Annotated in this window: 64 protein-coding genes, 1 riboswitch and 1 other annotated feature; of the genes, 3 read left to right on the forward strand and 61 right to left on the reverse strand. The window is 51.0% G+C overall.

Annotated features, from left to right (window positions below):
• Positions 1 to 4: 4 nt before the first annotated feature.
• The 14 genes from trpE to mtrB all read right to left on the reverse strand — a co-directional run bounded on the left by trpE (position 5) and on the right by mtrB (position 11,799).
• A complete protein-coding gene (trpE, locus tag PCH05_RS12950) occupies positions 5 to 1,561 on the reverse strand; it encodes an anthranilate synthase component I (protein ID WP_127602818.1) in 1,557 nt (518 codons plus the stop codon).
• A gap of 467 nt (positions 1,562 to 2,028) precedes the next feature.
• Complete coding sequence (aroH, locus tag PCH05_RS12955; protein ID WP_127602819.1) at positions 2,029 to 2,403, reverse strand: chorismate mutase; 375 nt, start codon at positions 2,401 to 2,403, stop codon at positions 2,029 to 2,031.
• Positions 2,396 to 3,502: a 3-dehydroquinate synthase gene (gene aroB / locus PCH05_RS12960; RefSeq protein WP_127602820.1), complete on the reverse strand. Its 1,107-nt coding sequence runs from the start codon at positions 3,500 to 3,502 to the stop codon at positions 2,396 to 2,398. Before aroB ends, aroH begins: the two co-directional genes overlap by 8 nt.
• Positions 3,503 to 3,504: 2 nt before the next feature.
• Complete coding sequence (gene aroC, locus PCH05_RS12965; protein WP_127602821.1) at positions 3,505 to 4,674, reverse strand: chorismate synthase; 1,170 nt, start codon at positions 4,672 to 4,674, stop codon at positions 3,505 to 3,507.
• A 148-nt stretch (positions 4,675 to 4,822) separates the two neighbouring features.
• Positions 4,823 to 5,005, reverse strand: coding sequence for a hypothetical protein (locus PCH05_RS12970; RefSeq protein WP_127602822.1), 183 nt, complete (start codon positions 5,003 to 5,005; stop codon positions 4,823 to 4,825).
• 87 nt (positions 5,006 to 5,092) lie between these two features.
• Positions 5,093 to 5,929 (reverse strand): CheR family methyltransferase, encoded by an 837-nt coding sequence (locus PCH05_RS12975; RefSeq protein WP_281278763.1) that lies wholly within the window; start codon positions 5,927 to 5,929, stop codon positions 5,093 to 5,095.
• Complete coding sequence (gene ndk / locus PCH05_RS12980; RefSeq protein ID WP_127602823.1) at positions 5,920 to 6,363, reverse strand: nucleoside-diphosphate kinase; 444 nt, start codon at positions 6,361 to 6,363, stop codon at positions 5,920 to 5,922. The genes PCH05_RS12975 and ndk overlap by 10 nt, the downstream gene beginning before the upstream one ends.
• Before the next feature lie 104 nt (positions 6,364 to 6,467).
• Complete coding sequence (locus tag PCH05_RS12985; RefSeq protein WP_127602824.1) at positions 6,468 to 7,442, reverse strand: polyprenyl synthetase family protein; 975 nt, start codon at positions 7,440 to 7,442, stop codon at positions 6,468 to 6,470.
• Positions 7,443 to 7,571: 129 nt separating this feature from the next.
• Positions 7,572 to 8,210 (reverse strand): UbiX family flavin prenyltransferase, encoded by a 639-nt coding sequence (locus PCH05_RS12990; RefSeq protein WP_127602875.1) that lies wholly within the window; start codon positions 8,208 to 8,210, stop codon positions 7,572 to 7,574.
• Positions 8,210 to 9,082: a UbiA-like polyprenyltransferase gene (locus PCH05_RS12995; RefSeq protein ID WP_127602825.1), complete on the reverse strand. Its 873-nt coding sequence runs from the start codon at positions 9,080 to 9,082 to the stop codon at positions 8,210 to 8,212. Before PCH05_RS12995 ends, PCH05_RS12990 begins: the two co-directional genes overlap by 1 nt.
• Positions 9,075 to 9,821 (reverse strand): demethylmenaquinone methyltransferase, encoded by a 747-nt coding sequence (locus PCH05_RS13000; RefSeq protein ID WP_127602826.1) that lies wholly within the window; start codon positions 9,819 to 9,821, stop codon positions 9,075 to 9,077. Before PCH05_RS13000 ends, PCH05_RS12995 begins: the two co-directional genes overlap by 8 nt.
• A 9-nt stretch (positions 9,822 to 9,830) precedes the next feature.
• Positions 9,831 to 10,646, reverse strand: coding sequence for a heptaprenyl diphosphate synthase component 1 (locus tag PCH05_RS13005; protein WP_246049535.1), 816 nt, complete (start codon positions 10,644 to 10,646; stop codon positions 9,831 to 9,833).
• Positions 10,647 to 10,834: 188 nt separating this feature from the next.
• Entirely contained in the window at positions 10,835 to 11,389 is a 555-nt protein-coding gene (locus PCH05_RS13010; RefSeq protein WP_127602828.1) for a hypothetical protein, read from the reverse strand.
• Between the two features lie 185 nt (positions 11,390 to 11,574).
• A complete protein-coding gene (gene mtrB, locus PCH05_RS13015; protein ID WP_127602829.1) occupies positions 11,575 to 11,799 on the reverse strand; it encodes a trp RNA-binding attenuation protein MtrB in 225 nt (74 codons plus the stop codon).
• A 109-nt stretch (positions 11,800 to 11,908) separates the two neighbouring features.
• Here mtrB and PCH05_RS27910 point away from each other — a divergent pair, with 109 nt between their 5' ends.
• Positions 11,909 to 12,043, forward strand: coding sequence for a hypothetical protein (locus PCH05_RS27910; protein WP_281278764.1), 135 nt, complete (start codon positions 11,909 to 11,911; stop codon positions 12,041 to 12,043).
• Positions 12,044 to 12,194: 151 nt separating this feature from the next.
• Here the strand turns inward: PCH05_RS27910 and hbs are convergent, their stop codons facing one another.
• From hbs to PCH05_RS13115, 21 genes are all read right to left on the reverse strand, one after another.
• Complete coding sequence (gene hbs, locus PCH05_RS13020; RefSeq protein WP_127602830.1) at positions 12,195 to 12,467, reverse strand: non-specific DNA-binding protein Hbs; 273 nt, start codon at positions 12,465 to 12,467, stop codon at positions 12,195 to 12,197.
• Between the two features lie 378 nt (positions 12,468 to 12,845).
• The gene (gene spoIVA, locus PCH05_RS13025) at positions 12,846 to 14,324 is read right to left on the reverse strand and encodes a stage IV sporulation protein A (RefSeq protein WP_127602831.1); all 1,479 of its coding nucleotides are present in this window, start codon (positions 14,322 to 14,324) and stop codon (positions 12,846 to 12,848) included.
• 498 nt (positions 14,325 to 14,822) lie between these two features.
• Complete coding sequence (locus tag PCH05_RS13030) at positions 14,823 to 15,575, reverse strand: YphF family lipoprotein (protein WP_246049537.1); 753 nt, start codon at positions 15,573 to 15,575, stop codon at positions 14,823 to 14,825.
• Between the two features lie 72 nt (positions 15,576 to 15,647).
• Positions 15,648 to 16,004: a 2Fe-2S iron-sulfur cluster-binding protein gene (locus PCH05_RS13035; protein WP_127602833.1), complete on the reverse strand. Its 357-nt coding sequence runs from the start codon at positions 16,002 to 16,004 to the stop codon at positions 15,648 to 15,650.
• Between the two features lie 28 nt (positions 16,005 to 16,032).
• Positions 16,033 to 16,641, reverse strand: coding sequence for a nucleotidyltransferase domain-containing protein (locus PCH05_RS13040; protein ID WP_127602834.1), 609 nt, complete (start codon positions 16,639 to 16,641; stop codon positions 16,033 to 16,035).
• 28 nt (positions 16,642 to 16,669) lie between these two features.
• Positions 16,670 to 17,047 carry a 2Fe-2S iron-sulfur cluster-binding protein gene (locus tag PCH05_RS13045; protein WP_307719536.1) on the reverse strand — a complete coding sequence of 126 codons (378 nt, stop codon included), beginning with the start codon at positions 17,045 to 17,047 and terminating at the stop codon, positions 16,670 to 16,672.
• Entirely contained in the window at positions 17,047 to 17,226 is a 180-nt protein-coding gene (locus PCH05_RS13050; protein ID WP_127602835.1) for a DUF2768 family protein, read from the reverse strand. Before PCH05_RS13050 ends, PCH05_RS13045 begins: the two co-directional genes overlap by 1 nt.
• Positions 17,227 to 17,374: 148 nt before the next feature.
• Entirely contained in the window at positions 17,375 to 17,650 is a 276-nt protein-coding gene (locus PCH05_RS13055; RefSeq protein ID WP_127602836.1) for a stage VI sporulation protein F, read from the reverse strand.
• Positions 17,651 to 17,716: 66 nt separating this feature from the next.
• Positions 17,717 to 18,757, reverse strand: coding sequence for an NAD(P)H-dependent glycerol-3-phosphate dehydrogenase (locus PCH05_RS13060; protein ID WP_127602837.1), 1,041 nt, complete (start codon positions 18,755 to 18,757; stop codon positions 17,717 to 17,719).
• Complete coding sequence (gene plsY, locus PCH05_RS13065; protein ID WP_127602838.1) at positions 18,747 to 19,382, reverse strand: glycerol-3-phosphate 1-O-acyltransferase PlsY; 636 nt, start codon at positions 19,380 to 19,382, stop codon at positions 18,747 to 18,749. The genes PCH05_RS13060 and plsY overlap by 11 nt, the downstream gene beginning before the upstream one ends.
• A gap of 11 nt (positions 19,383 to 19,393) precedes the next feature.
• The gene (gene der, locus PCH05_RS13070; RefSeq protein WP_127602839.1) at positions 19,394 to 20,716 is read right to left on the reverse strand and encodes a ribosome biogenesis GTPase Der; all 1,323 of its coding nucleotides are present in this window, start codon (positions 20,714 to 20,716) and stop codon (positions 19,394 to 19,396) included.
• A gap of 247 nt (positions 20,717 to 20,963) precedes the next feature.
• Positions 20,964 to 22,190 (reverse strand): 30S ribosomal protein S1, encoded by a 1,227-nt coding sequence (gene rpsA / locus PCH05_RS13075; protein WP_127602840.1) that lies wholly within the window; start codon positions 22,188 to 22,190, stop codon positions 20,964 to 20,966.
• A 122-nt stretch (positions 22,191 to 22,312) separates the two neighbouring features.
• Entirely contained in the window at positions 22,313 to 22,903 is a 591-nt protein-coding gene (locus PCH05_RS13080) for a lysophospholipid acyltransferase family protein (protein ID WP_127602841.1), read from the reverse strand.
• A gap of 16 nt (positions 22,904 to 22,919) precedes the next feature.
• On the reverse strand, positions 22,920 to 23,615 hold the full coding sequence (cmk, locus tag PCH05_RS13085) for a (d)CMP kinase (protein WP_127602842.1): 696 nt from the start codon (positions 23,613 to 23,615) through the stop codon (positions 22,920 to 22,922).
• 235 nt (positions 23,616 to 23,850) lie between these two features.
• Positions 23,851 to 24,072: a hypothetical protein gene (locus PCH05_RS13090; protein ID WP_127602843.1), complete on the reverse strand. Its 222-nt coding sequence runs from the start codon at positions 24,070 to 24,072 to the stop codon at positions 23,851 to 23,853.
• An 88-nt stretch (positions 24,073 to 24,160) separates the two neighbouring features.
• Positions 24,161 to 24,811: a flagellar brake protein gene (locus tag PCH05_RS13095; RefSeq protein WP_127602844.1), complete on the reverse strand. Its 651-nt coding sequence runs from the start codon at positions 24,809 to 24,811 to the stop codon at positions 24,161 to 24,163.
• A gap of 136 nt (positions 24,812 to 24,947) precedes the next feature.
• Positions 24,948 to 26,312, reverse strand: coding sequence for a germination protein YpeB (ypeB, locus tag PCH05_RS13100; RefSeq protein ID WP_127602845.1), 1,365 nt, complete (start codon positions 26,310 to 26,312; stop codon positions 24,948 to 24,950).
• A gap of 211 nt (positions 26,313 to 26,523) precedes the next feature.
• Positions 26,524 to 26,682, reverse strand: a complete 159-nt coding sequence (locus PCH05_RS27280; RefSeq protein ID WP_164766642.1) for a hypothetical protein — start codon at positions 26,680 to 26,682, stop codon at positions 26,524 to 26,526.
• Positions 26,683 to 26,743: 61 nt separating this feature from the next.
• Positions 26,744 to 27,439, reverse strand: coding sequence for a glutamic-type intramembrane protease PrsW (gene prsW, locus PCH05_RS13105; RefSeq protein WP_127602846.1), 696 nt, complete (start codon positions 27,437 to 27,439; stop codon positions 26,744 to 26,746).
• 87 nt (positions 27,440 to 27,526) lie between these two features.
• Positions 27,527 to 28,141, reverse strand: coding sequence for a genetic competence negative regulator (locus tag PCH05_RS13110; RefSeq protein WP_127602847.1), 615 nt, complete (start codon positions 28,139 to 28,141; stop codon positions 27,527 to 27,529).
• 186 nt (positions 28,142 to 28,327) lie between these two features.
• Positions 28,328 to 28,645, reverse strand: a complete 318-nt coding sequence (locus PCH05_RS13115) for a hypothetical protein (protein WP_127602848.1) — start codon at positions 28,643 to 28,645, stop codon at positions 28,328 to 28,330.
• Positions 28,646 to 28,738: 93 nt separating this feature from the next.
• On the opposite strand from PCH05_RS13115, the gene PCH05_RS13120 reads away from it, so the two are divergent.
• Positions 28,739 to 29,665, forward strand: a complete 927-nt coding sequence (locus tag PCH05_RS13120) for a polysaccharide deacetylase family protein (protein WP_127602849.1) — start codon at positions 28,739 to 28,741, stop codon at positions 29,663 to 29,665.
• Between the two features lie 55 nt (positions 29,666 to 29,720).
• Here PCH05_RS13120 and PCH05_RS13125 read toward each other — a convergent pair whose 3' ends face one another.
• From PCH05_RS13125 to PCH05_RS13135, 3 genes are read right to left on the reverse strand one after another with little or no spacing between them, the layout of a single operon-like run.
• Complete coding sequence (locus PCH05_RS13125; RefSeq protein WP_127602850.1) at positions 29,721 to 30,560, reverse strand: metallophosphoesterase; 840 nt, start codon at positions 30,558 to 30,560, stop codon at positions 29,721 to 29,723.
• Positions 30,554 to 31,021, reverse strand: a complete 468-nt coding sequence (locus tag PCH05_RS13130) for a hypothetical protein (RefSeq protein ID WP_127602851.1) — start codon at positions 31,019 to 31,021, stop codon at positions 30,554 to 30,556. The genes PCH05_RS13125 and PCH05_RS13130 overlap by 7 nt, the downstream gene beginning before the upstream one ends.
• Positions 31,018 to 31,611, reverse strand: coding sequence for a CPBP family intramembrane glutamic endopeptidase (locus PCH05_RS13135; protein ID WP_127602852.1), 594 nt, complete (start codon positions 31,609 to 31,611; stop codon positions 31,018 to 31,020). The genes PCH05_RS13130 and PCH05_RS13135 overlap by 4 nt, the downstream gene beginning before the upstream one ends.
• A 424-nt stretch (positions 31,612 to 32,035) precedes the next feature.
• Positions 32,036 to 32,266, forward strand: a binding site (T-box leader).
• 244 nt (positions 32,267 to 32,510) lie between these two features.
• Between PCH05_RS13135 and serA the strand changes: the two genes are divergently transcribed.
• On the forward strand, positions 32,511 to 34,100 hold the full coding sequence (serA, locus tag PCH05_RS13140; RefSeq protein ID WP_127602853.1) for a phosphoglycerate dehydrogenase: 1,590 nt from the start codon (positions 32,511 to 32,513) through the stop codon (positions 34,098 to 34,100).
• 104 nt (positions 34,101 to 34,204) lie between these two features.
• Here serA and PCH05_RS13145 read toward each other — a convergent pair whose 3' ends face one another.
• The 23 genes from PCH05_RS13145 to PCH05_RS13255 form a co-directional block, all read right to left on the reverse strand.
• A complete protein-coding gene (locus tag PCH05_RS13145) occupies positions 34,205 to 35,647 on the reverse strand; it encodes an ATP-binding protein (RefSeq protein ID WP_127602854.1) in 1,443 nt (480 codons plus the stop codon).
• Between the two features lies 1 nt (position 35,648).
• A complete protein-coding gene (locus PCH05_RS13150) occupies positions 35,649 to 36,365 on the reverse strand; it encodes a response regulator transcription factor (protein WP_127602855.1) in 717 nt (238 codons plus the stop codon).
• 157 nt (positions 36,366 to 36,522) lie between these two features.
• On the reverse strand, positions 36,523 to 37,782 hold the full coding sequence (gene ccsA / locus PCH05_RS13155) for a cytochrome c biogenesis protein CcsA (RefSeq protein ID WP_127602856.1): 1,260 nt from the start codon (positions 37,780 to 37,782) through the stop codon (positions 36,523 to 36,525).
• Positions 37,779 to 39,473 carry a cytochrome c biogenesis protein ResB gene (gene resB / locus PCH05_RS13160; RefSeq protein WP_127602857.1) on the reverse strand — a complete coding sequence of 565 codons (1,695 nt, stop codon included), beginning with the start codon at positions 39,471 to 39,473 and terminating at the stop codon, positions 37,779 to 37,781. The genes ccsA and resB overlap by 4 nt, the downstream gene beginning before the upstream one ends.
• Positions 39,473 to 39,997 carry a thiol-disulfide oxidoreductase ResA gene (gene resA, locus PCH05_RS13165; RefSeq protein ID WP_127602858.1) on the reverse strand — a complete coding sequence of 175 codons (525 nt, stop codon included), beginning with the start codon at positions 39,995 to 39,997 and terminating at the stop codon, positions 39,473 to 39,475. The genes resB and resA overlap by 1 nt, the downstream gene beginning before the upstream one ends.
• Positions 39,998 to 40,126: 129 nt before the next feature.
• A complete protein-coding gene (locus PCH05_RS13170; protein ID WP_127602859.1) occupies positions 40,127 to 40,867 on the reverse strand; it encodes a pseudouridine synthase in 741 nt (246 codons plus the stop codon).
• 21 nt (positions 40,868 to 40,888) lie between these two features.
• Complete coding sequence (locus PCH05_RS13175; protein ID WP_127602860.1) at positions 40,889 to 41,230, reverse strand: peptidoglycan recognition protein family protein; 342 nt, start codon at positions 41,228 to 41,230, stop codon at positions 40,889 to 40,891.
• A gap of 90 nt (positions 41,231 to 41,320) precedes the next feature.
• On the reverse strand, positions 41,321 to 41,854 hold the full coding sequence (locus PCH05_RS13180; RefSeq protein ID WP_127602861.1) for a spore maturation protein: 534 nt from the start codon (positions 41,852 to 41,854) through the stop codon (positions 41,321 to 41,323).
• Positions 41,855 to 41,861: 7 nt separating this feature from the next.
• The gene (locus tag PCH05_RS13185) at positions 41,862 to 42,515 is read right to left on the reverse strand and encodes a nucleoside recognition domain-containing protein (protein WP_127602862.1); all 654 of its coding nucleotides are present in this window, start codon (positions 42,513 to 42,515) and stop codon (positions 41,862 to 41,864) included.
• 43 nt (positions 42,516 to 42,558) lie between these two features.
• A complete protein-coding gene (locus PCH05_RS13190; protein WP_127602863.1) occupies positions 42,559 to 43,731 on the reverse strand; it encodes a D-alanyl-D-alanine carboxypeptidase family protein in 1,173 nt (390 codons plus the stop codon).
• Positions 43,732 to 43,885: 154 nt separating this feature from the next.
• Positions 43,886 to 44,365: a GerW family sporulation protein gene (gene ytfJ / locus PCH05_RS13195; protein WP_127602864.1), complete on the reverse strand. Its 480-nt coding sequence runs from the start codon at positions 44,363 to 44,365 to the stop codon at positions 43,886 to 43,888.
• A gap of 132 nt (positions 44,366 to 44,497) precedes the next feature.
• Complete coding sequence (locus PCH05_RS13200; RefSeq protein ID WP_164766643.1) at positions 44,498 to 45,175, reverse strand: DUF2953 domain-containing protein; 678 nt, start codon at positions 45,173 to 45,175, stop codon at positions 44,498 to 44,500.
• Between the two features lie 135 nt (positions 45,176 to 45,310).
• Complete coding sequence (gene scpB, locus PCH05_RS13205; RefSeq protein WP_127602866.1) at positions 45,311 to 45,910, reverse strand: SMC-Scp complex subunit ScpB; 600 nt, start codon at positions 45,908 to 45,910, stop codon at positions 45,311 to 45,313.
• Positions 45,879 to 46,673, reverse strand: a complete 795-nt coding sequence (locus PCH05_RS13210; RefSeq protein ID WP_127602867.1) for a segregation and condensation protein A — start codon at positions 46,671 to 46,673, stop codon at positions 45,879 to 45,881. The genes scpB and PCH05_RS13210 overlap by 32 nt, the downstream gene beginning before the upstream one ends.
• 279 nt (positions 46,674 to 46,952) lie before the next feature.
• Positions 46,953 to 47,426 carry a 6,7-dimethyl-8-ribityllumazine synthase gene (ribH, locus tag PCH05_RS13215; RefSeq protein ID WP_127602868.1) on the reverse strand — a complete coding sequence of 158 codons (474 nt, stop codon included), beginning with the start codon at positions 47,424 to 47,426 and terminating at the stop codon, positions 46,953 to 46,955.
• 27 nt (positions 47,427 to 47,453) lie between these two features.
• Positions 47,454 to 48,668 carry a bifunctional 3,4-dihydroxy-2-butanone-4-phosphate synthase/GTP cyclohydrolase II gene (locus PCH05_RS13220; RefSeq protein ID WP_127602869.1) on the reverse strand — a complete coding sequence of 405 codons (1,215 nt, stop codon included), beginning with the start codon at positions 48,666 to 48,668 and terminating at the stop codon, positions 47,454 to 47,456.
• Positions 48,669 to 48,710: 42 nt separating this feature from the next.
• Entirely contained in the window at positions 48,711 to 49,370 is a 660-nt protein-coding gene (ribE, locus tag PCH05_RS13225) for a riboflavin synthase (RefSeq protein WP_127602870.1), read from the reverse strand.
• Positions 49,371 to 49,387: 17 nt separating this feature from the next.
• Entirely contained in the window at positions 49,388 to 50,500 is a 1,113-nt protein-coding gene (ribD, locus tag PCH05_RS13230; RefSeq protein ID WP_127602871.1) for a bifunctional diaminohydroxyphosphoribosylaminopyrimidine deaminase/5-amino-6-(5-phosphoribosylamino)uracil reductase RibD, read from the reverse strand.
• A 362-nt stretch (positions 50,501 to 50,862) separates the two neighbouring features.
• Positions 50,863 to 51,050, reverse strand: a riboswitch (FMN riboswitch).
• Between the two features lie 207 nt (positions 51,051 to 51,257).
• Positions 51,258 to 51,695: a peptidylprolyl isomerase gene (locus PCH05_RS13235; RefSeq protein WP_127602872.1), complete on the reverse strand. Its 438-nt coding sequence runs from the start codon at positions 51,693 to 51,695 to the stop codon at positions 51,258 to 51,260.
• A gap of 215 nt (positions 51,696 to 51,910) precedes the next feature.
• Entirely contained in the window at positions 51,911 to 53,242 is a 1,332-nt protein-coding gene (gene lysA, locus PCH05_RS13240; protein ID WP_127602873.1) for a diaminopimelate decarboxylase, read from the reverse strand.
• A 117-nt stretch (positions 53,243 to 53,359) separates the two neighbouring features.
• Positions 53,360 to 55,054, reverse strand: coding sequence for a spore germination protein (locus tag PCH05_RS13245; RefSeq protein WP_127602877.1), 1,695 nt, complete (start codon positions 55,052 to 55,054; stop codon positions 53,360 to 53,362).
• Positions 55,055 to 55,137: 83 nt separating this feature from the next.
• Entirely contained in the window at positions 55,138 to 55,554 is a 417-nt protein-coding gene (locus PCH05_RS13250) for a stage V sporulation protein AB (RefSeq protein WP_127602878.1), read from the reverse strand.
• Positions 55,555 to 55,559: 5 nt separating this feature from the next.
• A complete protein-coding gene (locus PCH05_RS13255) occupies positions 55,560 to 56,201 on the reverse strand; it encodes a stage V sporulation protein AA (protein WP_127602874.1) in 642 nt (213 codons plus the stop codon).
• Between the last annotated feature and the right edge of the window lie 137 nt (positions 56,202 to 56,338).

Consider the following 56,338-nt stretch of genomic DNA (forward strand, 5'->3'; position numbering starts at 1 on the left):
TTGTTTATGGCGTATATTCGTAAAAATAATCCTGATTCAACTGTTCGTTCTCCGCTTTGGCCGGTGGAGGGAACATGGCTTCCGCCGTGCGGATCGATTTCAAAAGCGCTTTGGCCTTGTTCACCGTTTCCTCATATTCCTTCTCCGGTACGGAATCCCACACGATTCCGGCTCCGGCCTGGACATAAGCCTTTCCCTTCCGGAAAATAATCGTGCGGATCGTGATGCAGGCATCCATATTGGAGTTGAAGCCTAAATATCCAATTGCGCCTGCGTAGGCTCCCCTGGCTTCACGCTCCAGTTCCGCGATAATTTCCATTGCTCTCAGCTTGGGTGCGCCGGAGACGGTCCCTGCAGGCAAGCAGGACAGGAAGGCGTCAAAGAAATCCTTGTCGTCCCGAAGCGTTCCCGACACGTTCGACACCATATGCATGACATGCGAATACCGCTCGATTTCCATGAACATGTCGCATTTCACCGTGCCGAACTTGGATACGCGTCCCAGGTCGTTGCGCCCCAGATCGACGAGCATCAAATGCTCCGCACGTTCTTTTTCATCCTTCAGCAGCTCTTCTGCCAGCTGATTGTCTTCCACTTCATCCTTGCCCCGCGGGCGAGTGCCTGCAATCGGGCGAGTCTCCACTTGATCCCCGTCGACCTTGACCAGCGCTTCCGGGGAGGTGCCGACGATGATTTCTTCATGCATTTTGAGGTAGTACATGTAAGGTGACGGATTCAATGTCCGCAGTACGCGGTACACATGCAGCGGAGATACCTCTGTATCAATGTGAAACCGCTGGGACAGCACGACCTGAAAAATATCGCCGGAACGGATATATTCCTGTGCCCGCTCCACGTTTGCCATGTACTGCTCTTTGGACATATTGGATTTGATATCCCCAAGATCGATATCCGAAGGAATCGTCCGGCCGTTCACATTCTCACGCGGTCCCTGCATTTGAAGCTGATCGGCAATTCGGGCAAGCTTGTTGTCGATCTCCATGTAGCTTCTGCGGATATCCGCATCCGTGTCACCGTCTTTCACATGAATATTGCCGACGAGCAGGATCTGCTGCTTTACGTGATCGAACACGATCACCGTATCGCAGAACATGAAGCGGATGTCGTCCATATCGAGATCGTCCACGGCATGGGCCGGAAGCTTCTCGTAGTATTGCAGCAGGTCGTATCCGAAGAACCCGATCGCTCCGCCGGTAAACGGGGGAAGCTCCTCCATTTTCGGGCTGCGGTAGCTGCGGAGCAGCGCCTTCAGCTCTTCAACCGGCTTCCCCTCCATGATTTCCTTGGCGCCCTTGCGCTCAAGTACGATCTCGCCCTTTTTGCCGTAGATCATCATGAAGGGATCGGTCCCGATGAAGGAGTAGCGCGCCCATCGGCTGCCACCCTCTACACTCTCAAGCAAAAATGCGCAATCACGTTCAGCATAACGCTGAAAAATGCGTATCGGGGTTTCCATATCTGCCAGCAGACGTTTCGCGACCGGAATCAGATTATAATCTCGGGACAGCTTCAGGACTTGCTCCACACCCGGATTCATCATTGACGTTCCCTCCTTTAGTTTCAAATTCGCAGTTTACATTCCTTTTCCGCGTCATGGTGTTGGGCTGTTGCCGTTCTGTTTCATGGCAACAAAAAAACCTCTACCGAAGTAGAGGTTTGGACGTTCATTAAGTATATGATAAGAGTCATCTGTCGCAAGTAGGTTGCTCCGCTTCGAAACCCGCTGCACTTCACCCTGAATCCTTCACAGGGAGGAGAAATTAGCACGGGTCAACGGAGACCGTCTTGGCCAGACGTTCCATTCATTGCATATATGCATATGGACTCAGCTCTTCTATACTCAACTCAGCTCATCTAAACTCTACTCAGCTATCGGATTAACCAAGATCTCCATCCCGGTTCAATCCTCATAAGAATGCACAGCCGCCAATTCATGCTTCTGTCATTCTATGTAACTTACACTATACATGATGATCCCTTGTCCTGGCAAGCACGCTTTTTCTGAATTTACGCACTGGGTGCGGCAAGATCCGGACGCAGCTTCTTCGCTTCATTCATATATACATGCTTGATTTCGCTCTGGCTCTTTTCCGTGTTGACCTGTACCATTAACCGGATGCAGCGCGGCAGGCTTCCCTTCACGGGAACTTCGACGGAGCACATTAAAGGCACCAGCTCCCATCCATCAAGCTGCCGGATCGCCTTGGCCGGAAAAGCAGCGTCCAGATCCTGGGTCAGCGTAATCCACACGCTACATATATCTTCCGGATTCACCTGGTTGCGCTCCACGATCTCACGCATCAATAGAACGGTCTCATCCAATATTTCCCGTTCATCGTTATGAAGAACCGTCGTCGCGCCGCGAATACCTCTGTTATACATGGACCTCTCCTCCTTTTCTCAGCTGTTTCAATATATCTCTGACTAGAGTCTGCGGAATATCCTTCACGATGCTGACGGAGCCGATCGAATCCGGCACCACGAAAACCATCGTGCCTTCCTTGAATTTCTTGTCATGCATCATGGCAGCCATCAGCTCATCCTCGTTCAGGTGGGGAGGCAGCACGACCGGAAGATTCAACGCCGTCAGCATGGCCGTGGTTTCCGCATATATGCCGCCCCCCCGTCCCAGAGCCTCCGCGAGAAGAGCGGAGCCCGCCATGCCAATCGAAATGGCTTCGCCGTGCAGGAACTCGCCATAGCCTCCAACGGCTTCGATCGCATGCCCGATCGTGTGGCCGAGATTGAGGATGGCGCGCAAGCCGCCTTCCCGCTCGTCCTGGGATATGACTTCTGCTTTGATGGCCACCCCGCGTTCCAAACCGTATCCGAGAGCATCCAGATCAAGCGCAAGCAGTTCCGCCGCATGGTCTTTGCACCAATAAGCAAACGTTTTGTCCTTGATCAAGCCGTGCTTGACCATTTCCGCAAGCCCTGCCGACACTTCGCGTGGCGGGAGCGTCGTAAGCGTGTCAAGATCATACAGCACGAATTCGGGCTGATGGAACGCGCCGATCATGTTTTTGGCAAGCGGATGATTGACGGCCACCTTGCCGCCCACACTGCTGTCATGCGCCAGAATGGTTGTCGGCATTTGAATGAACGAAATGCCGCGCATATATGTAGCGGCGACGAATCCCGCCAAGTCGCCAACCACCCCTCCCCCAAGTGCGATGACGGAAGAATTGCGGTCCAGGCCTCCCTGGATCGCGGAAGTCATGACCTCTTCATATACAGACAGCGATTTGGAGCCTTCACCGGACTTCACGATGGATACGACCAGACGGAAGCCGGCTTTCTCCAACGACGTTTGGAGCGTTTCAAGGTGATATGAAGCAACCTTTTCGTCCGTTACGATCAAATGCGGACTTTTGGCGGATAATCCATGCTTTATCAGATAAGCCGCAGCCTGCGGCAGAAGGCCGGAACCGATGTAGATCGGATACGAACGTTCTCCCAATTCCACATGTACGGTTCTCATCATTAGTATGTCTCCACTTGAGCCATGTAGTTGTTATAGTTGGCGCGTATTTCATCCATGGAGTCCCCGCCGAATTTTTCAAGGAACGCCTTGGCGATCTCCCACGCCACTACATGTTCCATCACGACACTCGCCGCAGGCACGGCACATGCGTCAGAACGTTCCACCTGAGCCGTAAATGGTTCCTTCGTGTCAATATCTACGCTTCTAAGCGGCTTATAGAGCGTCGGGATCGGCTTCATGACACCGCGGACAACCACAGGCATACCGTTGGTCATACCGCCTTCGAAACCGCCCAGACGATTGCTTGCACGATAGTATCCACGGCCATCCTCATGAATAATTTCATCATGTACCTGGGATCCGCGAAGAACGCCGGCTTCAAATCCGATGCCGATCTCGACGCCCTTGAAGGCGTTAATGGACATTACGGCTTGAGCAATGCGCCCGTCAAGCTTGCGGTCATACTGCACGTAGCTTCCAAGTCCGACCGGCAGTCCTTCGACCACGCATTCGACCACCCCGCCGACAGAGTCGCCTTCTTTTTTGATTTGATCAATATAGGCTTCCATCTTCTGTTCTGTTTCAGGATCAACCACGCGTACGGATGAAGCTTCCGTCCGTTCGTTCAGCTCATCAACCGACAGCTGATTGGCAGGTGCTTCGATTTCCCCGATCCGGATCACTTGTCCCCCGATTTTCACGCCGAACGCTGCAAGGAACTGACGTGCGATCGCGCCGCAAGCAACACGTACGGCCGTTTCCCTGGCGCTGGAGCGCTCCAGTACATTGCGCAGGTCTTTCAGATTATATTTCAGTCCGCCGTTCAGATCGGCATGTCCCGGGCGGGGACGATGCACGCGGCGTTTTTCCTCGTCATTGCCTTCAATCGGCTCGACGTTCATGATCTGGCTCCAACTGGCCCAGTCTTTATTTTCTACAACGATCGCTACCGGTGCACCAGTTGTAACTCCATGGCGTACCCCGCCGACGATTCGGGCCGTGTCCTTCTCGATTTGCATCCGGCGTCCGCGGCCATGCCCCTTTTGGCGGCGCTGGAGCTGAAAATTCAATGCCTCAAAATCAATGGTAAGATTGCTCGGCAATCCTTCAATAATAGCAGTAAGCTGGGGACCATGCGTCTCCCCGGCTGTTAGATAACGTATACTCATGTGCTGCTTTCCCCCTTTAAACTGTTAAACGGTAATTGGCTAAAATCCGAAGATATCTTTGCTCATTATAGTATAGCTCACCTGCTTTGACAAGGAATGCTCAAAAAGCAAAAAAGACGCCATTCCCTTCAAAACCGGGGATGACGTCTTATTCCGCACTGCTGCTGTTCACGGGAAACCGCTCCGGAAGCTGCTCTTCTTCCTTCAAGCTCTCCACCGAATCCTGGACCAACCGGCTGAGCCGAATGTCCTCGATGCCCAGGATTTGTCCGCATTCCTGTATTGTGATAAAACCCCGGCGGTATGCCGTGATCACCTCGCGCTTATCCATGGCTTGCTGACCTCCACATGTCATTCAAGTGTGTGTTAGCCATAGTATCGTATAGGACAGCCGCAATTATACCTCGGATCTGGCAAGTCAGGATTTTTTTCTGTAAAAAAAGGTTTCGGTCGGTTCAAGCCCATATTGTCCCGGCGTGAAAATTTGCTCCGTGCTGCCGACAAACAAATAACCGCCGGGTCTAAGCGCTTCCGCAAATTTGTGATAGAGCTTGTTTTTGGCCTCTTCCGTAAAATAAATCATGACATTGCGGCAGACGATCAAATCATGCTCCGCCTCGAAGCGGTCAAGCAGCAGATTCTGCTTGCGGAACTGTACGTTTTTTTTCAGCTGTTCGCTGAATTTGAACCATGGGCCTTCCTGTGAAAAATAGCGGGCGGCCACATCCTTAGGCACATCCTTCAAGGATCGCTCCAAATACAAGCCCTGCTTCGCTTTAGCCAGTGCCCCTTCATCGATGTCGGTCGCCACCAGAGACGTGTCAGCGAGCAGTCCTTTTCCGTCCAATATCATCGCAAGGGTATAAGGCTCTTCGCCCGTAGAGCAGGCGGCGCTCCATACCTTGAGCTTGCGTCTTCCGGCGGTCGAAAGCTCCGGCAGAATGATATCCCGAAGCACTTCCCAGCGGTTCGGATTACGCCAGAATTCCGAGACATTGATCGTCATTCGGTCCAGGAATTCATAAAACAGGTTTTTATCCTTCGAAATGGCTTCATAGAAGGCAGCGAAGGTGTGATAGCCGTTTTTGACGCGGAGCGTGGTAAGCCGCCGCTTCATCTGGGCTTCTTTGTATTCCGACAAATCGATGCCGGTACTCTGCTTAATTTGATGAATAAATGCTATATAGTCCGGATCCGGCGAGTGCTCTCCGGCAGAAGCGCCGCCGGTGGAAGTCAACGGATGGATTACGTCCACAGCGAAATGCTCTTGTCGTAGTTCACCAGTTCATGCGCCTCGAAAAAATTCGCGATTTCGCGTGCGCTGCTCTCTGGTGAGTCGGAGCCATGAATCAGATTATGTGGGGTATGCGAGGCATAATCGCCGCGAATCGTGCCAGGCAGAGCCTCGGTTACATTGGTTTTCCCCATGAGAATCCGCGTCAGGGCAATAATATCGTCGCCTTCCCAAACCATGGCGAAAACGGGGCCGGATGTAATGAAGCGCACCAGGTTATCGTAAAAATTTTTCCCTTCATGCTCAGCATAATGACGCTGCGCCTGCTCCAGCGATACTTGAACAAGCTTGCCGGCAACCATTTTGAATCCTTTGTCCTCCAGTCTTGCAACAATGCGGCCGATTAGTCCGCGCTGAACGCCATCCGGCTTGACCATTAAAAAAGTTCGTTCCATATAAACTCACTCTCCTGTTTTGTTTCAAGTCACAAGGTTTGGTTTGGTAAAAGTTTTCTTCTGTTATAACAGACTGCCATTATGTACCGGACCGAAATCGATCCCTAATAGGAACGCTTCGCAACAAAGTTCGCGATATCCCTGAGGTTTTTCTTCGCCCGATTGTCCGGCAGCCGTTCCAGCGCATCAAATGCTTTTTTAAAGTAGCGGTCAGCCAGCTCCTCCGCCTGGGCGATGCCTTTGCTTTCCTTAATGATTCGAATGGCGCCCGAGACATCGCATTCCCCGTTGCGTTCGCGGATATAGCTGATTTCACGCAGCAGCGGTCCCCGCAATTCTTCGTCCTGCAATGCGTAAATGACGGGAATCGTAATGTTACCCTGTCTGATATCGCTGCCAGGCGGTTTACCGATCTGCTTTTCGGTGCCGCACAGATCGAGCAGGTCATCCTGGATCTGAAACGCCATGCCAATGTTATAGCCATACCGGTACAACAGGTTAACGGTTTTGCGATCGGCTTCGGAAGCTACTGCGCCAAGCTGGCAGCTGATGGCGATCAGAAGAGCGGTTTTCCGGCGGATACGCAGAAGATAACGGCGCACGCTTTGCTCCGTATTAAAGAAATCACGGATCTGTTCCATTTCACCGATGGACATTTCGACCATCGCTTTGGAAAGCACCTGGTGGATCAGTGGATTCTCCAGATGCGCAGTGAGCATCAAGGCGCGGGCATAAATATAATCACCCGTGTACATCGCGATGCGGTTGTCCCACTTCGACTTGACCGTCAGTTCCCCGCGGCGGGTATCCGCATCGTCGATGACATCGTCATGGACCAGCGAAGCCATATGGATCAGCTCCAAAGGAACGGCCACATGCTTCAGCTTTTCCAAGTCATAATTGCCGAATTTGCCGCCCATGAGCACAAATACCGGTCGCAGGCGCTTTCCCCCCGCCTTCAGCAAATGCATGGACGTCTCGTTCAGCAGCTTATGCTCGCCCTCGATGCTCCGAAAGAGCTCATCTTCAATATAATTCATGTCTTTTTTCAGTAAGCCGAATATGTCTAGTCTTTTCATTCCTTCACCCGTGTCAGCGTATTCTGAATCCGCATTCCCTTTTCACAAGCCGAATTCGAGTCTTGCAGTAGCAGTATTAGTCAAATCATAGCATATTTCAATCCCATAAATCACATATCAAGAAAACACTCATTCCTCTTTAGTCATACGGGCAGCAGCCTGGCCGCCATCCCATCGGGTAAACAGATCATGTTCAACGCGCAGGCTGTCCAAAATTTTCCCTACTTGAAAATCGACCAGATCATCAATCGTCTTCGGATGAAAATAAAAAGCCGGCATTGCCGGGATGATCCGAACGCCCAGCCTGGCGAGCTTCAGCATATTTTCGAGATGAATGGCGTGCAGCGGCGTCTCGCGAGGTACGAGAACGAGCGTGCGGCCTTCCTTCAGCATCACATCCGCGGCCCTGGTCATCAGATTGTCCGAGCTGCCGTGCGCCACAGCGGAAAGCGTGCCCATGGAGCATGGAGCGATCACCATTCCCTCGACCTGAAACGACCCGCTCGCAATCGTCGCGCCAATGTCCGCAATCGGATGGTAGTGCAGTTGGCCTGGAAGCATGCCGAACTTTTCGTTCAGCACCTGCTCCCTTTTGCCGACGCTCCATCCGAGCTCTTCACTAAGCACCCTCCAGCCGGCATTGGATACTACCATATGAACCGTATAGCCTTGTTGCAGCAGCACTTCGATCAAGCGGACGCCATATATGGATCCGCTTGCCCCCGTAACGCCGACCACCCAGCCCCGCTTCTCGCCTTCCCTACGCATCAATGGTATTGCACCACCAGATCAATCAGCGTAAAGACAAATACCGCGATACTGAGAACGCTGTTCATCGTAAAGAACGAGGTTTGCAGCTTGCTCATGTCTTTCGGAGACAAAATATAGTGTTCATAGAACAAGATGATATAGGAGATCACCATGCCTGCGAAATACCACCAGCTAAGCTCTGTCACGAAGAAAAGAAAGACAAAGCCAACAGCGGTCACTACATGGAAATACCGGGCGATCAAAAGAGATTTATGAAGTCCGAACCGTGCTGGAATGGAGTATAGTCCTTCTTTTTGGTCGAACTCCATGTCTTGAATGGCATAAATGACGTCGAAGCCTGCGGTCCAGAACGCCACCGTTACATACAGCAGCACTGCGGTCCAATCCATGCTGCCCGTCACTGCGACCCAGCCTCCGAGCGGCGCCAGGCCTAACGTCAGTCCGAGCACCAGATGACAAAGCCATGTAAAACGTTTGGTGTAAGAATAAAATACGAGCATAAAGACCGCTACAGGCAGCAGCTTCAATGCGAGCGACGAAAGCTCGTAAGCCGCCCAGAATAATAAAACAAATGAAATGATCGTAAACACGATGACTTCCGTATTTTTGAGCAGACCTGCCGGAATGGCACGTCCGGCGGTACGCGGATTCTTTTTATCAATGACCTGGTCGATCATCCGGTTCAGGCCGAACGCCGCGCTCCTTGCGCCGAACATCGCCATCAGAATCCAGCCGATCTGTGCCCAGGAGGGCAAGTGGCCGTTCATGACGACAGAACCCAGGATCGCCCCCATGAAAGCAAACGGAAGGGCAAACAAGGTATGCTCGATCTTGATCATTTCCAAAAACACGCCGATTTTCTTAAACATCCCGATTCTCCTTAATCCCAATATGTAATGCCGCGATGCCGCCAGTCAGGGGATAGGCCTCGACATGCTCTAGTCCGACGCTCCGGAAAATCGCTGCCAGCTCCTCCCTTCCCGGAAAGAGGGCCAACGAATCGGGCAGCCATTTGTACTGCTCATATCTCTTCGCAAAAAGCTTGCCAAGGTTTGGCAGTATTTTTTGAAAATAAAAATAATAAATGCCTTTGAACGGCTGCCAGGTCGGCTTGGACAGCTCCAGACAAACAACCATCCCGCCCGGTTTAACGACGCGTCTCATTTCATGAAGAACCTTTTCCAAGTCAGGCACGTTCCGCAGTCCGAAGCCGATGGTCACATAATCGAATTGATTATCTTCAAACGGCAGCTCCATGGCGTTGCCTTCGATCAATTGAATCTGGTTCTCCCTGTGCTTCTCGCGGATCTTTTTTTCGCCGACCTTCAGCATGTTCGAGCTGAAATCAAGTCCGGTAATGGTGCCGGTCCCGCTTGCTTCGGCCATGCTCAGCGTCCAATCGCATGTTCCGCAGCACAGATCCAGGGCTGTGTCCCCTTTTTTCATGGCCATTTTTCGCATCGTGAACTTGCGCCATGCCTTGTGTCTGCGGAAGCTCAAAATATCATTCATGATATCGTATTTGGATGCAATGCTTTGAAATACGGACTGAACATGATCGTATTGCTCTTCCGTATGGGATGGCGTCCCCGAAGTGTTCGTATTCATAGCGATTCCCTACCCTTCTCCGACCGCTGATCCTGAAGCAAGAAGCTGCCGCTGAAAAGGTTCCAGCACTTGCCCGATATCACGGAAGAGTCCGTCGCCCTTGACGCTCTTCAAGACGGTTTGAACGCCACCTACGGCCTGGCGCAGCTTCTCGGCCAGATGTTCTCCCGCTTTGTATTTGAGCATCAGCTTCTTCCAGTCTTTGTTGTCGATTTTATGTTCCTTAAGCGCCTGCTTGTCTTCTTCGCTCGCGACATCAAGAATATGCCAGTATGCATAGCTGTATAGGAACGATTCATTGCTGCTGCGCTGCATCTCTCTCACCACGGTTTCGCACTCGCTGACGTTATGAAGCAAGGAATTCCACAATTCACGCACAGATTCCTCAATCAGGGGAGTAAACGAAAGAAACAGCTGCATATTCAGCTGCACCGTTTGCCGCAAATATTCTTCCGCTGACAATAACAGGCTCTTCATCTTGCCGTACAGATTCATTTTAAGCACGTTCACGTCGCATATCGCCTGGCTGAGACGAGATACGGCTTCGATTTGCCCTTTCTGGGACAGGAGCTGATAAAAGCGGCTGCTGAAATAATCTCCTGCGAGAACCTTCAGCTGACGGGAGCGCATAAAGCCTTCTATCGGCTTCCCCTCCTGCGTGTCAATCGTTTCATGCGTATCTATACCTACTTGCACGAGGGAAGTGACCAACGAGTATAGCTCGCTGTGTTCGGTCTGGTTGCTGGTTCCCTGGTTCAAAAAAATATATAACAGATGAACACGGGCGTCAGGAAAAGGCGGCAGCTCCGTATGTTTTTGTATCATGTCGTATTCGACATATTTCTTTGCTAGTTGGGGTACGCGGTACGGTTTCATCGTCAGCCTCCGAGCCTATTTCTTTCTCAAATCACTTTCATTTTCACGAACAAGAGCTTTTGTTCACAATCTTTTCTATTATATCACATGTTTTTTCGCCACGCACGGGTGCTTCTTCTTTTTCGGAATAAATATCATTACCCATTTTGTCCGGTAACGAAATGATTTTTCCATAACATTGTTTCGATGACATGCAACCGCAGCTTGATGGGATCAGGCAGAGGCGATTCTCCTAACCGCATCAGCTCGGATCGAAGACCGGCATCCCAATCCTCCCGCTTGGCATCCAGTGCAAGCAATAAATGCTTTGTCGTTCCAAGCCATTTGTCCTCGGCCAATAAACGGAGCTTCACCTGGTTTACGTTTATGGTGCTGGAAAAGCTGAAGGTAAGGATGTCTGCGATGTTCTGATACAAGATGGAGCGCTTGATTTCGGGGCCGGATACCGTAAGATCGATCGACATGGAAGGTTCCGTCCACTCCACTCTTCGGATCGGCAGGGTCAGAGGCAGCGAATGAAGGGCGTCTACAATATTGCCACTTGTCAGCTCCCATCCCGGCTTCTGATAAGAAACGGGAATGGCCGGTTTAGAAACGGATATCAAGTTTTGGGGTCTATCGAATGGTGAGAGCAGGAGTACCGTTCCCATCGTGATGAAGAATGCGGCACCGGGCAGGAAAAAGCGGTTCATCCAGGGGTGACCTCCCTCGCTTGTTGGTATCCTATAGTTTAATCTCCATCACAGGAGTCCATACCTCATAGCCAACGAAAATAACCCCACAAAGTGGGGCCAGCTCTGTATCCATCCATGTACTTTGCATGGCCCCGGAAACTTTAAATGCTAATATGTGAAAAAAAGCAGGCTATGCCTGCCTTCTAGCTTTCACTTTCGATGATGCCGTGCTTGGTTTGAACTTCCGCTTTGCCGCGTATTTTCATGGCGGATGTATGATCCGTAAACTGCGCGATAAGAACTTCGCCTTTATCGAGCTTTTCCGTATGGTGGAATTTCGTGTCATGTCCCCGCGTCAAGCCGATGACCTGCACGCCGTTTTCCTTAGCTTTAACGACAATGTAGTCCGTGTTGTTGGATTGATCCATGCTGTCTCCTCCTTCCATCGAGCCGGAGAGGATTTCCTCCGGACATAATTCTAATGCATTTATGGGTACACTGACACCGTATGATCTTTAAAAAGGAGTGTTTAAAAAGATGAACTACGAACCGGCACAGCTGGATGAAGAAGCGTTATCCAAGCTTCGTGAATTCGAGCTGCAGATGAGCAGCGCGGCAGGCGAGCCTGTCGTACTTATCGCTTATACGGACCAGGAGGACATATCGCAGTAGAAAAGAAAAGGCCGTGAGCAGCCTGCAGATCCATCCGGTTTGATCCGAAAAGACTTGCAGGTATCTTCAAAGTGGGCTGCCCGACTGGACAGTGCAAGTTGAAGATTCATCACGGTCTTGTTCTTGCTTACATATGGAATATGTAGAAATCTTATTTAATTCCGTCTTTGAGCGCTTTGCCTGGTTTGAAAGCAGGAATTTTGCTCGAAGGGATTTCGATTTCTTCACCTGTTTGCGGGTTGCGTCCTTTGCGTGCAGAACGTTCGCGAACTTCAAAGTTGCCAAATCCTACGAGTTGGACTTTGTCTCCGTTTTGCAGAGCTTGCGCAATGGATTCGAATACGGCGTCAACCGCTTTCGTTGCATCCTTCTTGGACAATTCAGCCGTCTCGGAAACTTGGGAAATCAGTTCGGATTTATTCATTTCTATTTCACCTCCCCAATAGTTGAATCGGTTGTTACTCACTCTTTCCGTTTTGCCGCAAAATATACGTTCATCTGCTTTTTTTACAGATAGAATCGCCATAAAGCCAGTACAGCCGCAGGCGCGGACAAACTTATAGTAATACAGTGCAACTAGAATTTCAAGAGTTTTAAGCGATCGCACCTTTTAAATGCATGGAAATGGCTTTAAAATCCAAGCGCCAGCACCCGTTTTCAAGCCATTCTCACACCATCTGGGGACTCTTTCATCTATCCTTAATTACGGGCTGCGTCACCACTTGAACTCTAGCTACAGGTATCCCAGAATACGCAAGAAAACCGCTTGGAGCATGCGCTCCTGCGGTTTTCTCTGGCCGTTCTATAAAATGATGGCTATCAGTCCGCCAGAACCTTCATTGATGATTCTGCCGAGCGTTTCCTGCAGTTTATATCTGGCGTTATCCGGCATCATAGCAATTTTCCCTTGGATGCCCTCTCTTACGATGGAATGCAAGGACCGTCCGAAAATGTCTGAATCCCAAATCTTGATCGGATCGTTCTCAAAATCCTGAATCAGGTAGCGGACAAGCTCCTCGCTCTGCTTTTCCGTGCCGATGATCGGGGAGAATTCGGATTCGACATCCACCCGGATCATATGGATGGAAGGCGCTGTGGCTTTCAGTCTGACGCCGAAGCGCGTGCCCTGACGGATGAGCTCCGGCTCATCAAGCGACATTTCGGCTAGTGATGGTGCCGCGATGCCATAGCCGGTCGTCTTGACCATCTCAAGCGCTTCTGCGAAACGGTCGTACTCGCGCTTGGCGTGGGAGAATTCCTGCATCAGCTGCAGCAGATGATCTTTACCGCGGATTTCTACGCCGACCACTTCCATCAGGATTTGATCGTACAGTTCGTCAGGTGCGAAGAGATCAATCTCGGCAACCCCCTGACCCATGTTCATGCCGCTGAGCGCAGCGCGGTTGATGAATTCATAGTCCATGAATTGCGAGACGACGCGGTCAACGTCGCGCAGGCGCCGGATATCCTTCACCGTATCGCGAACGGAGTTTTCATAGTTGCTGCGCAGCCAGTGCTTCTCATTCAGCACCATGACCCAGCTTGGCAGATTCACATTGACTTCATGCACAGGGAATTCGTACAGAACCTCGCGCAGTACGCCTGTGACATCCTCTTCCGTCATCGTCGCAGCGCTGAGAGACATGACCGGAATGTCATACTTTTCAGCGAGCTCGCTCCGGAGCTGAAGCGCTTCCTCACTGCGTGGACGCGTCGAGTTGATCACGAGTACGAACGGCTTGCCGACTTCCTTCAATTCGGCAATGACACGTTCTTCCGCCTCGACGTAGGAGCTGCGAGGAATTTCCGCGATAGAACCGTCTGTCGTCACCACCACGCCAAGCGTGGAATGTTCCTGAATGACTTTTCGTGTTCCGATTTCGGCTGCTTCCTGGAATGGGATCGGCTCCTCAAACCATGGGGTGGAGATCATACGGGGACCGTTTTCATCCTCGTAGCCTTTCGCACCTTCCACTGCGTAGCCTACGCAGTCAACCAGGCGCACATTGACGTCCAATCCTTCAGCCACCTTAATTTGCACTGCGTTGTTCGGTACAAATTTGGGCTCGGTTGTCATAATCGTTTTGCCGGCAGCACTCTGCGGCAGTTCATCCACGGCTCTGGCCCGGTCAGCTTCGCTAGCGATATTCGGAAGCACAATGGTTTCCATGAACCGCTTGATGAACGTTGATTTGCCTGTTCGGACGGCGCCGACGACACCCAGGTAAATATCCCCGCCGGTGCGTTCGGCAATGTCCTTAAAAATGTCCACTTTTTCCAAAAGAGATCCCCTCCTCATTTACTCCGAAGGAAAAATGCTTAAGAGCATCCGCTTCGTGTTCCATCTGGAGCCTCGAGCCATTGCAACGGATTTGCGCCATACAATGTCGTCAGTAGTCCGCCGCCGGGGTCAGAATCGGATTGGAAACGGCAAAGCGGCGATACTCGCTTTAGGCATTTGGACTAGTATCATATTATGTACCTATCAAATGCAATATGACGGGTATTTTGCAAAATCTCACAACCTGCAATCGATGGACCCAAAGCGGTTCCTGTGAAGAATCACCGTTACTTTGACGATTCCTAGGAATCCTAACCTTTCCCGGCCTCGTCATCCCTCTCAGATATATGCAAGAAGATGCTCTTCTATGTATAGCAATTTGAATCATGCTATTGCCCAAAAAAGAAAGCCCTCCCTAGAAGCGGCAACGCGCTTCCAGTGAAAGGCTTTCTGGCTTATTCTTAAGCTAATCGGCTGCTTATCGGCAGTTCCTAGGCTTCAAGGCTTCACAGCTACAGGCGAGTCGCCGGACCAGCGATATGCGAGCGACTTCACAGGCACATAGTCCGATGACTTGACGAGTTCTTCTCGCAAATCTTCATCTTTGGAAGGCTTGAGGCCTTCTTTATCGATCAACTGCATGATGTCAAAGGCGTAATCCACATACACGACGCCCGCTTCATCCATCATAAAATTCATGTCCTGTCCGGAATAGACGCTTTTGAGGACGATAGATTTGGTATTGGCAAGTGCGGGATCCACCAGGTATATCCCCGGGTACAGTTCTTCGCCTGCGGGCAGTTTCCCGCCATGGGCGCTCTTATATTGGTTCACCGCGCGCTGAACGTCATTTACCTTTTGGACGGTAATCAGATCCATGACCTTAACCGTCGGATCCGTCTCCTCATTTTGGATAAGGAAATAGGCACTGCCTCCCTTTTCGAAAGCTGTAGCCGGTATTTCATCAATATAGCCGCCTTTTTGCAACTGATCCAGATTAATGCGGAATTTCTCATATTTCGGCGTGTCCTCATCCGCGTTGATCATCGGAAGGATGCCCTGATCTTTTTGGAAGTCATCCAGCGCGGATTGAATCCGTTTCACGCTCTCGCGGTAGGATACCCTGTTTTCATTCTTCTTCTCGTCCGGATACAGGCAGCCGGTCAAACTGACCGCAAGCAGCACAACCATGACCGCTGCGGCAGCTTTCCGGAAGACACCGGAACGTCTGTCAAATCGAGCCTGAGTCACTTTGATCATCCTTTATATCCACTGATTTATATTTTAGGTTTAGGTACGTCGCCAAAGGCGCTACGCTGTGGCCTACCACAGCTCATCCTCACGCTCTTGGCGTGCAGCCTCCAGCTGTCTGCGGATAGCCGCCTTCAGCTTGTCTTCAGGCACGGTTACGGTCACTGTACCTTCGATTTTAGCCTGGCATGCCAGTCTATAGCCTTGTTCGACAAGCGATCCTAGCTTGCGTTGTTCGGATTCGGCGGCATGCGACAGATGCTTGGCTGCCGTCTCGTCCACCTGGATCTTGCACATAAGGCATCCCATCTTACCGCCGCAGCGGGTGGGAATATATACGCCGGCACGCTGTGCAGCAGCCAGCACCGATGTGCCCCGGCTGACCGTGGCCTTCTTGCCGGAAGGCTTAAATGTGATTTCATGGTTCATCCTTACGCGGCTCCTCTCGCTCTATGACTTAGCAAGAGCCGTTATGATCCTTGGCGAATTGCCAGCCCAGCAAGCTTTCTATTTGCCGGATATGCTCTTCCGAAAGGCTGTTGTCATTACAGATTTGCTGTAAAAGAAACACATGGGCAGGCAGATTCTTTCTCATCGTGCTTCCGATCGCTTCATAACGATCAGCCCGCTTCCGGAGAATGTTAAACACAAGCTCATGCCCAAGAGGCATCAACGGAAGACGCACCGATTCCAACTCGATCTCCACGGCATGCGGAAGGAGCTGTCTGTCCACCCTGACTTCGTATAAACTACCTTGCGAACGCACCTTGAATCCGCCCACCAATTCAACGGCATAGCCGTGTAGATCATAGTGGCTGAGGACGGAATAATAGGTATCCGTTTCGCTTACCGCCGGCCGGTCCGTTGATCGGTCAGAAAGCAGCTGATGAAGCTTGGCCGTATGTATCTGATCTGTATAAACATCGATGTCTCTTGGCATTGCTTCCAGATGCACATTCTGGAGCAAAAGTCCGCAGCTGCCGCCGATCAGCCAGCATGTACCGGCTTCGCGAAGCCGCACAGACATCTGCAGCAGCGCTTGCTGTAATTCGGATGTGATCTGCATGGCTCACTCTCCCGTTCTCTCCACCCGTTTAGAAATAGGTTTTGTTCTGTGCCACGATTTTCCCTGGAGCTTTCACGACGGTTTGGCAGCCCAGACGGAAGCCCTCGTCAAACTCCTCCGGGTCCAGCCGCTTATGCTCCGCTTCGGTCGGCTCTTCGAGATACTCGGCCCCCTCCAGCACCTGGCAACGACAGCGTGCGCAGGTGCCGCGTTTGCACATGTGCTGCCAGTCAATCTCGTGATCCTTTGCATGTTGAAGAATGGTCTTACCGGGCTCCGGAATGACCGTCTTCTCGATGGTTCTGCCCTTCAACTGCATCGTGGCTTCATGATGCGCGGTTTTGTCTGCTTGGGCAGCGTCCTGCATCGTCTTTTTCTTGCCAAATAGCATTCGGAAACGGTTCATCACATCAATGCCGCCATTCCCCCGAGAAATCCGACCACCATTATGATGAATGCTACAAAGGACAGCGTTCCACGGAGAACTCCGGTTGTTTTGGTACGGGCAAATGTAATTAAAAACACGGATAACCCCATTACCAGCATGGCAATCAGGGATACCCACATTTTAGTCATCGGATCCATAGGCTCTGATTCTCCATTCTTTTCGATGTATAAGCGTATTATAGCATGAAACTTGTCCACTTTCTTACCCCTAAAAAAAGAGCATAAAGTCTCGGAAGCCGAGAGGCTTCGTCGACTTATTGCCCTTTACGCTTGAAGTATCCTTGAATTATTTCTTCATCATCAGTTTCATCAGCGATTCCATATTCTGCGGATTCATGCCACTCTTTTTAACCGCGTTAACGATATCTTGAATGGTATCTTCGCTGACAGGAACGTTGGCCATCGCGGACACCTGCTTGATCAGTTGGCGGAGCTGGGTCTCATTTTGCATCGTAGAAGGTTTCACGGTACTGGCAAGCTTCTTAACGGCACTTTCCGAGATGTGCTTACCTGATTTCTTGTTGACAACATTCAGCACGTCTTTGGAAATATTTTTGCTCATCTTCTCCCCTCCTCCGGCAGTCCTCAACTTATATATATGAGGATTGGCCCCGAAAGGTGAAAAGGATCAGCTGTGCCACTGTTCCCAAGTTTCGATTTTCATGGACTCCATTTCCGTCTTGGGATCGCGTCCCATTAAGGCTTCTACAGCGATCCGAGGGTCTTTGTCTTCAAAAAGCACATGATACAGCTGGTCGGCAATCGGCATCTGAACACCGTATTTCTCCGATATCGTGTGAGCTGCCTTGGTGGTGCGGATACCTTCCACGACCATGCCCATTGAGCTCAGCACGTCATCCAGCTTCATACCCTGTCCCAGCATCGAGCCTGCGCGCCAATTGCGGCTGTGTCGGCTGGTAGCCGTCACAACAAGGTCACCGACACCCGCAAGCCCTGCGAACGTCAGCGGATTAGCGCCCATTTCGACGCCGATCCGGGTGATTTCGGCAAGGCCGCGTGTAAGCAGCGCAGCTTTGGCGTTATCTCCGTATCCGAGGCCATCCGACATGCCCGCACCCAAAGCGATGATGTTCTTGAGCGCCCCAGCAAGCTCCACGCCGAGCATATCCCGGTTTGTATACACGCGGAAATCCGCGTTCATGAACAGATCCTGCGCTGCTATAGCAGCCGCTTGATTCAGCGAAGCAACGACGACCGTCGTAGGACAGCGTCGCACCACTTCCTCTGCATGGCTTGGTCCCGAGAGAACCACGATGTCCCCTTCCGGGCATCCGAGCTCTTCCGCAATGACCGTCGACATGCGTTTCATGGATTCAGTTTCAAAACCTTTGGTCGCGTGTATACACAACATATCCGGCTTCCACAAGGTTTTGAGGGAACGCGCCACCTCGCGCATCGCCTTGGAAGGAGCCACGATCAGAACCGCTGTCGCGCCTGTCACCGCTTCTTCCATGTCGGTGGTCGCTTTCAAGTTCACAGGCAGCTCCACATCAGGCAAATAGCGGCTGTTCATATGCTTTTCGTTGATTTCTTGCACTTGCTCGCTGTTGCGGCTCCAGATCGTGACATCCGGATGATTGGCCGCAAGGACGCTTGCCAGAGCGGTTCCCCAGCTCCCGGCAACAAGCACAGCTACTTTATTTGACAATTCCCTTTCCCCCTTTGGATCCTCCGGAGCCTATTTTGTTTTCCCGACCTTGAACAATTTTCACAATATTGCTGCGATGTCTCCAGAAGGCAAACAAACAGATAACGAGGCTGGACCAAAAAATCGGCCAGTCAAAACCAAAGATCAAACCATAGATGAGCAGAGAAATCGGGGTCAATGCCACGAAAATAAGCGACCCCAGCGATACATAACGCGTGATCACAATCAGCAAAATGGCAATGATGCCGGCCCATAAAGCCGGAAAAAAGCACATGGTGGCCATGACGCCGATCGTGGTAGCAATGCCTTTCCCACCGCGAAAGTGAAAATAGACAGGCCAGTTATGGCCGATGATGGCGGCAATGCCGCACAACGCGGTAACCCAGCCGTTTCCGTCTCCAAGCCACTTTCCCAGCCAAACGGCAGCAATCCCTTTCAGAACATCGAGCAGAAGGACGGCGATGGCCGGTCCTTTGCCCAAAATACGCAGTGTGTTGGTGGCTCCCGCGTTACCGCTGCCGTGTTGGCGAATATCAATGCCTTTCAGCAGTTTCGCCAGCACGACGCTGAAGCTGATCGAGCCGAGCAGATAACTCAGGACAATTGCTATGATCTGTAGAATCAATCTATTCTCCCCTAACTTTCATCCGATTTGCGCCGAGTAAAGATACGGATCGGTGTTCCTTCGAAATCGAACGCCCCGCGGATTTTATTCTCCAGATAACGCTCATAGGAGAAGTGCATCAGTTCAGGATCATTCACAAACACAACGATGGTCGGAGGCTTAACCGCCACCTGGGTCACATAGTTGATCCGCATGCGTCTTCCTTTATCCGTAGGCGGCGGATTAAGCGCAACCGCATCGGACACGACATCATTCAGAAGATGGGTCTGAACCCGCAAATTATGCTGCTCGGCCGCATGCTGAACTACTGGAAGCAGCTTGTGCAGACGGGATTTCGTTTTGGCGGACAGGAAAACGATAGGCGCATAGGTCATGAACAGAAAATGGTCACGAATCTTCGTTTCAAACTGATGCATCGTTTTATCATCTTTATCAACAATATCCCATTTATTCACAACGAAAATGGAAGCCTTGCCCGCCTCGTAGGCATATCCGGCGATATGCTTGTCTTGGTCGATAATGCCTTCTTCGCCATTGATGACGATCAATACCACATCCGCACGTTCAATCGCGCGCATTGCGCGCATGACGCTGTATTTTTCCGTGGTTTCGTACACTTTGCCGCGCTTGCGCATACCCGCTGTATCGATAAGCACATAACGCTGTCCATCTTTTTCAAACGGCGTATCGATCGCATCCCGGGTGGTGCCCGCGATATCGCTGACAATAACCCGCTCTTCGCCGAGTATCGCATTGACGAGCGATGACTTGCCTACATTCGGTCTTCCGATCAACGCGACCTTGATCACGTCTTCATCATATTCATCATCATTCAGCTCCGGCAGGATTTCAACGATTGCGTCCAGCAAATCGCCGATGCCCGTGCCATGGCTGCCGGAAATCGGAATCGGATCACCGAATCCCAGGCTGTAAAATTCATAAATTTCATCATGGCGGCTAAGGTTGTCCACCTTGTTCACGGCGAGCACGATAGGCTTTCCGGAACGGAACAGGATCTGAGCCACTTCCTCGTCAGATTGCGTCAAGCCACTTTTGGCGTCACACATAAACACGATGACATCCGCTTCCTCGATCGCAAGCTCCGCCTGCATACGAATGGATTTCAAAATGACATCGTCCCCGTCAATTTCAATACCGCCCGTATCAATTACACTGAACGGTTTGCCGTTCCACTCCGACACCCCATAAATCCGGTCCCGGGTAATTCCCGGTTTATCTTCCACGATGGCCAGCCTATCTCCAATCAAGCGATTGAAAATGGTCGATTTACCAACGTTAGGCCTGCCAACGATAGCTACTACGGGTCTTGCCATATTCACTCCTCCTGTCAATACTTCCGCTTATCATCATAGCAAAAAACGCTTATTTTGGCTAACGTTTCATATGATCAAGCTCACATTAATCCTATTTTCCCGAACAATAAAGATTCCATGCGCCTGAATGCCAGTTCTTTCTGCGCTTTTACGTAATCCTTCTCCTGCCGGGAAAGGAATATGATACAAAAAAATCGGCGAGCCCTATACAGGGTTCGCCGATGTTCATTTCAAGAGACGACGCAAATCATTTGAATTTGCTGAGTTTGTCTCCAAAACGTTCGCCAAGCGTAATGCTGAGGCCTTGGTTGCTCAGAGATACGTTTGGATTGTCCTTAAGCTCATCCTTATGGTTACTGCTGCTCTTTGCAGGTCTTTCCTGTCTCGGTGCTGCAGCCGGAGCTTCTTCGGTCTCCTTAATGCTGAGGCTCACACGTTTTTCCGCTGTATTGATGTCCAGGATTTTGACTTGCACTTCCTGACCTTCCTTCAATACTTCCTGCGGAGTTCCGATGTGTTTATGAGAAATTTGGGAAATATGAACAAGACCTTCAACGCCTGGTGCAAGTTCAACGAAAGCGCCGAAAGTTACGAGGCGTTTAACTTCGCCGGTAACCACATCACCCGTGTTGAATTTCTCTGCCGCACTATCCCATGGTCCAGGCTGCGCAGCTTTGATGCTCAAGCTGATTTTGCCTTTTTCCGGATCTACTTTCAGAACCTTCACCTTCACCTTGTCTCCTTCGGAAACAACGTCAGCCGGTTTTTCAACATGGTTCCAAGCCATTTCGGATACGTGAACCAGGCCGTCTACACCGCCCACATCAACAAATGCGCCGAATTGAGTCAAGCGTTGAACGGTTCCTTCCAGTTCTTGTCCTTCTTGCAGCTCGGACATCACTTTTTGCTTGTTGGATTCGAATTCCTCTTCAAGCACTTCTTTAGCGGACAGAATCACCTTGTTGTTTTCGCGGTCGATTTCTTTGACTTTCACGCGCAGCGTGCGTCCTTTGTAATCGCTGAAATCTTCTACGAAATGACGTTCCACCATGGATGCAGGGATAAATCCGCGTACGCCCACATCGGCTACGAGGCCGCCTTTTACCACGTCAGCAACAGTAACTTCGAGCACGTCTTGAGCTTCGAAATGTTTTTCAAGCTCTTCCCATGCATTTTCACTGTCGATCGCGCGTTTGGACAGCACGAGTTTTTCTTTTTCGTCGTCGATGCTCACGACTTTGCATTCGACTTCTTGACCAACCTGAACCGCATCCGATGCGTTGTCCAGATGAACAGAAGACAGCTCACGGATCGGAATCACACCGTCATATTTATATCCAATGCTTACATAAGCCTGGTTGTCTTCCAATTTGACGATAGAACCTTTCACGGTGTCCCCTTTTTTCAAGGATACGAATTGGTCCATTTCCTCTTGATTCACTTCTGTTTCCTGATTCTTTGTTTCTTCCGACATGTCAATACCCTCCTCAATTCAAAAAAGCCATTTATTCAAACCTGCTGACGCAGAGTTCAAAACATTCAAAGATGATGATAAATATCTTTCCAATAAGTGCATGCCTTCATGCACGGAGCCGTCTAATTCAGTGTCGGCTTTCCCGTTTGCTGCATTTCGTGAATCCGCGACATGATCTTGCCCGTCACCAATTCTACAGCTTCACTAGAGTCCATCGCGGCAAATTCGGATAAATCGATGGGTTTGCCGTATATAACTCTCATTTTTCGTAAAAACTTGTAATCACCCACGATTGCTGCAGGGACGACCGCAGCTCCGCTACGGAGAGCGAAACTCGCAGCGCCTTTTTTGGCGGCACCGCTATCGGAATGGCGGGTTCCTTCGGGGAAAATCCCCATAATTTCACCGCCGCGCAGAATCTTAAGGGAAGTTTTAAACGAATCCTTACTGACTCCGCCTCTCTTGACAGGGAACGCGCCGAATTGCGTGATCAGCCATCCGAGAACCGGGATTTTGAACAATTCCTCTTTGGCCATGAATTTGACCTGCCGCCGCACCTTGATTCCGACAGCAATGGGGTCGAGCAGACTTTTGTGATTCGAGCAAAGCAGAACCCCGCCCTCCTCCGGAATATTCTCCGTGCCTACCGCCTCAAGACGGTACATAAAGGCAAAGAGGATCCGCAGCACTCCCCGGCAAAAAACATAAATCATGTCGTTCTCCCCATCCTTATGAGTTCGTATGCGTTCTGCAATAAGAAACGATCGTTTCTACAACCTGAGGGATATCCATATGCGTCGTATCGAGCACAATGGCATCGTCCGCGCAGCGAAGCGGTGAAACTTCACGCCCTTCATCCAGGCGATCCCGTTCCGCAATATCCTTCTCAAGCTGTTCCAAGGTCAAGCCTTGCGCATCACTCAGCTCTTTAAAACGGCGGAGAGCACGTTCCTTCACGCTGGCCGTCATGAATATTTTCAATTCAGCATCCGGTAGAACCGTCGTTCCGATGTCTCGTCCATCCATAACCACGCCTTTGCGGGCGGCCATCTCTTGTTGGAGCGCTACCAAATGCTTTCGCAGCCCTTCAATTTGAGCGTAAAAGGACACCATGCCGTTCACTTCCTGCGATCGGATAAAAGGTGAAACATCCTGCCCGTCGACCAGCACCTTTTGGCCGTCAGCACCCGGTATTAATTGAATCACCATCTTTTGGGCATGTTGAAGCACCAAATCAGAAAATTCAGGCGAAATATGATGCTTCAGCATATACCAGGTAACCGCCCGGTACATGGACCCCGTGTCTACGTATATGTAGGACAGCTCTTTGGCCACCATGCGTGCGATCGTGCTTTTGCCTGCCCCGGCAGGTCCGTCAATTGCAATATTGATTTTCAAGTTGTTCTTTGTCCCCTGCCTATCCAAAGGGGCATTCCTCCTCAAACATAAGCATAAATAATGGTGTGATCGAGGTATTTTTCGAAGCAGGCTTAGTGCCAATGCGTGGTTTCTTCCCCGTTGAATCTGCGCTTGGCTTCCATAGAACTCAGCAGAATTCAATATCCATGCTTTCAGATCATCTCAAGAAAAAAGCAGGCATTGCCTGCGACGTGAAAATTATACCACACAACGGACAGTGATGCAAAAAAGACCCGTTCCTTCAGCGCTGCCAATCCTTAACAGCCCGCTCGTTTACAGGGATCCCGTCCAATTTGTCCACAGGGGATATAAACGCTCTTAGCGGCTGGATATGCAGTGCAGATTGAAAAAAGATCAACGCTGCGATCAGAAATATGAGCAGAACCTTGGTCAGCCTGCCTGCCTGATCGCATAGCCTTTCAAACAAAACGAGATAGTGCTTGACTTGCTCTTTTTCATTCACATGGATGCACTCCCGGATTTTTCCTAATAAGGTGTCCCGGGATGACATCATTTATGCATCGAACGTCAAGAAAAAAAGCACGCCTTGCTCAGCGCCGGAATTCAAACTGTCGTTCGAAGCAGTAGCGGATCAATTTTTGGCGCTCCATATCCGCGATTAAGGTGAATTTCACCATGACGATTTTGCGGCCGTTCTCAAGTACTTTAATGCGCACGACTTCCCCGGTAAAAGGGACATGCTCAATGCTGCCGTTTTTGTAGGGCACAAGGACCCAGCAGGATAATCCTTCTTCCTCTTCAATGCGCTGATTGGCATCACAATAGAAGGAAAGGCCGCCGCCGCCTACATCGTAGGTCCGGGCAACAAAACGGATCATTTTATCGGTTTTGACAGCGACTTCAAGCTCCGCGTTGACGCGCAGGAAGCTCCGGCGCTGAATCTTGCTGATGGAATCCGGTTCGGGCTTGCGGATCCGCACCATCCGAATGACATCATCCTTGAAACCGAAAACATAAGAATTGAAATAATTTTTGATTCCGCCTTCAGTCATAAAATAAATGGATAGCTCGTCCCCGATAAATAACCTTTTCAGGTGTCCTGTTCCTTCCTGCATCGGAATCTCAATGAGAAAGGAGTCTTCGTCCATATCCGCGATTCTGGATTTGTACTGGATTACCGCTTCTTTTTCATCTCCCGAATCGACGCTAATAAATAATAAATCACCTATTTTAGGATACAAAAAGTTCACCGCCAGCTCTAGTATTCACCGCATATCCTGATTATACCATGTCTTTGGATGCAGGTATGCGTGTTTTTAAGTAAAAAAAGAAGCCTCTTTACGCAAAGGGCTTCTTCAGAGCTGGGTGAAAAGTCATTTATTTTACGGCAGCCTGCTGATCCGAGGCTTTCAGTTCCTCAACCATTCTTTCGGTGCCGTCGTTTGCATCGATATACATGCGGTATCTTGAGCCGTTGATATTACCGCCGAGCTCGTAGCAGAGCACTTCTTTAGCCGAATCGTCCTTGATCAGCGCTGTACGGCTGTAGGTCTCTTTGAACTCGGGATTGATCTTCTTCCGGACTTCCGCCATCGTCATTTTCGGTTTCGGAATATTCCGCTTGCCTTCTTTATGTTCATATACATAGTCGCTTGCCTGGAAGCCGGTGACTTCGCCGTTATCGAGCCCGACACGCACCGTGATTTTCTCAGGATATACGAGTACGCCGTCCTGTTTGCTTACATAGGTCAGGTTGCCCATATTTCCATATTGGTCAGCCGTCACGGCTGTCATGTCTTTATAGCCTTTTTTGGTCAGGAATTGATCCGCCTTCGCTTTCGCCTGCTGAATGGTGACGGATTTCTTTCCGATTTTGCGGCTGTCATGGTAGCTGATGAGCAGACCGCCTTTTTTCGTAAAGTCCATCGAAATAACCGCCGGCTGGTTCTGCGATTTTACGGTTGCCGTATAGGATTCCCAATCCGTACCCTTGCCGTTTTCCGTAACCTGAATGGAAGCATGCGGGCCTGCATCAGCAAATTTGGCCGCCTTGCGCTTGATATCCTCTTTGGATACGGGAACGCCAGCAAGCATTTTGACGGAGCGTTTATCATACATGCTGGATACGGCCGGACCCCAGTTAAGTTCAGGATAGGCTCCAACCCGTTTATCCACGGTTTTAAAGCCGTCGATGATCGTATTGTCGAGCGCCTTATCCTCCGATGCCATCGCGCTTTCGACATCCATCCAGCGCAGCCGGTTCGCGATGACCTTGCTTTGCACGGTCTGCAAATCCTTCGTGATGTCCGAGGAATTCTTGTAGAGGGTTTTCAGATTCTGGATCTCGTCTTTCGTCAGCGGCTCCTTGTCCAAATTCCGCATCGAGGTCTGATACGAGAAGTTCGAAATTCTGGACAGGAAGTCCTCCGTTTTATTAAACGGAAGCATGGTCAGCGGAAGCTGGTTGATTTCGTTCTGGGCTTCGCTCGTCAGCCTCCACACGTTGATCAGCCCCTTGCGGTGCATGGCATTGGACGTGGAACTGACCGCAAGCGTATTGCCCAGCTCGCTATGCAGGCGGTCCATATAATAGGACAAGTCGTGAAAAGCCCGCTGGTACTGGTTTTCCGCTTTAATCAAAATCGCGTTTTTTTCCTGGTTCTCCTGGTACCCCCACACGAATGCCCCGATCATAAAGAGGGTAACGATGGGAAACAAAACAGCGCTTAGTCGCTTGTACATAATAGCTCAAGTCTCCTTTCTTCAACTCAATCGATCAAAATGCAGCCTGATGTTCATGGCTGGTTTCAATCCATCTGCGGGTTGCTGCTGTTAGTTTGACAAGAAGAATGGAGTCTTATGCATCATCTGGGAGCTGCGCCTGATTTGTTTATCACAACACTTTTTGTTCCATAAAAAAATGAACCAAGGCTTGATCCTTGGTTCATGAACGCTAGAACGGAAGCTCTTCGATGTCGAACAGATCCTTGTTATTGCATAGGCACTGCTTAAAGCCGGTTTCAATCCGTCCGCGTTCCCGCTTTCCCCTCAATACAAACCGTTCTCCACACTGCTTGCATACGATGGTCACTTTAACACGCAAAAAAGGCACCCTCCATCCTCCGTAATTTTCCAACATTGGAATCTCGTAGGAGTCAGTGTGCCCATTTTGTTCAGGTATTAATCTCTTCTTCGCGTTTCAAAAACCGGAACGGCGACCGGTTGTTAGCCCGATACACCTTGCCCATTCCGCCATACCAGAGGAACGCCATAAGCGGGACGATGAACCATATCCAATATTGGGTCATGGTGGCGAGGATCAAATCGTAGACGCCATGCCAGAACCAGGGAATGAACATCGAATATGCAAGATAGCGCTTCGCCTTGCGTCCTGTGGAGAAGCGGGCGCGTCCCAAATAATAACCCATCATGACGCCGAACATGGCATGGCCGGAAACCGGCAGCAGAGCTCTCAGGAACATCGCGCCGATCGAGGCGTGGCTGTACCAGGCGTACATCATATTCTCGACGGTAGCGAACCCCAGCGAAATCGCCACTGCATAGACAATGCCATCGTAAGGCTCGTCAAACTCCGTATGGTTGTAAATCATATGATACAGGACGAACCATTTCAGAAATTCCTCGACAAAGGATGAAATGATAAACGACTCGACATACGGGTTGCCGCCGAAGCCGTCCGTCATCCCCCGCTGGATGATCATCACGGGAATGACAATCAGAAAACCTAGCACAAACACCTTGATGACCATCATCAGCGGTTCCTGTTCATATCTGTCCTTGAGATAAAAATACGTCAAAAGGGCAAGTCCCGGCGCTAGCGCCGAAGCAATGACCGAAAACCAAAGCACCGTTTCTTTCCCCCTTTTTCCGTGTATACCGCTAATAAAAGCAGTTCATCCCATGAATCTTCGGTTCATGGGATGACGGCGCGAATTTTAATCCTGTCGTTTGAAATGCTCGCGGATGACCGCAATCGCATTCTCCTGCATGACAACCTTACCATATTCGTCGAGCACGGCTTCGGTATAGGAAGCAGCCTCTCCGTATTCTGCCAAAACGGCTATAAGTGAAGGATGCTTTCCGGAGTCGATCAATTCTGGATCCATGTATAGCACCCATTTATCTTTATAATGATAAAGACGGCCTGCCTCAGTGATATGACCGCCGAGTACATGCGCAGCTTCGATCAGCACCTCGAAATCGTTGAAGGCGTACACGATGGAATCGCTCTGTTCCAAAGTCACTTCCATTTCATACACTTCTTCAGGGAGTTCATCTTCCCCTAAATGACTGTATTGCTGGTGATCATACTTCCCACGTGTCACGATGACGACCATGCCTTGAGCTGGCAAGGCGAAAACTTCTACAGCGAGCGGTCCGGTTGCGTCAAAACCGAGTTCGTTATAGGCTTGATCCATCATTTCGGTGAACAGCTCATGGACCTTGGGAAGTTCCTGCCACATGTCTTCCTTCTGGATTCCACGCTCACTCAGATCGTCGAACGTGAGGAAAATCCGTATCTTATCTGAGCTCAAACGTTCTATTTTCATGACAGGATCCTCCTCTGCAAGCAATGATATAACAAATTATGATGTCTCCCATAATGTGTGCTGAAAATAGTTCTATGTAAGTATGTTATCATTATATAACCAGAAATGCACGCTGTAAAATAGACAAAAAAAGAATCATTTTGAAGCGTTTAGCTCCAAAAATGATTCTAAAAGCATGCGATTCGTTTACAATCCAGGTATGACCGTATTGGTCTCTTTCATGATCATGTCCACTTCTCTTTTCACATCGGGATTGCTGTTGATGAAATCGTGGATTTGCTTCATGCTATCGTCCTTATTATGCGACTGGGCATGCGACTGGGCATAAGGCTGGCTGCTGTGGCTTCCGGAGCTGGCCGAGCCGATCGAGCCAATGGAGCCGATATCCATCATTTTACCCGCATTATGCGTGATGGCGGACGTGATCGAACCTTTGTTTTTGGACATGATGGCTGTGGCCGCGGCGCCCAGAAGAACACCGCTGATAAATGACGAAGTATTCACTAATACAACCTCCTTATGTGATAAAATCAAATGTATTGTTCGCTGAAACAGACGGACTCATGCGGCATAAAAACAGGAAAGTGAGATGGAAAAATGGTTAAAAAGACAGCTGCGCTTCTTCTTGTAACTGCCTTGTTGTTAAGCGCATGCGGTGAAAAAAAAGACACCAGCCCCAATAAAGCCGGCTCCGCCACCAATGACAGCCAGACGGCTTCGACTGCAGGCTCAAACAGCACGAAGCCGGATCAGAAGGATGCGAAAAAAGACAGTACTTCCGCTGAGCCGGGAGATACTGCCGGCAGCACGGATCCGGAAACAGACAAGGACGATACCCATTCGCAGGATTCCTCCGATCCGAACAGCGAAGCCGCTGTTCCTCTGAAGTACCACATGAATAAGGCATATAACATCGTTCCGAACGAGGAAGGCACGGAGAAGAAAGTCGTACTGCTGACTTTTGACGACGGACCGAAAAAAGCCGAGTGGATCAACAGCCTGATCGATACGCTGGACAAGCATCATGCAAAGGCGATTTTCTTTGTCAACGGATACCGGGTCAAGGAGAATCCCGATCTGCTCAAGCTGATCCATGATCGCGGACAGATCATCGGCAACCACAGCTGGGACCATATTTCCTTGCGCAAGGAACCTGAAGCCAAAGTGAAGCAGCAAATCGAGGATGTGCAGAAAATCGTGAAGGATACCATCGGGGAGTCTCCCGTATTCTTCCGGCCTCCTTTCGGCGAAGGCGGGGATATCGGCAAGAAAATCGCCAAGGAGAACGGTCTGTTATACATGACGTGGTCTAACGGCTCTCTAGATTGGACGATGAAATCCAAAGGAACGGATAATCCGCAAAAGGTCATTCAAAACGTGCTTGATCAGCTTCACGCCGGGAGCAACATTCTGATGCACGAGCTCCCTTGGACCACCGAAGCGCTCGATCAGCTGTTGACCAAGCTGGAAAGCAAAGGATACACCTTTGTGGATCCGCGGAGCATCGAGCTGGAAATGAGATAATACGCTCCGGAGATTAAAAACGAAAAGCACATGTTCCAGTCGGAACATGTGCTTTTTAATGATTAATATCGTCCTCCGCTTGCTTCAGCTGAATAAGGTGCATTTCCGCAGGACAGCATAAACGCAGATCGACACGTCTGTTGCCAAAGCCCCGGCTGATCAGCATTTGCGGTCTTTGCACCGCAGACTTCGGCTGATACCAGCTGAACCATCCGCAATCGTACTTGCGGTAAAAGCCATTCAGGCGGATGGCACCGAATACCGGCAGCCTGATTTGGCCGCCATGCGTGTGCCCGGCCAGAATCAGCGAAGCCGGTTTCTCCGGCACGGATCGGATCCAGACGGGGTCGTGAACGACAACGATCCGGCACTGCGCTTCCCGAGGCAGATCGGGCAGCCTGCGGTAGCCGTCCCGCTTGTTTGGGGGCTGATCAACACCGGTCAGGCAAACATACTCTCCGCCCCGTTCCAATAGCAGGTTCTCGTCTTTCAGAAGTACGCCTCCAACATCAAGGATCGCTTCAGCCAAGCCTTCCGGCTCCGCCTTGAGATCGTGGTTGCCGTATACCGCATAAATCGGGCCCAACCCGGAGAGGATCCTCAGGTTCTCTCTTACGCGCTCCAGCGGAACGTTCCTCTCCATGATGTCTCCTCCGAGAAACACCCAATCCACCATCCCCTTAAAAGAGCTTACATAGGGTTCGGAAAGCTTGCGCTTATGAATATCCGATACAAAAAAAATACGGCTGCCGTCAAACGACTTTGGAAGCTTCTCCAGCTTAACTTTGGAATCGGTAACCGCATGAAGCCTGGCCTCATACGACATTCTTGCATACAGCAGCACACAAACGGCTGCAATGATACCCGCGCACGACCAAAGCGCTGCCGTTACCATAGGTCACCAAGCGGAGGAGCGCCTTTGACTCCCCAGTATACTAAAAATGCGGTTAACACGAGAAACAGGAAAAATAAGGAATTCGTAAAGTATTTGCTGATGACATTCCTGCGGGAGCCGTACGTCTCGGAGCGGGCAGGAGCAGATTCGGATTCTTGCTGCGAATGCGAAGCCCCGTAACCCGCCTGATGCCTTTCCGTACGCGACCGGTAGTTACGCTGCGCCGGCTCCATCCGGGTCACATTCGGATTGCGGTCCAGATCCTCCGAAGAGGCTCCTCCCCCTTTTTTCTCCTTTGCAGCCCTTACTCTGCTCAGTGAGGATGCTGTCGGCTTCTTCCGTTCGGGTCTGCTTTTCATGGTCTTGGTCCCTTGAGCGTCTTTGGCTGCAGGGGGCTTTTTTGTCTGGTTTTTTTTTCGGTTACCGTTATAGGTTTTAACTCTGCTTAATTCACTACTCATGATTCCCTCCGAAATCGAATCACTAACCCGGAAATGCAATCGATCGCAAAATGGCACACGACTGGGGCCAGCAGCGTTCCGGAATGGATGTAAATATATCCGAGTCCATAACTGCTCAGGAATACCCACCCTGTCGGGATCCAGTGCTTCAGGTAGCGGACATGGATGACGGCGAATAATATACTCGTCCAGTATGGGCCGAAAGCATGCTGAATCGCCCCGCGAAATAGCAGCTCCTCGCACACGGCCACCAGGGCCGCTATGAATACAATATGCCAAACCGGACGGTTTTGAAACAGCATATTATTAATCCCGCCATCATCCATCACTTCCTCCGGCGTCACTCTGGATACCAAATAGTCGATCAGAAACATGACAGCGGCCAATCCAAGCCCCCAAGCCACAAAATAGTCCCCTTTATGTGTTGCGAACAATTCAAACGGATTTCTTCTCTGAAATAGTATCCAGATCAATCCGATGATTAAGGTAAGACCCTGTGTAAGATAAAGATTGATCAGGAGCAGACGGTCTGTCAGCTGATCCGGCGTGGCCTGCTTCAGTTTCGGCGCACGGAATTTAAATTTTTTCATATTATGCCTGCCTGTCTTTAGTTATTGAACGATACAAGGATCATTACCCATGCCTAAGGTAGTTTGCAATGATCGCTCGCTCGAAAATTTCACCGAACGGCCTCGAAGCAAGATAAGCATGATGTCGTCATCTTCTATCATACCGCATTTTTGCCCTGTCGGGAATTCGAGGGGTAACCCGCTAAAAAATCCGCAACATATCGGCCGAACAACCGGCGGAAATGTCGCAGGAAACAACGCCGCGACGAAGTGGAGCGATTTGCGGATTTTCCGAACTTTCCAACGTGCCAAGCTGCAATTTTAGAGCATTTACGCCCAAGATAACATAAAAATAATAGCAGAATAGACAAAGAACATTCAAGAAACGAAGGTTCCCTATTGACAGGGTACGACGCGCCGTGATACATTATGAAAAAATTAACGAGTTAAACCGATGAAGGAAAAAAGATTCTTGAAGGTCTTCAGAGAGCCGATGGTTGGTGCAAATCGGTGGCAGTCAAGTTGTCTTAGCGTTCCAGAGAAGCTGCATTGAACATTGAAGTAGGTGCAGTCGGGTCATTTCCGTTATCAAATGGGTCTATTACAGACCTCTGAGGCTGCCGGCTGAAACCGGCGGTGAATTAGGGTGGTACCACGAACAACTCTCGTCCCTTACTACGCAAGTAGTGTGCGGATTGAGGGTTTTTTATATTATTTCAGCCTTCATTCTGCTTGCATGTACGGGATCTGACCCGATTTCGCGATCCGTTGCATCTCTGCTCTTTTATACAGCACCGCGTTGCCCAGGGAATACTATATTTTGAAAAAGCGTGTATGTCCGTTCAAGGTTTTACGGGCTTGTGTTTCAAAGAAATACGGCTCTCTAAATATACATGTAACGTAAATGAGGAGGAGAAACCATGTTTAAAGTATTAGTATCGGATCCGATCAGCGATCTCGGAATTCAACAGCTGATGGATGCACCGGACGTCCTGGTAGAGAAAAAGACGGGACTCGCAGAGGATGAGCTTGCAGCCATTATCGGAGAGTACGATGCGCTGCTTGTCCGCAGCCAAACACGTGTCACCGAAAAAATTCTTGCCGCCGGCACCAACCTTAAAGTCGTCGGCCGTGCAGGGGTCGGCGTTGACAACATCGACCTCGAAGCCGCTACCCAGCGCGGCATCATCGTCATCAACGCGCCGGACGGCAACACCATTACCACCTGCGAGCATACCTTCGCCATGATGATGGCCTTGGCACGCCATATTCCTCAGGCCTACGCCAAAACCGTCGGCGGGGTCTGGGACCGCAAGTCGTTCCTCGGCGTTGAGCTTCGCAACAAAACGCTCGGCGTCATGGGCATGGGCCGCATCGGCAGCGAAGTGGCCAAACGCGCCAAGGCTTTCGGCATGAACATCTTGGCGTTCGATCCCTTCCTGACTCAGGATCGCGCCGAGAAAATGGAAGTCAAGCTCGCGTCCGTGGATGATATCGTCCGCAATGCCGACTTCATGACCGTTCATACCCCGCTGACGCCCGAAACGCGTCATATGATCTCCCGCCCTCAATTTGAAGTCATGAAAAAAGGGATGCGCATCATCAACTGCGCACGCGGAGGCATTATCGACGAAGCGGCACTTGTGGAAGCGATCGATGAAGGCATCGTGGCAGGCGCGGCCTTCGACGTGTTCGAAAGCGAACCGCCGCAGCTGGATCATCCGTTCCTGTCGCATCCGAAAATCATCGTAACTCCGCATCTCGGCGCTTCGACGGTAGAAGCCCAAGAGAACGTTGCGATCGACGTATCGGAGGAAGTGCTGCATATTTTGCGCAACGAGCCGTTTAAAAACGCCGTCAATATGCCTCCGGTCGCTGCCAGCGTCATGAGCCGCCTGCAGCCTTACTTCTCCATCGGGGAGAAGCTCGGAAGCTTTGCCGCGCAATCGGCGAACCAGGCCGTGAGCGAGATCCACATTGACGTCGCCGGCGACCTGTCCGATATCGATATTCTGCCTTTGACCCGTTACATCGTGAAAGGCGTGCTCGGCCATCACCTCGGCAGCGAAGTGAACATCGTCAACTGCATGCATCTCGCGAAATCGCGCGACATTAACGTCGTTGTCACCAAAGCTTCGAAGTCCAAAGGCTTCACGAATCTGTTGACCGTGACGCTCAAAACGCAGAATCATGAAGAAACCTTGGTGGCCGGTACGCTGCTGAACGGATACGGCGAACGAATCGTGCAAATTGACAAATTCCCTGTCGATATGGCTCCGGAAGGCCATGTCATCCTGATTTCTCATAACGATAAGCCGGGCATCATCGGACGTGTCGGCACGCTTCTCGGGGAAAACGACGTCAACATCGCCTCCATGCAGGTTGGCCGCAAAATCATCGGTGGCGCTGCCATCATGATCCTTACCGTCGACAAAGCGGTACAAAAAGAAGTGCTGTCCCAACTGACTACTCTTCCTGAGCTGAACCGTGCCATTGAAATCACCCTGTAAATTGTAGCACCTTGACTTTTAGCACAATTGTTCCACGTTGAACAAGATTAATCTTTGATCTTCAACAAAAAGCACCTCTTCATGAGGTGTTTTTTTGTTATCTATCAAGATTTATCGTTTTCGACAGGAAGTCTTATCGAGAAGACGGTTCCTTCGCCAAGCTGGCTTGCCACACGGATGGAACCGGAATGGGATTCCACGATATTTTTTACAATCGCAAGGCCAAGCCCGGTCCCGTTTGCAGCACCGCGTACCCTGGCCTTATCCGCTTTGTAGAACCGTTCAAATACAAACGGGATATCCTCCTGCGGAATGCCCGCGCCTTGGTCCTCAATCCTGATCTGAAGCTCCGGCGCATGCCCTTCCCCGATCCGTTCGGCCACGATGCGGATTTCCTTTCCTTCCGGCGTATGCCGGAAAGCATTGTCCAGCAGGTTCGTGAGCACCTGCTCCAATTTATCCTCATCCGCTGCCTCCAGAACAAGGTCAGGTGACTTTTTATCGTAGATGAGATCAATTCCGCTCTCCTTGGATCGTACGGAGAATTTACGGTATACGCGTTCCAGCAGCTCATTCACGTCGAGCCGGCTGCGCTGGATATCCGTATGTCCTGCTTCCATCCTTGCCAAATCGAGCAAATCCTTCACCAGGCGTCCCATGCGCAGCGATTCATCGTGAATGACCTGAATGAGCTCCTGGCTCTCTTCGGGAGATGCCGCCATGCCATCCAGCAAAGCTTCACTGTATCCTTGCATCATCGAAAGCGGCGTCCGAATCTCATGCGACACGTTGGCCACGAAATCCTGACGCATTTTCTCCAGCTTCACCTGCTCGGTAATATCCCGCAGCACGGCTACGGCTCCTCGTATATCGTTCTCCGCGTACAGCGGAGCCATATGCACGGACCAGACGCCCTGCTTGACATGGACATCGGAGCTGACATCCGTTCTTTCCTCCAGCATACGCTCGAACAAAGCCAGAAGCGGCTTCGGAACCTTTTCTTCCGTCGGGCCTTCCAGATCCTCCGTCTGCTCCAAGTCCCAGCCGATATCCTTCCATTTCGGGATCAGCTTCTGGGCAGGCGGGTTGGTCAGAATGATATGCCCCGAGTTGTCGATCGTAATGACCGCATCGCTCATGCTTCGCAGCACGCTTGCCAGATGCTCTTTTTCCTGATTGAGATTGCGGATATTGTCTTCGAGCTCCGTCGCCATGTGGTTGAACGTATTGGCCAGCTTTCCGATCTCATCGCTTGTTACGATGGAAAGGCGGGTGCTGTATTCCCCTTTGCTGATCGCTTCCGCAGCACTGATCAGCTTTTGCATGGGCTGCGTTATTTTCGTGAGAAGAAAAAGCGCAAAAAAGGTGGTCATCGAAAAACCGATGATCGCCGTATACGTAAATAAACGTTTAATGTCTCCGGAATTGTTCGAGAAGTTGGTGTCGATATACGGGAGCAGGAACAAAGCCATAATAATCAGAATGCATGCCACCAAACAAATGATCGTTGCCCACAGCTTACCGACTAGCGATGTCCAGAAATTCACGTTACTTTGGCACCTCTAACTTGTAACCGACTCCCCATACGGTCGTGATCATGGCAGCAGACTCCGGAGACACTTTGTTCAGCTTTTCCCTTAATCTCTTGACATGGGTATCCACGGTGCGAAGATCACCAAAGAATTCATAATTCCATACGTCCTTGAGCAGCTCTTCTCTGGAAAACACCTTGTCCGGCGAAACTGCAAGGTAATGCAGAAGCTCATATTCCTTCGGTGTCAAAGACACTTCATGCCCGCTTGCGGTCACACGGTGCGCGTCATGTTCAATCACAAGATGCGGGAACACGATATTATTGCTGGAATTGCTATCTTTGGATAAATACGCGGTTGCCGAGGATCGTCTCAGGATCGCTTTTACCCGATAAATAACCTCTCTCGGGCTGAACGGCTTGACGACATAATCATCGGCTCCGACCTCAAAGCCCTGTACCCGATTGATTTCCTCACCTTTGGCGGTCAGCATCAGAATCGGCGTCGACTTCAATTGTCGAAGGCGGGTACATACCTCCATGCCATCCATACCCGGCAGCATCAGGTCAAGCAAAATCAGGCCATAATCCTGGTTGGAAGCTTTGCGCAGCGCGGTTTCTCCGTCTTCCGCTTCCTCCACCTCATAACCTTCTTTTTCCAAGTACATTTTCAGCAAACGGCGAATGCGTTCTTCATCGTCCACAACCAGTATTCGATTTCCGTGCTCTGACATAGACTACAACCCCTTTATGTTCATACGAAGATCTTATACACTCTCAAAGGTCAATTATAGCGAAAATCCGCTTCAACATCCAACATCAAATGCGAAACGGATTTTCTTTAGAAATCCAAAAGTATATGCAAGATTTATGTCTAATTTTGAAGCTGAGTTACTCTACGCCTGCATAGGAATGCAAACCGGCGATAACGAGGTTGACCCCGACCAGGGTAAACATAACGACGAGGAAGCCGATAACCGACAGCCATGCGGAATTGCTTCCCTGCCAGCCGCGGGACAATCTGAGATGCAAATAAGCGCTGTAGAACAGCCAGCAAATCAAAGCCCATACTTCCTTCGGATCCCAGCTCCAGAATATGCCCCAAGCAATTTGGGCCCAAATCATCGCGAAGATGAGCGCCCCCAAGGTGAAGATCGGAAACCCGATCGCGATGGCACGGTAGCTGATTTCATCCAGATCGTCCGCATCGATGCCCTCCATCAAAGGAGAGGCGGCGCGCCCAAGCGGTTTGCGTACGATCAGACGGAGAATGCCGTACAGGATGAGACCTGTAACGACGGACCAGATAATCGTGTTGAATTTGCGACCTGCATTGACACCGTTCATCCAGGACGGAGCATTAAAGAGTGGCTTGCTCATGCCTAGGAACGGCTCGTAGCTTTCGATCTTGCTGTTATAAGGACCGACGATCGGAGGAAGCTTGTAAGATACCTTTTCCGTAATCGTCGTTTGCGCGCCTTCCTGTCCGGTCACCTTCGTCTGCGTGAATACGGACTCGTAGCCGGCGGCACGGAATATAAATACGGTTGCGATAAAGGAGATCACAAGAATAATGGAAAAGAATATGACTTCGACCCAGCGCTGCTGTTTTTTCGCTTTCTTGTCCTTGCCTTTGAAATCAACAGTCCGAAGCAAATACATAAATCCCGCGGCGAAGCCGATCGCGAAGAACGATTCGCCTGCGGCTGCCAGCGTTACGTGAATCTTAAGCCAGTAGGACTGCAGCGACGGAATCAGCGGCTGCACTTCCTGCGGGAATACGGCGGCATAAGCCATAATAATAATCGTAATCGGAACAGCGAACAAGCCGAGCAGCGTTTTTTTATAGATCAGATATACGACCGTAAACGCAACCATCACCATCATCGATAAAAATGACATGAATTCGTACATGTTGCTGACCGGAATATGCTTTCCGCCGATCCAGCGGGTTACGAAAAACACCAGCTGGAAGATCAGACCCAAGGAAGAAACTGCGAACGCGATCTTCCCCCATTTCTTCATATGTGCTTCCGGATCGCGGTTGCTCCACCTGCGACCCATCAAAGCAACGGCGAATAATATGAATGCCGCGCAGTAAAGGAAGAATGCGACGATAAACATATTACTGCTGAAATCCAATAAGTTCATGCTTGTTTTCCTCCGTTATCCAGGGACTTTTCGTCCACTTCCAGATTCATTTTTTGAAGAATGGCCGAGATTTCCCGGCGTATGCCGAACCAGTTTTTGTTGGTGTGCGCCCCAAGAGTCAAAACGCCATTATCGATCCGCAGCCAGATGCGGCGGTGCTGCCAGTAGAATCCGAGCACCAGGCCGAGCATCACGATGCTGGCGCCAATCCATATGAATGGCATCACTTTATCCACGCGGATGTTCAAATACGAGGTGGACAACGAGAAATCGACGTTTTCCATGCCCTTCACGTCCAGCATGAGCGGAGCCTTCCCACCACCATTCAGCTTGGCGTTGATGGCATCCTGCTGGAAACGTTCCTTATCGATTTCCTTCGGGAAATAAATGTACTGCACACCACCAGCTGGCAGATCCGGTCCTTTGATCAGGAAAAGAAATGCCGGCGCATTCGGATTCGGAGTTTTGGTGACTGGCTTGCCGTTTTCATCCAGACCAAAATCGTTGTATTTCTCTTTCAGCTCGAGGGTATAGTCGCCTACCGTATAATTGCGCTGCGGATTGCGAATATCGAGCTTGAATTTGCCCAGGTCCTTACCCGTTTTCACATCAACCAGGGACGGGCTCACCGATCGCAGCACGGGCGTCAAATCGTAGTCGAATTGATATGCCATGAGTCCCTTATAGTCGAGCGGATCGTTGACCTCAATATTATGCTTGGTCACTTCTTCCAGCTGCGGTTCCTTGGTCGGGTCATCGCAATCCGCCGTGCAGCGGTATAACGTTGCTTGCGTGCTGAACAATTTTGGAAGAACCTTACCCTTGTTGCGGAATTCCTCCGGCATGTCCTCCTGCGTATAAAACTCCACGGTAAACTTTTCGTTTTTCAAATAGAACGAAGTATTCGGTATGTGTTTGATTTCCCCTTCAGGGAAGGCAACATGCTGGTCCATCTTAAGTCCCGGCAATCCCCGGGCTAGAACAGCGAGCAGGAATATGATCAGGCCGATGTGAATGACGTAGGGGCCCCAGCGGCTAAAACGGTATTTTTCAGCCAAGAGAGCGTTTCCGTCCGTGTACACACGATAGCCTTTCTTTTTGATCGGCACAGCCGCTTGCTTGATCCAATCCTCTGCCGTACCTTCGATCGAACCTTGATACGTAACGCGCTGGCGCGTCAAAAACTGCATGTGCTTAAGTATTCTTTGCTTGCTAAGCGCTTTGTAAAGCGGCAGAACACGGTCCAAACTACAGATGACCAGCGAAGCGCCGATCATGACGAGCAGCAGGATAAACCACCAGGATTCGTAGGTATGCGTTAATCCGAGTTTGTAGTATACGAGGCCCCAAGTTCCGTAGGTGTCCTTGTAATACGTGGACGGGTCGATATTCAGGAACGTGCTCTCCTGAGGGAAGATCGTCCCGAGCATTGAGCCGACTAGCGTCAATAGGATCATGTATACCGCAATTTTTACAGAGGAAAAGAAGTTCCAAATATGGTCGATAACATTTGGATTGGCACGCTGTGAGCGGCGTGCCATCCCGTCATAACGCATTTCCAGAACTTCGTTGGATTCGCGGTCCTCTTCTTCGAGCGGTCTGCCGCACGCCTCGCAAAGCACGGTGCCGACCGGATTCTGGTGTCCGCACTCGCATTTTGTATTCTTAAAAGCGATTACTTCCTGTAACATTACGACTTCACCAGCTCTTCAATTTGTTTGTCGAGGGTGGCCAAATCCAGCTGACCGAGATGAATTTTGTTGATTTTTCCGTCCTTGGACACAAAAAACGTGGTCGGCAAAGGCGAAATACCGTACCTTGCGATCGCGTCCTTGTTCGGATCAAGCAGCACCGGGAAATTAACGTCCGCGTTGTTTACGAAGTTCTCCACGGCCATTTGGTCCTCGCCGGCATTGATTCCGACCACAACCACGTCTTTATCCTTCCATTTCTCCCACTGCGCCTGCAGAGCCGGCATTTCCTTCACGCATGGACCGCACCAGGTTCCCCAGAAATTCAGGACCATGGCCTTGCCCTTATATTCGCTCAGATTATGGGCTTTGCCGTCGAGTCCAAGCAGTTCAAAGCTTGGCGCTTTGCTGCCTTCCGTAGGCTTTCCGCCCGATCCCGAAACCTGAGAGACGATGGCATATCCGCCCAGAACAACGATCAGAAGCAGGATAATGATCTGAACTTTTTCTCTTGATTTACCCATGCCAAATGCTCCTTTACTATGACAAATCTCATTGTTTCAATCGCAGGTTTTGAACACTCTATGAACAATTATAACGAAAACTTGTCATATTTGTGGAGGCCGGTTATGAATATTGTGTGACCTTCCCAGCTATTTTCTGCCTTGCTTTCCGGATTTAGCCATCTGAATCAGGCTGTCGATTTCTGCTTTGGTCAAATGGCGGTACAGCCCTCTCTTCAGGTTTTGCAGCAGCAAATCGCCAAACGAAATCCGTTTCAGCCGGATCACCTTGTGTCCGATGGCTTCAAACATCCGGCGTACCTGCCGGTTTCTGCCTTCATGGATCGTAATCGTAATGACCGCTTCGTTCTTTTCGGTATCGATATCCTTATATTCGACCTCCGCCGGATAAGTCATACCGTCTTCCAGCTGGATTCCCGCACGGAGCTTGTCCAGCTCGCTGCCGTGAGGAATGCCCTCCACGGTCGCGAGATACGTTTTGGGCACATGATGCTTCGGATGTGTCAGCATATTGGCGAATTCGCCGTCATTCGTCAGAAGCAGCAGCCCTTCGGTATCGTAATCCAAACGTCCTACCGGATAAATTCTCTCTTTGATGCCTTTGACATAATCGGTCACGATTTTACGCCCTTTAGGGTCCGATGCGCTCGTAATGACGCCTTTGGGTTTGTTCAGCATAATATAGATTTTGCTTTCGTTACGAATCGGTTTGCCTTCCACCATGATGATATCTTGTTCGGGGTCCGCTTTCGTTCCGAGCGTAGTAACGGTCTCCCCGTTAACTTCCACCTTGCCGGCCAGTATCAGTTCCTCGCATTTGCGGCGGGAAGCGATGCCTGCCTGAGCTAAAATTTTCTGTAATCTTTCCATTGTTTAATAGGTCACCTCAAACTAATGATACCCGTGAGAAGGGTAAATCACAAGTTCATTCCAAGGAAAATCTTCCCCTGGACAATCAGGCGAGTGCGGATAAAGGAAAAGAGGAGAAATGTCGTATTGTCTGGACAGCTCCATGATCAGTTTGCTCGCGGCGAAAAGCCGCTGCTTCTCTGAAGCGCCGAGCAGCACGTAGCTGCGGTTGAAATCGCCTTCCAGACAAATATGAATATGGGAAGGATCCGTCAACAGAGGAGCTGATGTGACGAGGCCGTCCGCCCCGATCCAAAAGTCATAGCCCACTCCATTGATGGACGTGCAGGAGGAATGATGAATAATAAAGCCTTCAAATGTCATGATTTCACCTCAATCACTGTGCAGTTGCAATCGTGATACAGTATATGAGGTGTCCATCATTACGTTACGGTACAGAAACCCGGATTGGTTTCATCCGAAAAAGAGCAGGCAGACGGCGATGGAAGCGACAAAGCCGATCACATCGGAGAACAGCCCGACCTTCAATGAATATCTTGCGTTGCGGATCCCGACCGCTCCCATATACACGGTCAGTACATACAGCGTGGTGTCTGTGCTGCCCTGAATCGTGGAAGCCATGCGTCCGATCATGGAATCCGGTCCATACACGGAAATAAGATCGGTCGCGAAGGCAAGCGAGCCCGTGCCTGTAAGCGGACGCAACAGGCCAAGCGGTAAAATCTCGCTAGGCACGCCAAGTCTGTGCAGGAAGGGGCCCGTCCAGCCGACGAAAAAGTCCAGCGCCCCGGAAGCCCGGAACACGCTGATGGCTACCATCATCCCGACGAGATTCGGAATGATCGAAACGGCTGTCTGAAATCCTTCCTTCGCACCGACAACGAATGATTCATAGACAGGCACTTTTTTCGTAAACGCAAATAGCGGAATGAAGGCGATCAATACAGGGATCGCCCACGCCGAAATCATATTGATCAGTGCCGTCATCGCAGGATCATCCTTTCATTTCAGGTTTAGCCGCAGCTGCTGAAATGTCCGGAATCTGAGGTTGAGGCGGCTTCGGATGCTTATTCAAGAATCTTCTTCGGTACCACCGGTCTGCCGCCACCGCGGCCAGTGTAGCCACAACGGTCGCAGCCAGCGTCGTTCCGACGATCTCTGTCGGATTAGCCGACTTGTAATTCATTCGAATCGCTATCAAAGTGGTTGGAATCAGCGTGATGCTCGCCGTATTTAAAGCCAACAGCGTGCACATCGCGGGGCTTGCTGCCGTTTTGTCTGGATTGAGCGTTTGCAGCTCCTGCATCGCTTTGATCCCCATCGGCGTCGCGGCATTGCCTAGCCCGAGTAGATTGGCGCTCATATTCGAAAGGATATACCCCATAGCCGGGTGGTTTTTAGGCACATCCGGAAACAGAAACCTGACAATCGGGCCCATCAGCTTCGCAATTTTTTGAAGAAGGCCCGAATCTTCCGCCAGCCTCATCATCCCGAGCCAAAACACCAGCACGCTAATAAGTCCAAAGCACACAGTGACGCCGGTCTTGGCTCCGTCAAACGCGGCGGAGGTGACGATCTCAATATTCCCCTGCGCAGCGGCAAAGCCAAAACCGATCACGATCAGCGCGAGCCAAATGATATTGATCATATGACATTCCCCTCTCCCATGTCTTGCATGATCGGACCTCAGTCTATTGAAGGAACAGCTTTTTGAACACCTCGGACAGGGCGCCCGTAAAGGTTCCCGGATGTTCCGAGGCCAACGTGGATGCTACCGGATTTCTGGCCTGCAGCTCAGGAAGATAGCTTCCTTTCTGATAAACCGGAACGGTGCCGATTTGTCTGCCTTCCAAATAAATTTGGATTTCCCCGCGCAGCCCAAAGCTTGTGTCCGCACTGCCCTCCCTGGCAGCCTGATGAAGAACAAGCTTGTTCTCTACCTTTTCCTTCTCGCTGGGTCCGAATGGATATTGAAACGTATTGCTGACGACCAAATCATAGCCTTTTACGGGCTCTCCCTTCTCCATTAATGAAGTTAAAGGGAAATATTCAAAACCGTAGTCCAGCATTTTGCCGTGATCATTCCAGTCATCACCGTCGTTCAGCGTCACGGCGACCAGCTGCTGCCCGCCTCTTGTAGCGGAGCTGACCAGGCAGCGGAAAGCTTTTTTCGTATACCCTGTCTTGACTCCGTCCGCTCCGTCGTACAGCCTCAGCATTTTGTTCTTGTTATCCCACTTGTAATCCCAGGACTCATTCGGGTTTGGGGCCTTTTTCGTGGGCGTTTTCACGATCTCCCGAAATAGCGGGTTATGAAGCGCGTAAGCTGTGAGCTTGGCCATATCATTAGCCGAGGAATAGTGCCCATCCGCATCCAGTCCATGGGGATTGGCAAAATGGGAATGCGCCAGCCCGAGCTGCTTCGCTTCCTCATTCATAAGATAGACGAAGCCTTCCTCTGAACCGCCGACATGCTCGGCGATGGCGGTGGCAGCATCGTTCCCTGAACGAAGCATCAAGCCATAGAGCATGTTTTCCAGAGTCATTTCCTCACCCAGCTTGAGATATATGGATGAGCCTTCTTTGCCAAAAGCGTTCTTGCTCACTTTGACCGGCTTTTTGAAATCTCCGTGTTCAATCGCGACAATGGCTGTCATGATTTTGGTGAGGCTGGCGATCCGCAGCTCGTCATCGCCGTGCGCCGAATACAATAGGCGCCCAGAGGTGACATCTATCAAGGCCGCTGCCTGGGCGTGCGTATGTAATTCGGGAAGAGCCTGACCGCTTTGCGCGGAAACGGGAACGCTGCAGGTCAGCATCAGCGCTGCCGCGACGATCCAGCGGGTGATCGATTTTATCCACATGGTTATCTTTCCTCCGGTATTCTTGAAAATCTTGTACAAGTATATGCTTGTCTTCGGGTTGATATGCACCGCTCATTTTGACAGGCCGCCTCGAATGCTTTATTTTCAGATATCATAAAAAAATCCCCTCCGGCTGGAAGGGGACGGGCTAGGTTCAGTAAAACGTCGGATCCGGATCTTCTACATGCCTGTGCGTCGTTGCATTCACACCGGCAGCGGATGAGTTCATTTGAAACATCGACTGGATTTTTTCTACCATCATCGGCGCGGAATCGATTAGCTTCTCGAACAGATGCGTCTGGTTATCCAGCGGCACGATATGCACGCCCTCCTTGCCAACGACAAGGAACGCGATCGGACGAATGGATACGCCGCCGCCGCTGCCGCCGCCAAAAGGCATCGAGTTTTTGAGATCCGTCTGGTTTTGACCGCTTGCGTGCACGTCTTTGCCGGCATATTCGCCGTTAAAATCGCTGCCACCCGCCGCGAAGCCGAATCCCACCTTACTGATCGGAAGAATGACGCTGCCATCCGGCGTTTGAACGGGATCGCCCACAATCGTATTCACATCGACCATGCCCTTGATGTTTTCCATAGCGGTCTGCATAAGGCCTTGAATTGGATGTTCGGACATTTGCTGTTTCCTCCTTCATGATGCTTAAATAAGGTCATTTCGCAAGTTAGTTTACCCACATTCATATCGAGTATGTAGCAGACAATGCCCTCAGGCCGCATTAAACGCTTGGAACTTTATGGCCGTTCCCCTTCATTTTGCGATACATACGGAACCATCGCTTAAACCGCCCTCCACCTTCAAAATGCGGTAAACCAGGATGAAGGCTGCATAAATGGCATAGCCGAACGACAGTCTCGATACACAGTAAAAATCCGTCGCAAATAAAAGCTCGTCTTTAAATTCGGGAACGACGGCAATACGGGGGGAGCTTTTCATGCGAACCTGAAAGGATAACCAGCCGATCAGCGTCGTCTTCAAACTCCAAAGCACACCGGTCGCGATCGCGGTCCATTCCGCCTCCCCGGTGGAAAAGCTGGTGGACCAGCTCAGTTCATGAATGCGGACATGGGCAAAGGTGCGCTGCAGCCATTTTTTTAAAGCAGCGGTTGATCTTAAAAGAACACGGATGTCGTAAGCCCACATTTCGGCTTTTTCCTTGTTGATCCGCGTGTGGGACGTGCTTCCCGAATTTCGTCTGATGTTATTGCTTTTTTCCAGCTTAAGAAGGAAGCCCTTTTTCATATTCTCAAACACGAGCTTTGGCATTTCATAATGAAACCGGACCATACCGTACAGCATGTAGATATCCAGCATCGCCTTATCGTCCTTGCCCATCTTGTTGTATTGAACGGTGCACGTGATGTTCGACATGGCGGCAATGAATAACAATATGATCATAACGGCAATAACAGCCAGCGCAATCCACACGGTAGAGCCCCCCAGATTTACCATCGTTGTCTTCGGACATAGTATGGCATAGAAGGCTGGAAAAGATTCGGGTAGCCCGAAACAACAAAAAACCGGCATCTATGTTTTCATAGATTGCCGGTCATCGGGCATAACTCAGTCCACGTCATCAAACGTCAGTTGTCTGCCGTCCAATTTCTCGAATAACAGCTGCGTTTCCTCCTCCAGATTCTCCGTGCTTTCAAACAATTGCGGCTCCGGTAGCGCCTGAAGATTGGGCAGTCCAAAATAATCAAGGAAGGCTTTCGTCGTTCCGTAAAGAATCGGGCGTCCGATCGCTTCCGCCCTTCCCGTCTCTTCGATCAGATCTTTATGTACCAGCGTTTGAATCGCACGCTCCGATTTGACCCCGCGGATCTCCTCGATTTCCACGCGCGTAATCGGCTGGCGGTAGGCTACGATGGCCAGCGTTTCAAGTGCAGCTTGAGACAAGGAAGAACGTGAAGGCGAGTACGCCAGCTTTTCGTAATATTCGGCATGGTCCCCGAGCGTCGTCAGCTGGTAGCTCCCGGCGATTTGCATCACCTGAATGCCGCGCTGCTGCCGCTCAAAATCCTCCTTCATTTCCGTAAGGGCATCAGACACCAGCTCGGGCCGGTGATCCACAATCTCCGCGATCTGCTTCACGGTAAGCCCTTCATCCCCCGCGAGGAACAGCAGCCCCTCAATAATCGATTTCAATTTCGGAAAGTCCATGAAACTGCTCCCCTCCCTTCCATTCCATCACGATATCGTCAAACAGCTTTTCCTGATAGCACAAAATTTGCTTCATTTTCATCAGCTCCAAAATCGCGAGGAACGTCACAACGATCTCATGCCTTACCATATCTTCATGCAAAAGCCGGGAAAACAGCACCTTGCCGCCCTTCCCGGACTGTTCAAGCACGTTGACAACCTGGCGAATCCGGTCCTTGACCGAGATCTCGTCCCGCTGGATCCGGGTATAACTGGTCCGCTTAACCGCTTTGCGCAAAGCCTTCTGGAACGCCGCCACAAGATCGGCAGCATGGAGTCCTTTGACCGGATTTTCAGTCACCGCCGGTACCCAAGGGGTCAGATCCTCAGGTTCCTTGGCATAAATCATGCTCCGCTCCAGTTCCTTCTCCTGCAAATGCTTGGCAATGCCTTTGTATTTGCGATACTCGATCAGCTTCTGAACGAGCTCGGCTCGCGGGTCAATATCCTCTTCTTCGTAGAAATCAAATTCGTCCATCTCGAAGACCGGAGGCTTCGGCAGAAGAAGCTTCGATTTAATGGAAAGCAGCGTGGCAGCCATCACCAGAAATTCACTCGTAATATCCAGCTCCAGCTCCTGCATGCTGTGCAAATATTCCATGTATTGGTCGGTAATCTCACTGACGGGGATATCCTGGATATTGATTTCCGCTTTGTCTATCAGGTGAAGCAGCAAATCGAGCGGACCCTCAAACGTCTCCAGTTTATATAATACTGTGTTCACGGCCTATCCTCCGTCCATAATATAAGCAATATCGTGCATGATCTCTATCACAACGCCTGTTTATCATGCAAACATTTTTCCTACTACTATATTAAAAAAATATAGTGCCCCGTGTAAAGGCACTACATTTAAATAAGCATGATTTATTCGGTTTCGTCAAGCCTGGGCAGGTCTAGCCATCGATATTATCCTGCGATTATGCCCAGTAAGTTGTGGACATTCGCCCATAAAATAGCATTATTCTATTGGGTTCTCATTTCCAAAGACAAGAATAGCTGATTATATTGATTTGAACTGTTTGTTCAGATTCGCCATTTCAATGGCTGATACGGCTGCATCGTAGCCTTTATTGCCTGCTTTGGTGCCAGCACGCTCGACGGCTTGCTCAATGCTGTCCGTCGTCAATACACCGAAAATGACCGGAATTCCGGTTTTCAGGCTGGTTGCCGCTACCCCTTTGGCAACCTCGTTGCAGACCACGTCATAATGGGACGTCGCTCCCCGGATGACGGTTCCGAGCGTAATCACGGCGTCATACTTGCCGCTTTCGGCCATTTTGCTCGCAATCAGCGGAATCTCGAACGCCCCCGGTACCCAAGCCACATCCATTTCGTCCTCGCCGGCACCGTGCCGCTTCAGTCCGTCCAAAGCGCCGCCGAGCAGCTTGCTGGTAATAAATTCATTGAATCTGCCGACCACGATTCCGTATTTTAGTCCGCTTGAAACGAGATTTCCTTCAAAAGTATGTGCCATTATATGATCTACCTCTCTTTTATTTTATTATGATTCCTTGCTCAGCATATGACCGAGCTTCGTTTGTTTGGTGTGCAGGTACCGGCTGTTGTCCTCGCCGGCCTCCATTTGAATCGGAACGCGTTCGACAACTTCCAGGCCGTGGCCTTCAAGTCCCTTGATTTTTCTCGGATTGTTGGTCAATAGGCGAATCTGCCGAATGCCCAGATCTTTGAGAATTTGCGCGCCGATCCCGTAGTCGCGAAGATCTGCCGGGAAACCCAGCTTCAGGTTGGCATCCACGGTATCGAGTCCCTGCTCCTGCAGCTCATAGGCCTTCAGCTTGTTGATCAGTCCAATGCCCCGGCCTTCCTGTCTCATATACAGCAGTACGCCGTTCCCTTCGGCTTCGATCTGCCGAAGCGCAGCCGCGAACTGCGGACCGCAGTCGCAGCGCAAGGAATGAAATACATCTCCCGTAAGGCATTCGGAGTGAACCCTTACCAATACAGGAGCATCGCCTGTAATTGTTCCTTTCACAAGCGCCAAATGCTCTTTATCATCGACTTCATTCGAGTAAGCCACCGCCCGGAAAACGCCGAAATCCGTCGGCATCCGGACCTCTGCTTCGCGGCGGACAAGCTTCTCGCGCTGATTGCGGTATTCGATCAGATCCCGGATCGAAATCAGCTTCAGGCTGTGCTTTTCCGCGATCATTCTCAAATCCGGCAGCCGTGCCATCGTGCCGTCCTCCTTGATGATTTCGCAGATGACCCCGGCCGGAGCTGAGCCGCTTAATCTTGCCAAATCCACCGCAGCTTCTGTATGGCCGGCGCGCCGCAGGACGCCGCCGTCTTTCGCAATCAGCGGGAACATATGCCCGGGACGGCGGAATTGATCCGCGCCAGCTGCAGGATCGGCCAGCCGCTTTGCCGTCAACGAGCGTTCATAAGCGGATATGCCGGTTGTCGTATTGGTTTCATCCACCGATACCGTAAAAGCTGTTCCGTGATGGTCGGTGTTCCGGGCCGCCATAGGTGAAAGCTCGAGCGACTCGGCTCGTTCTCTTGTGATCGGCACGCAAACCAGCCCCCGGCCTTCGGTTATCATGAAGTTGATGACCTCCGGAGTCGCCTTCTCAGCCAACGCAACGAAGTCGCCTTCGTTCTCCCGGTCCTCATCATCCACCACAATGACGATATTTCCGTGCTGAAGCTCCGCAATCGCATCTTCAATCGGATCAAAAGCGAATTCCTTCATCATGCCAAGTTCCCCCTTTTGTTGTGAAAATCATATGCTTCATGCTCACACAAAACCGTTCTCTGCCAGCGTCTCCATGCGAATCCCTTGCGGCCGTGCCGCACCCCTTGAAGTTTGTGAGCCCAGCAGGGCATGCACATATTTGCCGATGATGTCACATTCAATGTTCACCACGCTGCCCGCCCGAATGCCGGATAACCCGGTTTCGGCAAGCGTATGGGGAATGATGGATACCCTGAAGCTCTTTGCGTCAGCTTCAGCCACGGTGAGACTGATACCATCCACCGTTACCGAGCCTTGCGGGATGATATATTTCGCCATGTCCGGACGATCCGGCATAATATCGATCAGTACCGCGTTCTGTTCTTTGGCAATCCGGAGCACCGTACCGGTCATATCGGCGTGCCCTTGGACCAGATGTCCACCGAAGCGGCCGTCCGCCTGCATGGCCCGCTCCAGATTCAATCGGCTGCCCGCCTTGAGCAAAGCCAGATTGGAATGCCGGTAGGTTTGAGGCGTCACATCGACCGCAAATCCGTCCACGCCGACTTTCGTGGCCGTCAGACATACGCCGTTCACCGCAATGCTGTCGCCGATACGGATATCGTCCATGATCGTGGATGCCTTAATGCCGAGCACCATGGCTTCTCCTTCCCTCGTAATGCTATCCAGGATGCCGATTTCTTCTACCAATCCGGTAAACATGACTTCCTCTCCTCCAATCATGAGCTCGGCCATACCGGAATGCCCGATATGGAGACGTTGTCGCCGATTTGCTCGATCATTACCGAGCCCAGCGTGATGGCCTCCGACATATGTCGGATACCTTCCAAGCTGAAGCTGCCCGGTGCATTCTTCCCGCCGATAAGCTTCGGAGCGATATAGAGAATGATCCGGTCAACCAATCGTGCCTGCAGTAGAGACCCATTCAGCGTTCCTCCGCCTTCAACCAGGATGGAGCCGATCTCCATACGTCCCAGCTCCGCCATTGCTGCTTTCATATCTACCCTGGGGCCTGAACCAAAGGAATGCACAGTCGCTCCGGCATCACACAGCAGCTTGGTCCTTGCCGGATCCGCCTGCTCCGTCGTCAGCACGATCACCTGAGCGTTCCCTTCCCTGAACATCTTGGCTTCCGGCGATAACCGGAGCTTCGAATCGACGATGATGCGGATGGGCTGCAGTCCATCCACTCCATCGTGCCTGGTCGTCAAGCTTGGATCATCCGCCTCCACCGTTCCGATCCCGACCATGATGGCCTGATGCCGGTGACGAAGGGCATGCACCTGCAATCTCGCTTCCGCGTTCGATATCCACTTGCTGTCCCCTGTCTCAGAGGCAATCTTGCCGTCAAGCGTGCTTGCGGTCTTGATTGTGACGAAGGGCTGACCCGTTGTAATATATTTCGCAAACATCTCGTTTTGCCGGACCGCCCTGTCTCTTAAAACACCGACCTCGACATCGATGCCGCTTTGGCGGAGCCTTTCGATTCCCTTACCGGCAACCTGCGGATTCGGATCTTCGCAGGCCACAACCACCCGCTTGACGTTGGCCCCGATCAGCAGCTCGCAGCAGGGCGGGGTTTTGCCGTAATGGCTGCAGGGCTCCAGCGTCACATAGACGGTGCTTCCCTCCGCGTTCGATCCGGCCATGGTAACCGCATGGACCTCGGCATGTCCGCCTCCCCGCTGCAGATGCGTCCCCAGACCGACAAGCGCGCCATTCTTGACGATGACGCAGCCTACGACCGGATTGATGCCGGTCTGTCCTAAGGCCCGCTGTGCCATATCCAGAGCCAGCGACATATAAAATTCATCGTTCACGACCGGATCCATATTTGTCCCAGCCCCCTTCCCGTAAAAAATGAAAACAAAAAAACCCCCGGATCACATCCGGGGGCGGCTTGAGAGTCATTCGAAGATACCCAAATAAAGCTTCGTACTTCTAGCGTACGTTCCTTTGGAAGGAATGGCAAACAATCGTGCGCCATCAACACGCGCATACTAGGTAAGCTCAAATAAGCTCTCCGCATGGAGGTAACCTGAAGAAACCCGCTTCACCCTGTTCGTCAACGAAACAGGAGTCACAGTGAAACAAGGCCTTTCAATCACATCCATTGACCATGCAATGCGTGTGTAAAGACAACTCGTGCCATAGCTTTATTGGCGGGCATCGCATGAAATATGTACATGCGCTTCCTCTCCTTCTCCCATCCAGACTATACTGTCGGTCCCGGATTTGCACCAGGTCCACCGTACGCGCGCCTTAAAGGACACGCGGCCGGGTCACGGACTGAGACGCATTCGCGTCCCGGGCATCAGCCCGAGGATCGCATATCGCATCATCACCGCCGGTAGGGAATTTCACCCTGCCCCGAAGGATCAACCAATCATGGTTTATAAAATTGTCGAGAAAACTTCCCTGAATAATCAGTTCACATTCTCAAAAGGAATGTTACCACCGCATCCGCCAAATTGCAACCTTCGATCGCAAGAACCTGTCCTTTCATCCCTAAAGAAAAACGAATGAAAAAGCCGCCTTTCCCTTGCGGCAGCAAGTAAAAGACGGCTTTCAAAACCTCATGCTATGAACTTATTCAGCGTCCCACACTTTAACTTCTTTCATGCGGTCGCCTTGTTTAACGGCATCGATATATTCCATGCCTTTGGTCACTTTGCCGAAAACAGTGTGAACTCCGTCAAGGTGAGGCTGCGGTTCGTATACGATGAAGAACTGGCTTCCGCCCGTGTTGCGGCCGGCATGGGCCATGGACAATACGCCTTTGGTATGCTTCGTCGTATTGGTAGACGTTTCGCAATCGATGGTGTATCCAGGGCCGCCTGTTCCGTTGCCTTTAGGGCATCCGCCTTGGGCTACGAAACCAGGGATTACACGGTGGAAAGACAAACCGTTATAAAAGCCGGAGTTTGCAAGCTTTTCAAAGTTAGCAACCGTGTTTGGTGCTTCTTCTGGCAGAAATTCTATTTCAACTACTCCACCATTTTCAAGTTCGATCGTACCTTTTTTCATGCAAGATCACTTCCTAATCGTCAAATTTTAGCAGTCAGACAGCCCGGATTGGGCTTGTCCTCCAATTTTCATCACGTTCTGATTGTATCTCACTTTGAGGCTCATTTGCAATTCTTTGCGGCACAAAAAGGATCATTTCCGCATTCCCCAATACAGAAATAATCCTTTTTGTGTTTTGTTCTTCACCAATTCTTGCCTACTTCTCAGGCGGTTTGCTATTTCAAAACAGCCTGTTTGCCGATACGCTCAGGCACCACGTCGTTGCCGACGATATCCTGCAGCGTTTCCCGGCGCACGACCAGATCGCTCTCGCCCTGGTTCACGAATACAACCGCTGGACGGCGGATCCGGTTATAATTGCTGGCCATGGAATAGTTGTACGCTCCCGTACAGGAAACAGCAAGCAAATCACCGCTGTTCACTTTCGGCAGGTCCAGATCCCAGATCAGCATATCCCCGCTCTCGCAGCATTTTCCCGCGATGGAAACCGTCTCTTCGACAGCGTCGTTCGCCCGGTTCGCGAGCACAGCTTCATACTTCGATTCGTACAAAGCCGGACGCGGATTGTCCGTCATGCCGCCGTCTACGGCCACATACTTGCGAACGCCGGGAATATCTTTGCTTGTTCCTAAGGTGTACAATGTCGTGCCGGCATCTCCAACGATGCTGCGTCCCGGTTCCACCCAGATTTCAGGCACCTCGGCAGACCAACCGGAGAAATGCGTTTTAACGGCATCGGTAATCGCTTTGACATACTGCGATACTTCCAGCGGTGTGTCGCCGTCCACATAACGGATGCCGAAGCCTCCACCCAGATTGACCACTTTGAACGGTACGCCAAGATCCGCATGAACCCGCTGCGCGAATTCAGCAACCCTTTGAACGGCCATTTCAAAGCCTTCAACCTCAAAAATCTGGGACCCGATATGGGAATGAACGCCGAGCAGATCCAGATGGGACTGTTCGGATGCCAGCTTCACGGCTTCGAATGCGGAGCCGTTGCCGATATCAAAACCGAATTTGGAATCGGTTTGACCGGTAGAGATGTACTCATGCGTATGCGCTTCGACGCCTGGCGTTACGCGCAGCAAAATCTGGACGCGTACGTTTTTCTCCGCCGCCACGGCATTGAGCACATGCAGCTCAACCAAGTTGTCCACCACGAAGCATCCGATTTCGGCATCGATCGCCATTTCGATTTCTTCGAGCGTCTTGTTGTTGCCATGGAAGTGAATGCGCTTGGCCGGAAAGCCCGCCTGAAGCGCCGTATAAAGCTCTCCGTCGGAAACGACGTCAAGCGACATGCCTTCCTGATCGGCGATACGGCACATAGCCATTACGCAAAACGCCTTGCTCGCATAAGCCACCTGGAATTTCAGGCCGGATGCGCGGAATGCGGCTACATACTGCTGGCAGCGCTGGCGCACGAGCTCTTCATCGACAATGTAGAGCGGCGTTCCATACTTGGCCTTGAGATCCGTGACGTCGCATCCGCCGATTTCCAGATGTCCGGCTGCATTTATTTGACTTGTACCATGTAAGAACATATTCAGCATCCCTTCGCTTTCTGTGGAACGTATAAAGATTCCATCTGAACTTTTACATCAGTATAACAGACAACGGAAGAGATTGAATGGATTTTTATGCACAACATTTGTATTTTTCTACGATTGATCCGTATTATCCGGGTTTGGAGCCATGCGTGTATTATCACGCGTTTTGTTGAAGGATGGCCTTTTCTTGGATTCGAGCAGCGGAAAACGGAATAAAACGCTCGCCATCGCCTTTGCATTAAAAGGTATAAATGGCCATAAATACGAAGAATTGTACGACCGGTGCAGCGTCAGCAGCAAAATCAGCAGTGTCGTTCCGACGATAAAGCCCTGCACTTTGAAAATGGCTACCGCCACCAGGAGCACTAGCCTGACCATCCGGTTGGCAAGCCCAAGCTCATAGCTCGGCGTCGCGAACATGCCAATGGCTGCGACGGCCATATAAAGCACCACTTCATTGACGAACAATCCCGTTTTGACGGCAATGTCCCCGACCAGGATCGCAGCGATCAGGCCCATGGCCGACGCAAGGGGCGTAGGGGTATGAACCGCTGCCAGCCGGAGCAAATCCACCCCGAATTCCACCAACAGGAACTGCGCAATCAGAGGGATTTTACCTTTGTCATGCGGCCCGAGAAAATCAAGAAACGGCGGCTTCAGCTCGGGGTTCACGACCATGAGCATCCATAACGGCAGCAGAAACATGGAGGCGAAAATACCAAGAAACCGCACCCATCTCAAATACGTGCCCATGAACGGGGTCTGCCGGTTCTCTTCGGCATGCTGGCACAAATCAAAAAAGGTTGTCGGCATGATCATGACGCTGGGCGAAGTGTCGACGAACACGGCTACCCGACCCTCCAGCAGATGGGAGGAAACGACATCCGGACGCTCTGAATACCGGACGAGCGGATAGGGATGCCAGCCTTTGTTGATGATGGCTTCCTCCAGCTGCTTATCCGCGAGCGGAAGCCCTTCGATGTCCAGGCCCTTAATCTTTTCCCGGATGGAATCGACCTGGACTTTGTCGACGATATCATCAATATATGCAATACATACATCCGTACGTGTGCGACGGCCCACCTGGACCAGCTCGCTTTTGAGGCCCGGATCGCGCAGACGCCTCCGGACGAGTGCCACATTGCTCAGCAGCGTTTCCGTAAAGCCGTCCCTGGCTCCACGCACGACTCTTTCGATGCTCGGCTCCTCCGGGCTGCGCACGGGAAACGTACGCGTATCCATGACAATCGCCGCCTGCTCGCCTTCGATAAACAGCGCCGACATCCCCATCAGAACCTTGTTGATCGTCGAGCTCAGCTTTTTGTCGACTTCAACCTGGATATGCGGAATGTAGCACTCGAAAAAAGAGCGCAGCGCATCCGTCGACAGCTGATCCACGGACAAATAGGTCAGCCGCTTCAAAATTTCCAGCATGATATTGTCCTTGGCGAAGCCGTTCACGAAAAAAAGTCCGGTTTTTTGCCCCGCCAGCGTCATTTCGCGAAACACGATGTCAAACGAGCTCCCGAGCCCCACGACTTCCTTCAGCGTCGCCTTCGTCCGGTCCAGGCTGTCCGATACATCGTCGCTCTTCTGCCAATAGATAACTGACTCCTCAACCGAGTCGGAATGCTCCTCTTCCCGCTTTTTCCCTATTGCTTCAAGTTTGCTTTTATCTTCCTTTTGTCCTTCTCCGGAGGACTCGTCCGGCTTTCCTTCACCTTCCGCTTTCCTTGTATCGTGTTTGTCCGCATCCTGTTCCTGCCCCTCGCCCTTCGCTTCTTGATCCTGTTCGCTGGACTGCATCAGCATCGCAAGTTCCGACGAATCCTCCAGGCTGGTTATTTCGTTCTCATGCTTGCTCATCCTTCTTCCGCACCTTTCGCTTCTTACTTTCTGTATACAAACCAGTCAAAGAGCGATCCGGCTACCTTTCCGGTCACCATCGCCATCAGAAGACCAAACAGATAATGGATCATCCGCAGCCTCTTCGCCAAAATCGGAAGCACATTCAGCACTTCGGTCAGGGCTGCCGCCAGCAGACCGACGAAAATCCCGTTAAACAAGCCGACAATGAAGCCGGACCATGCACCGAGCGCCATCTTCCAGTTCCAGAAATCAAACACCGTCCCGATCAGCGAGCCGGATACCATCGCCCCTTCATACCAATGAACACGATGATAGGAACGGGTCAACTGAGCCAAACGGGGAATCATATCGAGTACGATAAACAGTGCGATGACCCCGCCCCCTACCGCAATGCCGCCGGCTATGCCGAGCAGAATCTGAACCACCCATCCCAGCATGGTATTCAAGGCTTATCACCCGGATTTTGCGAAGCCTTCATCCGCTTATATTCCTGGGCTACGACATACTGGTCAATGTTCTCCTGGTACAGGTACATCTCCACCTCAAGCGGGGTCGGCTCCTCGTTCCATTTTTTCTTGAACAAGTGATTGAAAAAGACGACCATGCCGAAGCCGATGCCAAACGAATATGCCGTCTGGAACAGGTACGGGTGCTCGTCCCGCTTGCCGGTAAGCATCTCCACCGTACGGATTTGAACCTCCTGCATGTTGACGTCTGCATGAAAGTTCATGATCGTAAGTGCGGAACCGAAAAACAGGAGCAGCCATACGAGCAGAAACAGAAGCATGGAAGGCTTTCTCGGCTTTTCCATTACCTCCACGAGAACATGATGCTGCCCGATCGGTTCGATGATAACGCCAGGGATCAGCTCCTGAACCTTCGGAATGATTTGCATAAGATCGATAAGTAACAAATTCCCGTCCCAGGTATGCGGCTGAACCAGCTCCAGATTGCGAAGCGGGGCCTCCCACTGCGGGTCGCTCAAAATGCGGGCTACATGCCCGAGCGTAACAATCCTCCCCTGGGTTATCGGCACGCGGCTGCGCAGCTGCAGGTACACCGTAGGAGCCGGATTTATGGACATTCCTATCACTCCTTTGCTGCTTCAATGTCGTTAGTATAGGAAAAATCACCGTTTTCTACTCCATAGCTGCAATTTGTCCAAGAAAAGGAAAACCAAGGCTTGCTCATATGAAAAACGTCTATCGACGTAGCTTCAAA

It is taken from the genome of Paenibacillus chibensis (genome assembly GCF_004001045.1).
In the GTDB taxonomy this organism is placed as follows: domain Bacteria; phylum Bacillota; class Bacilli; order Paenibacillales; family Paenibacillaceae; genus Paenibacillus_AQ; species Paenibacillus_AQ chibensis.

Bases quoted from the DNA above. Each gene is read 5' to 3' on its own strand.
- trpE (WP_127602818.1), bottom strand. From the start codon at position 1,561: ATGATGAATCCGGGTGTGGAGCAAGTCCTGAAGCTGTCCCGAGATTAT.
- aroH (WP_127602819.1), bottom strand. From the start codon at position 2,403: ATGTATAACAGAGGTATTCGCGGCGCGACGACGGTTCTTCATAACGAT.
- aroB (WP_127602820.1), bottom strand. From the start codon at position 3,502: ATGAGAACCGTACATGTGGAATTGGGAGAACGTTCGTATCCGATCTAC.
- aroC (WP_127602821.1), bottom strand. From the start codon at position 4,674: ATGAGTATACGTTATCTAACAGCCGGGGAGACGCATGGTCCCCAGCTT.
- PCH05_RS12970 (WP_127602822.1), bottom strand. From the start codon at position 5,005: ATGGATAAGCGCGAGGTGATCACGGCATACCGCCGGGGTTTTATCACA.
- ndk (WP_127602823.1), bottom strand. From the start codon at position 6,363: ATGGAACGAACTTTTTTAATGGTCAAGCCGGATGGCGTTCAGCGCGGA.
- PCH05_RS12985 (WP_127602824.1), bottom strand. From the start codon at position 7,442: ATGAAAAGACTAGACATATTCGGCTTACTGAAAAAAGACATGAATTAT.
- PCH05_RS12990 (WP_127602875.1), bottom strand. From the start codon at position 8,210: ATGCGTAGGGAAGGCGAGAAGCGGGGCTGGGTGGTCGGCGTTACGGGG.
- PCH05_RS12995 (WP_127602825.1), bottom strand. From the start codon at position 9,082: ATGTTTAAGAAAATCGGCGTGTTTTTGGAAATGATCAAGATCGAGCAT.
- PCH05_RS13000 (WP_127602826.1), bottom strand. From the start codon at position 9,821: ATGAATACGAACACTTCGGGGACGCCATCCCATACGGAAGAGCAATAC.
- PCH05_RS13005 (WP_246049535.1), bottom strand. From the start codon at position 10,646: ATGATACAAAAACATACGGAGCTGCCGCCTTTTCCTGACGCCCGTGTT.
- PCH05_RS13010 (WP_127602828.1), bottom strand. From the start codon at position 11,389: ATGAACCGCTTTTTCCTGCCCGGTGCCGCATTCTTCATCACGATGGGA.
- mtrB (WP_127602829.1), bottom strand. From the start codon at position 11,799: ATGGATCAATCCAACAACACGGACTACATTGTCGTTAAAGCTAAGGAA.
- PCH05_RS27910 (WP_281278764.1), top strand. From the start codon at position 11,909: ATGAACTACGAACCGGCACAGCTGGATGAAGAAGCGTTATCCAAGCTT.
- hbs (WP_127602830.1), bottom strand. From the start codon at position 12,467: ATGAATAAATCCGAACTGATTTCCCAAGTTTCCGAGACGGCTGAATTG.
- PCH05_RS13035 (WP_127602833.1), bottom strand. From the start codon at position 16,004: ATGAACCATGAAATCACATTTAAGCCTTCCGGCAAGAAGGCCACGGTC.
- PCH05_RS13040 (WP_127602834.1), bottom strand. From the start codon at position 16,641: ATGCAGATCACATCCGAATTACAGCAAGCGCTGCTGCAGATGTCTGTG.
- PCH05_RS13045 (WP_307719536.1), bottom strand. From the start codon at position 17,047: ATGAACCGTTTCCGAATGCTATTTGGCAAGAAAAAGACGATGCAGGAC.
- PCH05_RS13050 (WP_127602835.1), bottom strand. From the start codon at position 17,226: ATGGATCCGATGACTAAAATGTGGGTATCCCTGATTGCCATGCTGGTA.
- PCH05_RS13055 (WP_127602836.1), bottom strand. From the start codon at position 17,650: ATGAGCAAAAATATTTCCAAAGACGTGCTGAATGTTGTCAACAAGAAA.
- der (WP_127602839.1), bottom strand. From the start codon at position 20,716: ATGGCAAGACCCGTAGTAGCTATCGTTGGCAGGCCTAACGTTGGTAAA.
- rpsA (WP_127602840.1), bottom strand. From the start codon at position 22,190: ATGTCGGAAGAAACAAAGAATCAGGAAACAGAAGTGAATCAAGAGGAA.
- PCH05_RS13080 (WP_127602841.1), bottom strand. From the start codon at position 22,903: ATGATTTATGTTTTTTGCCGGGGAGTGCTGCGGATCCTCTTTGCCTTT.
- ypeB (WP_127602845.1), bottom strand. From the start codon at position 26,312: ATGTACAAGCGACTAAGCGCTGTTTTGTTTCCCATCGTTACCCTCTTT.
- PCH05_RS13110 (WP_127602847.1), bottom strand. From the start codon at position 28,141: ATGAAAATAGAACGTTTGAGCTCAGATAAGATACGGATTTTCCTCACG.
- PCH05_RS13120 (WP_127602849.1), top strand. From the start codon at position 28,739: ATGGTTAAAAAGACAGCTGCGCTTCTTCTTGTAACTGCCTTGTTGTTA.
- PCH05_RS13125 (WP_127602850.1), bottom strand. From the start codon at position 30,560: ATGGTAACGGCAGCGCTTTGGTCGTGCGCGGGTATCATTGCAGCCGTT.
- PCH05_RS13130 (WP_127602851.1), bottom strand. From the start codon at position 31,021: ATGAGTAGTGAATTAAGCAGAGTTAAAACCTATAACGGTAACCGAAAA.
- PCH05_RS13135 (WP_127602852.1), bottom strand. From the start codon at position 31,611: ATGAAAAAATTTAAATTCCGTGCGCCGAAACTGAAGCAGGCCACGCCG.
- serA (WP_127602853.1), top strand. From the start codon at position 32,511: ATGTTTAAAGTATTAGTATCGGATCCGATCAGCGATCTCGGAATTCAA.
- PCH05_RS13150 (WP_127602855.1), bottom strand. From the start codon at position 36,365: ATGTCAGAGCACGGAAATCGAATACTGGTTGTGGACGATGAAGAACGC.
- ccsA (WP_127602856.1), bottom strand. From the start codon at position 37,782: ATGAACTTATTGGATTTCAGCAGTAATATGTTTATCGTCGCATTCTTC.
- resB (WP_127602857.1), bottom strand. From the start codon at position 39,473: ATGTTACAGGAAGTAATCGCTTTTAAGAATACAAAATGCGAGTGCGGA.
- resA (WP_127602858.1), bottom strand. From the start codon at position 39,997: ATGGGTAAATCAAGAGAAAAAGTTCAGATCATTATCCTGCTTCTGATC.
- PCH05_RS13170 (WP_127602859.1), bottom strand. From the start codon at position 40,867: ATGGAAAGATTACAGAAAATTTTAGCTCAGGCAGGCATCGCTTCCCGC.
- PCH05_RS13175 (WP_127602860.1), bottom strand. From the start codon at position 41,230: ATGACATTTGAAGGCTTTATTATTCATCATTCCTCCTGCACGTCCATC.
- PCH05_RS13180 (WP_127602861.1), bottom strand. From the start codon at position 41,854: ATGACGGCACTGATCAATATGATTTCGGCGTGGGCGATCCCTGTATTG.
- PCH05_RS13185 (WP_127602862.1), bottom strand. From the start codon at position 42,515: ATGATCAATATCATTTGGCTCGCGCTGATCGTGATCGGTTTTGGCTTT.
- PCH05_RS13190 (WP_127602863.1), bottom strand. From the start codon at position 43,731: ATGTGGATAAAATCGATCACCCGCTGGATCGTCGCGGCAGCGCTGATG.
- ytfJ (WP_127602864.1), bottom strand. From the start codon at position 44,365: ATGTCCGAACATCCAATTCAAGGCCTTATGCAGACCGCTATGGAAAAC.
- scpB (WP_127602866.1), bottom strand. From the start codon at position 45,910: ATGGACTTTCCGAAATTGAAATCGATTATTGAGGGGCTGCTGTTCCTC.
- ribH (WP_127602868.1), bottom strand. From the start codon at position 47,426: ATGGCACATACTTTTGAAGGAAATCTCGTTTCAAGCGGACTAAAATAC.
- PCH05_RS13220 (WP_127602869.1), bottom strand. From the start codon at position 48,668: ATGATGAAGGAATTCGCTTTTGATCCGATTGAAGATGCGATTGCGGAG.
- ribE (WP_127602870.1), bottom strand. From the start codon at position 49,370: ATGTTTACCGGATTGGTAGAAGAAATCGGCATCCTGGATAGCATTACG.
- ribD (WP_127602871.1), bottom strand. From the start codon at position 50,500: ATGGATCCGGTCGTGAACGATGAATTTTATATGTCGCTGGCTCTGGAT.
- PCH05_RS13235 (WP_127602872.1), bottom strand. From the start codon at position 51,695: ATGAAAAAAGGTACGATCGAACTTGAAAATGGTGGAGTAGTTGAAATA.
- lysA (WP_127602873.1), bottom strand. From the start codon at position 53,242: ATGTTCTTACATGGTACAAGTCAAATAAATGCAGCCGGACATCTGGAA.
- PCH05_RS13245 (WP_127602877.1), bottom strand. From the start codon at position 55,054: ATGCAGTCCAGCGAACAGGATCAAGAAGCGAAGGGCGAGGGGCAGGAA.
- PCH05_RS13250 (WP_127602878.1), bottom strand. From the start codon at position 55,554: ATGCTGGGATGGGTGGTTCAGATTCTGCTCGGCATAGCCGGCGGCATT.
- PCH05_RS13255 (WP_127602874.1), bottom strand. From the start codon at position 56,201: ATGTCCATAAATCCGGCTCCTACGGTGTACCTGCAGCTGCGCAGCCGC.